This window comes from Streptomyces guryensis (assembly GCF_021261325.1).
Lineage (GTDB): Bacteria > Actinomycetota > Actinomycetes > Streptomycetales > Streptomycetaceae > Streptomyces > Streptomyces guryensis.
In genome coordinates this window covers 342,969-394,463 of sequence record NZ_JAJSBI010000007.1, presented here as the reverse complement: position 1 = coordinate 394,463, position 51,495 = coordinate 342,969, and the positions used below count along the sequence as shown (strand labels likewise).

The following is a 51,495-nucleotide window of genomic DNA, read 5'->3' as shown; positions in this document are numbered from 1 at the left end:
TCCTCGTGGTTGAACTGGGCGTTCACCAAGGAGAGTTACGCGGTGGCCCGCCTCCTGTTCAGGGAGCGGTACTCACCCATAGAAGTGCGCCCCGGGCAGACGCCCGCGCACTCCCGGCCACTGGTCCCGTACACCATGACGAGGGACACCATCCAGACGATGACGACGGTCCGCGCCCGGTGGCGCAGCGGCAGTTCCTGTACGACTCAGGCCGACCTCGATGGTCTTGCCGAGACCCACGTCGTCGGCGAGCAGCAGGTTCGTCCGGGACGACTACAGTGCCCGGTGCAGTGGCTCCAGCTGGTATGCCTCGGTGTTCGCGCCGCTACGGAACGGGGCCTGGTAGGAGTTGGCGTCCGCTGAGGTCACCGCGCCCCAGCGGACGGCGTCGACAAATGCGGCCAGCTCGTTCGGATCGTCGAACCGACATCGTCGTGCCCGCGAAAAAATACAAGGATCTCGCCCGGTGACCGTGCCCGTCAGTCCCGTTTCCCGCCGTGACCAGGCCGTGGGGCTCCGGCTCGTAGCGGTAAGCGCGGAAGCCCTCACACTGGGCCCCTCCGGAGGTTTCCAGGCCGCCGCCGGTGCTCGCGTCCTCCTCCCCGGCGGCCACTGCGTGCACTCACGGCCAACCATCGCCAGAACCCGAGCCGGACGTGAGACCTGTCCGGACCGGACAGCCCCGCCGACGCCTATCGCTCCATCGGAGACCCGGTGGATCTCACCCATCACCCCAGGAGCAGCAAGGGTGCCTGACGGAGTGTCACGCACACCTGTCCACCGGTTGTCCACCAGCACCCCTTGCGCCAGCAAGATCCATCCCCTGAGAGCAAGGAAAAGGCCAGTTCAGAGCGTTAGATCGTCGACCTCGTCACAGAAACCAAACCTCGGACCTACGCATTGCGATGCACAGACGGACAGTGCCCGATGTGCCAGATTCCAAGGTCAAAGAAAAGAAAAAACCCCAGGTCATAGCTCCGACCTGGGGTTCACCTTAGAGCCGCCTTCGGGATTCGAACCCGAGACCTACGCATTACGAGACCATGAGCAATCATGTTGACCAGTGCCTCGTCGTGCTGAACTGTGACGTTTTTCCTGATCAGGGCACGTAGAGCAGGTTGACGCATGCCGCCTCGTGACGCACCGTCCAAAGGCGTCTGTCCACCGGCTGTCCACCGGCGGGGCAGCCGGACGTGGTCAGCCAGGGCGCTGCGCGGCTGCAGGCGTAGCTCGTGACGAGGCCAGACCGGCACACGTTAAGCCTTGTCCCACCTCGACAACCACTTCAGTCGAAGCCGATGACTTGCTGGTTATCCGGCACCAGGGTCGATTCGATCCGCCGCGTCGAGCATGTACTGGGGCAACTTTGAACGGGCTGCCAACACCTCCACTCCGACGAGGCGCCCATTCTCGTCGAAGTCGAGGTTGATCATCCCGCCGACCTCGACGGGATCACAGGGATACATGCGCGCGACCGCAGGCTCCGACCCCGGTTCGGCGAAGGAGATATACGCCGCGTTCGCCTGCCGATCGTACGTCACTTCGATGTCCGCCATGATCAGGCGCGCCTCGTCGACGATCCGCTTCGTCCCGCGCGGGCAACTCCCGCGCGGGCAACTCCCGCGCGGGACGGCTTCGGGCGTGATCAGTATTCGTCGAGTTCGGGCGTGTACCTGGAATAGATCACACGCTCGGGCCAGTCGTCGGAGAAGGCCTCGATGATCCTCCGGTAGGACTGCCTGCGCAGGACGTCACGCGTCCCGGCAAACAGCTCTTTGGCGTATTCCCTCACCCCTGGCCAGCGGAATTCGAACATGCAGTACTGCACAATCTCCACTCCCCCAGGCGGAAGGGAATCGAGAATCTGCCTGAACCGCACCTCCATCGCGGCACGACATTCATCGTGCCGTTTCAGGAACAGCAGAAGATCTTCGAGGAGTGGCTCGATCTCGTCGACCCCCACCGAGTGCGGTTCCACTCGAATAATGAAATCGATCTTGTCAAGGGCCCGTGCACACGGGGCAGGCAGGTCCTGGCCATTTCTCGACATACTTTCCTGTTGCATCCCATCCAGCCTCATTGAAGGCGTCCTCGGCTGCTTGCCCAGCGTAGGGTCCGTACGGCCGATAGTGCCCGGAGTCGTTGTTCAGCTCAATGATCTTGCCGCTCCTGATCCTCGCCACACCAGCGGCGAGCACGTCCTTGCCCCCGGCCAGGCTCACATGTCCGTCGGTTGTCTTCCCGATGACCAGGGTGTGGTCTTCGAGCACGACATAGGCGAAGTTTCCGGAGCGGCCGCTCTGAATGGTCTTCGGGTCGAATGTCCTCGCCCAGCCCGGCTTGTCCTCAGGGATCAGGTTCGAGAAGGTCCTCGGGGCGTGCTCGCACGGGATGCCACTGTTGTGGACGAGAACCGGGCTGGCACCTGCCATCACATAGTACGTGTGTTGGCGGGGTCGCTCCTACCTGCAAGTTTGCTGGTCAGCGGGCGATTTGACAGTCGCCGGATGTTCGTGCTCGTGCGCTGGAGTCTGCTGGTGTTGCCGTCACTACTGCCGTCAGGGGTCTGCACCTCCTGGGGAATTCCAGGAATTCCGAATGCGTGTCAAGCGGCTTTGTCGTGTGGGGTGAGGCTGATGGTCAGGTCGGCGCCGAGAGCCTGAGCCAGGCGGCGCAGGAGGGGAAGCGTGGGCACGGTCCCGCCGCCTTCGAAGCGGGAGATCTGTGGCTGCTTCATCCCGCACCGCTCGGCCAGCTCGGCCTGGGACAGCCCGAGTTCGATGCGCCGGTCGTGGACGAGTTGCCCGAGCTCACGGGCGAGCGCGGAAGGCGGGTCCTGCATGGTTCCTCCCCGCCTCAGGCCGCTGGGGCGACGATGGTGACGGTGGGCTCGTCTCCGCCGGCGAGGTGCACGTCCACCGTGAGGTCCAGTGCGCGGGCCAGGCGCATGATGACCGCGATGGGCGGCAGCTCGGTGGCCGTCTCGATGCCTTCGATGTCATCGACGTCGACGTGCATGCGCTCGGCGAGGTCGGCCTCGCTCAGGCCCAGCTGCTTACGCCGGTCGTAGACGGCCTTGCCCAACGTCATGGCGAGGCCGGCCTCTTCGTACACCCGGTCGTACTCGGGGTCGGCGTCCAGGTGTTCGCCCAGCAGCCGACGGTGGCGACGGGTCCTCCATTCGCTGTGGTTCATCGGTTCTCCTTGAGGTTGCGGCTGTAGAGGTCGTGCTCGGCGGCGGCTTCATGCTCTGCCTCGCACCATCGCTGTGCGGCGTGGGCGCGATCCACTTCGGCCTGCTCGCGCATCTTGGTCTTGCGGAACACGGTGAGCAGCACGACACGTCGGCCGGGCGCCAGCCAGTAGGTGATCCGCTGATGGGCATCGCCCAGGCGGAAGCGCAGCTCGCGGAGCTTGCCGCCCAGGTGGCGGGAGTGCGGTTCATCGAGGGTGGTGGGCTGCTCGGCGAGCAGGTCGGCGACGCGTTCGGCCTGCGTGTAGTGATGGGCGGGAATGCTCTCCAGCCACAGCCGCACCTCCGGCTCGATCTCGATCGAGTACCGCTCACTGTCCATATCGTCGATGATATATGGCGCGGGGCGCGAGAGCGCGGCTTCGGAGCTCAGGTCACGTGCCGCCGCCGCGACCGCAGCCACTCCAGCGCCGCACACCCCCGTACGCCCCTCCTCGCCCGATGCCACGGCGCCGCCGCAAACCAGCGGAAACCTGCCGAGGCGGTGCAGGCTTCTTTCGGCAGGATCAGGCCCGATCGGGAAAGGCAGCGTACGGCCGGGCTGGTGCGTCGCTCAGTCTGGCGGCGCGGGGCCGGGGCGGGATGAGTCAGCCCCCGACGGGCGGCCGGGAGCTTCGCCCCCGCCAGAGGCAACGCCGACCACCGCGCTCGGCGAGTCCGGCGGCGGGCGTGAGGGTCGGCCCCCGGGTCGGCCCTGTGCCTGCGATCCGGCCGTAGGACGGTCGTAGGCGACAACTTGCTCCGCCAGGAGCCCAGTTACGGCCAGCCCAGCGACCAGGCAGATTGCCGCTCCGGCCGCCCCGGATCACCCCCGACTGCCTGGGCGGCTCGCCACCTTGCGACGTAGCTGGCTTCCCGATTGAACGGCGGGCTCGTCGACGACGTTCGGCCAGCCTCGGTGGGCGGGGCCCGCCTTGAACCTCGCAGAGAAAATCTGAACGCAGCCCCGAAGCCCGCCCCGCCCGGCGGGTCAGCGGCCCCGCTCGTCGCCGCCCGCCTCCAGGGCCTGGACGCGGTGACGGAGGTCGGCGAGCTGCTCGACGGCCTCGGCCAGTGCCTGCTCCAGTGCCTCGACGCGGGCCGCCGTCCCGCCTGCGGGCCCGGTCTCCCCCTCCGGTTGATCGAGGTCATCACTGTCAGCGTGGTGGGCGACGAAGGCGCCTGAAGTTTGCCCGTGATCTCGGACACTCGATGGTTATGCCGCGAGGGTGTGTTGATGCCGCTGCCTGGTCTCGGCTGGGGTGAGGTAGCCGAAGGTTTTGTGCTTGCGCAGGCGGCGGCGGTTGTAGAAGGTCTCGACGAAGTTGAAGACCTCGGCGCGGGCGGTGGCCCGGTCCGGCCAGATTCGGGTGCCGATTTCCTCTTTGAGCAGGGCCCAGAAACTCTCCGCGGCGGCGTTGTCGAAGCATGATCCGGTGCGTCCGCAGCTCTGCCGCAGCCCCAACTCACGTATGTGGTCGCGGAATTGGGCCGACGTGTACTCGCTTCCGCGATCACTGTGTATGACGCAGCCGGGTTTCAGACCGGCTCGGCCCTGGGCCATGTTGAGGGCATCCACGACGAGTTCGGCCCGGTGATGGTCGGCCATGGCGTAGCCGACGACCTCGCGGGTGGCCAGGTCCAGCCAGCAGGCCAGGTAGAGCCAGCCCTCGGCCGTCGGGAGGAAAGTGATGTCTCCGACCAGCTTCGTGCCGGGGATGTCGGCGTGGAAGTCGCGGCCGATCAGGTCCGGGGCCGGCCTGGCCCTCTTGTCCGGCCGCGTCAGTGACCGGCGCCGGCGACGGTGGGCGCCCTGGATGCCGTGCTCACGCATCAGGCGGGCGACGCGCTTGTGGTTCACAGACCGTCCCAGACGCCGCAGTTCGGCATGGACGCGCGGGACGCCGTAGGTTCCACGGGAGGCGAGGTGGATGACCGTGATCTCGTGGGTCAAGGCCGCGTCGGCGGCCTGGCGGGCGGCGCGGGTCTTCTGCGCGGCGAGCCAGGCGTAGAAAGAGGAGCGGGCCACCTTCAGCAGCCTGCAGAGGAAAGCGACGCCGTGGGTGGTCTTCTCCGCCTCGATGAACGCGTACGTATCGTTCACCGATCGCTCTCTTTCGCGAAGAAGACCGCGGCTTTTCGCAGGACCTCGATCGTCTTTGCCTGCTCGGCGTTCTGCCTGCGCAGCCGCCTGAGCTCCTCGCGCTCCTGTGTGGTGAGCTCGCCAGGGCGGCCCTCGCCCTGGTCTGCCTTGGCCTGGCGGTACCAGCCGCGCAGGGACTCGGAGCTGATGCCGAGTTCCCGGGCGATGGCGGTGACCGTCTTGCCCGAGGAGTCGACGAGCGCGATGGCGTCCCGCTTGAACTCCTCTGTGTAACGCTTCGTGTACTTGCTTCCCACCTGGTGCTACTTCCTCTGGAACCTCAGGTCCCAGTCTCCAGGTGTCCACGATCAAGGGGAAGCTTCACCTCGTCAGCTACCCCCAGACCGCGCACACCACCGGCACCGCCCTGTGGGCAACCGCGACGAGCACCCATCCCAACGACACGCTGTTCTTCCAGCCCGACGGCAATCTCGTCATCTATGACAGCGATGGAACGGTCTTGTGGGCCTCTGGGACCAACAACTGACCGAGTAGAACAACCATCTCTCTTCGTGCAAGGTCGACCTGCAACGTTAGCCGTTGAGGCTCCGCTCCTCCGTCAGAGGCGGAGCCTCAGTGCAGGGGAAGGGCAGAACGCTGCACGCAGTGCGGACGATCAGTAATGCACGGGCAGATTGAGCAGACCGCGAGCGCGCATCGACGGCCGCCAACTCGGTCCGCCCGGCGGGAGGTCGAGCTCAAGCCCGGGAAAGCAGTCGAGGAGCGCGGTCGGCGGCGGCCGCCTCGGCCCCATGGACCCGTCGGAACGTTCTTCCAGGGTGGCGTCTGACGCCTCCCATCCACCGACCGGCTTGGCGACGCGCACGGGAACCGCAGACTCCTCCAGCATGAAGGTGTAGCCGTCGGGGTTGGCGTAGACAGTGGCCCTCTTGGTCCGCTCCCCTGTCACCTCCACGCACTGGCCAGCCTGCTGAGCCTCCGCCCTGAGAGCCCACTTCCTCTATGAGAACCCAGCCGTGCGCTGCAACAGACGACAGAACAATGTCGACCACACCGTTCGATGGACCGACTGCGGCGATTGTCAGAGGACCACAACCGGTAAGGCTGGTTACTTCTTCTGCTGACCGCTCCACAGCCTTCTTTCGTGCACCGCCTCTGCACAGATGGCCACCGCGAGGCCACCCCACGCCTGCCCCGTACTGACTCGCCCATCAGTCGGTACGCGAGAACCCGCAGGTCAGTGACGATAGCTGGCTTCGGGGACACCTCCCTGAACCCGGAGAGTTAAACCTCTGACCTACGCATTTCATGCATAGACCCAAGGAGCCCTCGGCAAGTACATTCCATAGTCAAGAAAACAAAGAAACCGCAGGTCAGGGGCCTGACCTGCGGTTCACCATGGAGCCGCCCTCGGGATCCGAACCCGAGACCTACGCATTACGAGACCGTGAGCGATCATGTTGCACGGTGCCGCCCAGTGCTGCGCAGTGACGTTTTGGCTGATCAGAGCATGTGCAGCAGGTTGACCCGTGCTACCCGGTGATGCACTGTCCGAAGGCGTCCGGCCACCGGCTGGCCACCCAGACGGGCACCGCAGGCGATAGGGAGCCAGGGGACCGGGGTTGTAGGCCTCCGACAGTCCTGCTGCGGGCGGTCGTCCGTTCCCAGCGCGTGTCGAGTTCCGCCCGATGCCAGAGGTGCGGTCAGCAGATCAAGGCCTGCACCGCGCCGTGGTGGCCACCGGTGGACGGACGCCCGTGTGTTCATGGGGCGTCGGTCTTGTGGGCGGTGAAGGTGACCTGGGTGTCGCCCTCGTCGAGGGCGATGTTGAGGGAAGCGTTCAGTGCGCGGGCGAGTTTGGAGAGCAGCGGGAGCGTGGGCACGGTGTCGGAGCCTTCGATGCGGGAGATCTTCGCCTGGGTGAGGCCGGCGCGGGTGGCGAGTTCGGCCTGGGTCAGTCCGAGTTCGGTGCGCCGGGTGTAGACGGCTTGGGCGAGTGCCATGGACAGGCGGATTTCCTGGCGGGCCTCGGCGACGTCGTCCGGTTCGGTGAACCCTTCGGCGAGCTTGCGTTCGCGTAGTGTCTTCCATCGGCTGTGGCTCATGATCACACCTCTCCTTCCTCGATGATCCGAACGAACTCTTCGTGGGCGGGGCTGTGTTCGGCCTCGCAAGTCTTTTGTGCGTGCTTGGCCCGTTGGACTTCGGCGTCCTCGCGCATCTTCGTCTTGCGGAACACCGTGAGCAGTACCGCTGTGCGGTTGGGGGTCAGCCAGTACGTGATGCGCATCGCCGCTCCGTCGAGCGTCGGGCGCAGTTCACGCACGCCGTCGCCGAGGTGGCGGGCGTATGGCTCCCCGAGGGTTGCCGCGCACTCGGCAAGCAGTCCGACGTACTCGTCGACCTTGAGGAAGTGCTTGGCCGGCAGGGATTCCAGCCAAGCCCGGACCTCAGGTTCGATCTCGACCGCGTACAGGGACTCCACCCGTACAACTTTATATGTCGTTGGCGACATACTCAATCGATGGGCGCCTGGAGTCCTCCCCTGTCGCTCGATGCGAGTGAGGGTGGGGCGCATCGGCGTGATGAAGACCTACGTGTCTCCGGGGGGCGTGACTTCGCTCGCGTTGGGGCTGGCGCCACGGACCGTCGCCTTGGGGGGCATGGGAACAGTCCGCCGCGATGCGCCTCATGCGGCACACTCGGGCCGATGTTGACGCGGAGCAGCACCACGCCGGGCCCGACCGGGGCGGTCAGCAGCTCCAGCGGCTCGTCGCCGGTCGGGGCTCTCCATCGCCCTGATCGCCGGTCTGCTCCTCGGCGGCGCCGTGCTCACCGCCGCCCGCATGCTCTGGCGCCGGGCCCGCATCCTGGCCGCCGCCGCGCTGGACGCCGCATGCATGCCTGCCCGCGACGGCCTCGTGATCGTCGACGACGAGGCAGCCGACGCCTACGCGCTGCCGGGCCTGCCCGGCCGGGTCGTCGTCTCCACCGGCATGCTGCACACCCTGGACGAGACCGAACACGGCATCCTGCTCGCCCACGAACGCGCCCACCTGACCGCCCACCACTACGCCTTCGTCGCCCTCGCCCAGCTCGGCGCCTCCGCCAACCCGCTCCTTCGCCCGCTCGCGACCGCCGTCACGTACACCATCGAACGCTGAGCCGACGAGAACGCCGCCGGGGCCACCGGCGACCGCACCCGGGTCGCCCGCACCGTGGGCCACGCCCTCACCACCCACCGCGCCCCGGCCCCCGCCCGCGCCAGCGGCGCCGCCCTCGGCATGCTCGGCGTGGGTGGCCTCCGAAACCGCCGCAGTCCTTTCGCCTCGGCCGGCCCCGTGCCCCGCCGTGTCGCCGCCCTCCTCCGGGACGCCACCCCGCATTCACGGCCGCGACGGCAACCGTCCCCGTGGCTGAGATGCTCGCCACCGCCGAAGCCACCCACGATCTCCATCTCCTGCTGGAGACCGTCGGTGCCTGGTAGCGACCTTCGTCCTCCCCGGCGACACCCGGCGCTCTGACGCTGCAGGGCCTGTTCGTTTCCGTACCGCACAGCACGCACTGCGTCAGCAGGCGGGGCGCAGGTAGCGGTCGTCGGGGTGGATCCAGCCGTGCGCGTGTGCGGTGCTGACGTACCAGAGCTCGGTGTTACCCGTCGGGTCCCACGGCGCTCTACGGCGGCGATGTCGTCGTGGACCAGGACTTGTCCGGTGAGGACGTTGTCCCGAGTTCGCAGGGACATGTCGCGTGCGGTGACCCGACCCCACCCGAGTTCACCCCTCCTCCACCAGTGCCCCGCGCTTCGGCGTTGTCCGTCTCAGCCACTGGGCGACCGCACCGTGGCTCACGCGGGCGCGGAGTGGAGTTCGCGTACCAGCTGCGGGGTGAGCAGTTCCCCGCAGCGGTCGGCGAGGACGGCCATTTCGTAGCCGACCAGGCCGACGTCGCATCCTTCGGAGGCGAGGACGCCGAGGCAGCTTCCGTCACGGATGCGGCCGACCATGAGGAAGCCCCCAAGCATTTCGATCATGACGAGTTTCATACCGCGGAAGCCGTGTGCCGTGGCCGCGTTCTGGGCGAGGCTGGTGATGCCGGAGACGACGGCGGCGAGGTGGTCGGCGCGATCTCGGCCGAGGGTGTCCGAGGCGGCCATGAGCAGGCCGTCGGAGGAGACGGCGACGGCGTCGGTGACACCGTCGGCGGTGCGGACGAACTCCGAGACGAGCCAGCCGAAACTCTGGACGGCGGTGGTCACGATGACGCTCCTTGAGTGGTCCGGGCTTCGCCCAGGGCGACACCCGCTCGGAAGCCGTTGAGCAGGGCGGAGACAGCCGGTTTGACGGGCAGGGGCGGGACGGAGGCGTCCTCGGCGGGGGCGAGCAGGCGCCCGGGGAGAGCAAGAAGTGCAGACAGCCCGCCGCCGGCGGTATCGAAGAGGTGGACCTGGGTGCCTTGACCGAGGCGGTGGGCGATTCGGCCGACGACAAGGTGGCCGAGGAACCGGGTGGGCGTGGCGAGGAGGGCCTCCTCGCCGGAGTCGGAGAAGTGGGCGCCCGCACGTTCCTTGTCGGCCTCGGACATGCCGACGCCGTGGTCGACGACGGCGAAGGAGTAGGTGTCGTCGTCGGTGTCGTACCATCCGTGCACCTCGACCGGTTCGGTCGGTGGCGAGAAGTTCAGCCCGTTCTCGATGAGTTCGGCGAGGAGGTGGGCGACATCGGCGACGGCGTGTCCGCGTACCCGTACCGGCTCCACGGTTGCGATCAGGACCCGCCGATACTGCTCCACCTCGGCGACTGCGGACTGGACGACTTCCAGGGCGTCGGCGGGTGCTGCCGTGGGCCTGGGTGGATTCTGCCCCGCCAGGACCAGCAGGTTTTCGGCGTTGCGCCGCATACGGGTGGCGAGGTGGTCGAGTTCGAAGAGCTCACCGAGGGCGTCCGGGTCGAGTTCCTGCTGTTCCAGGCGGGTGATGAGGCTGAGCTGGCGCCGTACGAGGTTCTGGTTGCGGCGGCCGAGGTTGGCGAGCGATTCGGTGGTGTTGCGACGCAGGGTGGCCTGCTGGGCGGCCAGATGGACGGCCGTGCGTTCCACCTCGTCCAGGGACTCCGCGACCGCGGCGATCTCCGCTGCGCCGCCCAGCAGCCGCGTATCGGGAGTGTCCGGGGCGGGCGTCGTCGGGAGGATCTCCGCACCGTCCCGCGGGGACTGCTGGATACGGGCGACGGTTGCGGGCAGCCGATGCCGCGCCACATCGTGGGCGGTCTCGGCGAGCGTGCGCAGCGGGCGCGTGAGGGAACGGGAGGCGAAGGCGGCCAGGCCCGCGACGAGCACGGCGATGAGTGTCCCCGCGCTGAGATAGGCGACGAGGCCCAGCTCGGCGTCGTGGCTGAGCCGGTCGGCCCGGTCCCGTACAGCATCACCGACCGACTGCTGGACGGCGTAGAGATCGTCGACGAGTACGGTCATCGCGTCCCACCAGGTGCCGGCGTCGGCGCGCAGCGCGAAGCCGTCGGCGGCGCCTTCGGCCTGGTTCTCGTAGGCGGTGGCGCGTTGTGCGTCTGCGGTTGCGAAGGCCTTCTTCAGGGCCGCGCGCTGGGGTGCGGTGGCGACCTGCCGGAAGCGGGCGAGGGCGGCGACGCGTGTGGCGCGTACCTCGGTGAAGTCGATGTACCTGTGCCCGTGGAAGGCGCCTTCGGCGAACACACCGTTGAGGAGGCCGCGTTCGAGGGCGACGGACTCCGTGGCCGCGGCCAGTTCCCGCATCGCGGCCAGCCCGCCGGACAGTTGGGCGTCGGCGCGCGTCGCGGTGGCTGCCACCGGGTCGACGGTGTTCAGGGCGTCGATGGCGGCGGTGTAGAAGGTGAGGGTCTTCGCCGGGTCGGCGGTACTACGGTCGACTGCGGCGCGCACGGCGGCAAGGCGCCGCAACTGCCGCTGCACGACATCCTCGACCGCGCTTTCGCCGCGCAGTGCCGTGTCCACGCGCTTGCGCGTTGCGGCGAGCGAGGGGCGAAACCCCTTCTCACCGCCCAACAGTCCGTTGGTCAGGCCGCGTTCGCGTTGCAGCTGGTGCACCAGGGTCTGGATGCGCAGGCTGAGGCCAACCTCGGCACGGGTGGTCCGGGCATCGCTGAGCGCTTCGGCACGCCCGTCTACGGCGACACCGGCCACCGCCAGCAGCAGGCAGATGGGAACCGTGATGACCACCGCCACCCGGCCCCGGATGCTGCCCCAGCCGGGCATCGGCCGACGACCGGGAGTCGTCGGACCACCGTGCCTGCGCCCCGAACCGCCCGTGCTGATTGCGCCAAGCCTGCCGAGTAGCGGCCGTACTGGCGTCCACACCCTCATGCCACGACGCTAGTCCGACTGCCGTAGCGAGCGGTTTCCGACCTGTTAGACCACGCTGGAGATTCGGTTGCGCCACTCTCACACCGCGGGCCAAGAGACTGTGACCGCGGGAGGACCGCACCGAGCACCCTCTCCCTGCCCAAACGACTTGCCCCGTCTCAGGCTCGACTTACCCGGCAAACGATCCCGGCCGGGCGGCAGGCCCCCCGTAACGGAGAACCGTCGCACCACAAACCATGCAGGCAGACCACCCGCATTGTTGACCTTCCACAACGGCGGCAAGCCCCTCGCGACATCTGCCAACGCCGCCCCGAACCACTCCGTGCACCGTTGCTGCACGGATGGCCACCCCTCGGCCACCCCACACCTCGCCCGTACTCCCCCTCGACGAGCTCCCCCGTCCGGAGCCGGAAACCGCGCTCACTGAGAAGCCGCCGGCCGGGCCAGGTCTGACAGGAGTGCGGGCAGGAGGCGTTCCTCCATGACCGTGCTGCCCGACGCCTCCATCGCGAGGGCCAGTCCGGGGTCCCAGGGGCTGGTCGTGGGCGGTCCCACGAGCGGTGTGGACTCGCCCTCACCGAGTGCGGCCGTGTAGTCGGCGGCCGTCATCCGCCAGGGGTGGGCGCCGTGGCGAGCCACGGCGTCCGCGGTGATGCGCAGGCCGGCCCAGTCGAAGTCTGCGCGCCAGTGCAGCCGGGCTCCCGCGCGTACGGCATCGCCGAGCAGTTTGTGGCAGGCGGCGGACGGGACGCCCTCGGTGCACACGAGGGCGCCGCCGGTGTCCTGCAGTTCGCCGGCGGCGGCGCGCAGGACGGCCGGGTTCTCGCAGACGAAGATGGTGCGGGCTGCGGGGACGACGGGGTCGGTGGCGAGCTGGTGGAGGGTGAGCCGGAAGGGTATGCCGAAGCCGGCGGCGTCGCGCAGCCAGTCGCAGACGACGGTGTCGCCCCTGGCGCCGATGTTGAGGACGAGTACCTGGCTGGCGAGGTCGTCCGCGATGGCTCCGGCGCTCTCCCACAGGGCGCGCCGCCCGGCCCGGTCGCGCGGTACGCCGCGGCCGTCGCCGACGCGCTGGGCGAGGGCGCGTAGGACGAGCTGTTCGAGCGGGGTGCCGGGAACCAGGGCCTTGGTGTCGCCGGTGGCCCATTCGGCGAGGACCGGAAGCGGCAGGACTGCGGAAGACCGTTCCGGCGAGCCCGTGCAGCGGTCCCCGTCACCGCAGAGCCGTTCCAGGACACGTGCCGCCGCGTCGAGGAGCGGCGTGTCCCCCCGGCGTACGAGACGGGTGAGGGTGCCGTCGGCGGCGATCCGCTCCAGCCAGGCGGCGAACCACCCCTGCCCGGCGAGCCGACTGGAGTGGGCCGACGTCAAGGCCTGCTCCCGGCGGGCCTGTTCGTCGGCCCGTTCGGCCGGCCGGTCGCGCAGCGTACCGTGGAGACGGCCGAGCGTCTGGAGGAGACCGGTGCCATAACGGTCGTACAGATACCCGTCCAGGTCACGCAGGGGTACGGCGAGGCGCTTGACGGTCTCGGGCCGGTAGCGGCCGGTGATGCCGATGACGGTGCGGCGCTCGGCCTCGCTGGGCCCGGTGAGCGAGATGTCGCCGTCGAGCGCGCCGCCGGTGCGCTCCAGCCTGCGGCGGGCGGCGGCGAGCAGCCGGGTCCATCCCTCGCCGCGCAGCTCGTCGTACGCCGACGGCTCACGCTCAGTGGACAACCGGGGCCTCCTCGGGGACCGGGACGCGCCGGGTGCCGGGCGAGCCGAGGGCGGTGGTGAGGTCGCCGGTGTCGTCGGCGAGGAGCCGGTGGCCGTCCCAGACGAGCAGCAGCGCGGAGACGGTGTGGTCGACGGCGGTGTGCGCGAGGTCGTAGTGGGCGGCGGCGGACACGGAGGCGTGGGCGGCCCACAGGTCGTAGCCGGTCATGAAGAGGTCGAGGTCGAACTGGGCGGCCAGTGACATGAGTTCGCCGCGCCCGGTGTCGTCCACGCCGGCGAAGGCCTCGTCGAGGGCGAGCAGGCGCGGGGCGTGCGGGTGGGCGGAGTTGAGCATGGCGTGCGCGGCAGCGAACAGCGGCAGATGGAGCGACACGGACTGCTCACCGCCCGACAGGCGGCTGTGCCGGGCTCGGGTGAGCCTCTCCTCCGTCTTGTCGGGGCGCACCAGCTGGAACGCGAACTGCCGCCAGCGCCGGTAGTCGAGGACCTCGGCGAGCAGTTCGCGGTAGGGCTGGTCACGGTGGCGGGCACGGGCGGTCTTGATCTGCGCGGCGAAGTGGGTGCGTACCCGGGCGAGACCGTCGGGGCCGAGGCGGGCGGCGTCGGCGTCGAGGAGGGCGCAGACGGCGCGCTGTTCGTCGTCGAGGTGGTCGGCTAGCAGCCAGCTCACCCCGACCGTCGTCCCCGAGGACATGGTGCGCCGGCGCATGTCCGTGTTCATCCGGCGGATCAGGTCGCGGGCGTCGATGGTGCGGTCGTGGATCTGCTGGGCGAGCCGGGTCAGCAGGGCGTCCTCCAGGATGCGCTGCTCGGACTCGGAGAGCAGTTCGGCCTGGTCACTGCGGTGGGCGGAGATCTTCTGCGCGAAGACGGCCACCGGCAGCGGGCCCTCCTCGTCGGCCACACGGACGAGGATGACCCCGTCGGAACCGTCCCACTCGGGCCGGTAGTCCTGCCCGGCGGCGGCCAGCTGCGCCTGCAGGTCGTCCAGGGCCTTGGTGAGACGGGTGACGGACTGCTTGAGGCTGGTCTCGGTGGGGGTGAGGTCGCGGGTCGCGGCGAGGATCGCCTCGTGGGCGGCGGCCACGGCCGGCGGGAGTGTCTCGCCGGCCCAGTCGGCCTCCTGGGCAGGCCAGGCGAGGCCGGGCGGGCAGCGCAGGATGTCGAGGAGTTCCCTGACGGCATACGGGCGCAGGGAGCGGGCGGTGTCCTTCTCCTCCGCCGCTGCGACCGACCGGGCCTCAGCCGCGGCCGTACGGCGGGCCTCGGCCGCGGCGGTACCCGCGATCGCGCCGTGCTGAGCGGTGCGGGCCGCCTCGGCTTCCCCCACCAGGGCGTCGATGCCGTCCTCGGTCTCCTGCACCTGGCGCATCACCTCCTGTGCCTCGGCCCCGACGGCATCCTGGAGGGCCTCAAGTCCCGCGGCCTCCTCGGTGTACCGGCGGCGTGCCGCGCGCTCGGTGTCCGCCGCCGCTTCCTCATCCTCGGCGGCGACGGTGAGTCGGTCGGTGGCTGCCTCGGCCGCCTCACTCTGGCGGGCGTGTTCGCGGCGGCGGGCGGCCAGTTCGCGGACCGCCGTCTCGAAGGCGCGGGTGGCGGTCTCGACGGCGTCGACGCGGTCGGTCTCGACGGCGTGCTCGGCGGCGGTGCGGCGCAGGGCGCGCTCGGCGACCGAGCAGGCGGCCACCGACTCGTCGTACGAGTCCTGGGCGGCGTCGGCGGCGTCGCGGGTGGCGCGCAGCCTCGCCGCGGCCCTGTCCAGTTCGCGCAGCGCCTCGGTGATGCCGGTGGTGCGGGGCAGGGCGGCGCGGGCCGCGGCGTACCCGTCGAGGGCGGCGTCCGTACGGGCCTGCGCACGCGCCAACTCGTCGAGCTGGGCGGAGAGTTCGGACAGGAGCGTCTCGCAGGCGGCGATCCGGGCGGCGCGCCTGCGGGCGCGGGCGGTCGCGCCGATGTACTCGGCGTGCTCCTTGGTGTGGGCGCCGATCAGGACACCGGCGGCGTACCGGCCGTCGGGGCTGATCTGCGGAGTCCCGGTGTCGAGGTCGCCGGTGACGGCGACGGATCGCAGTACGGCGGTGATCCGGGCGGCGGTCGGGATCGCATCGCCGGCCTCGGGGACCTCGGGGCGCAGGAGGTCGGCGAGGCTCGGTCCTCTCACCGGAGAACCGGCTCGCAGCCAACCCTCGCTGCGCCCGGCCGCCACGGGGGCGTCCTCGGCGGTGAGGAGGGCGTCAAGCAGGCCCGATGCCTCCAAGGCGGCTTCCAGATCCGCCCGCTGACGGCCTGTCAGATGGTCGTCGAAGTCGACGAGCCGCCACAACGGAACACCCCCCTCACCGGGCGCCCTCTCGGCAGTGCGGCCACGGGCCTGGGGCGGGGCGTCGTCGTGTTCGGCGGCGATCCGGTCGCGTTCGGCCTCCGTCTCGGCGCGGCGGCGCTCGACATCGGCGCGCTGGGCGCGCAGGGCGGCGAGGGAGTCACGCAGTTCCTGTACGGCGGAGGCGGTGGCCTCGGTGAAGGCGTCCGCGAGCGTGACGGGCACACCCGAGCTCTCCGCCTCGCCGGTGAGTTCGAGGGCTTCGGCGAGTCGGCCGACCCCCTCCTCGGTCAGGAGCTCACCATGCGCCTCCGCCCACTGTCCCAGTGCCTCACGGGCCTGTTCACGGGCGGATGCGAGGGCCGACTCGGCGGCGGTCTCCGCGGTTTCCGCCGCGGTGACGGCCTCCTCGGCACGGTCGAGCGAGCTCCGGGCGAGGTCACGGGTCTGCTCGGCGCCGCGTGCCACCTGCTGGGCGGCCCGTACGGCCCGGACGCCCTCGTGGCGGGCTGCGGCGAGTGCGGCGGAGCGGTCTGCGAGGCCGGCGGGTTCGGCGTCGGCCGGAGTCCAGGGCAGGCCGGCGGTGTGGGCGTGGTCGGCGACGGTGGCGGCGTCCCGGGAGACTGCGGCATCGAGTTCGGCGGCGAGCCGCGCGGCGTGCTCGGCCTCGGCGCGGGCGCGGCCGGTGGCGGCGCTGCGGCGTTCACGTTCGGCGTTCGCCTGCCGGGCGGTCTGCTCGCAGGTGCGCACCAGGCGTTCCAGGTCGGCGAGTTGCTCGACGGCCTGGTAGGCGGCGGAGGAGCGCAACTGGTCGAGGCGGGCGCGCTGGGCGGCGAGTGAGCCGTCGGCCGACTCGGCACGCGTCTGGGCGGCGGCCTGCCGTTCACGGGCCTGAGCCAGGTCCGTGGTGGCGGTGCTCAGCGCGGCGGCGCGCTCGGCGGTCTCGGTACGGCGGGCGGTGAGCCGGTCCGCGGCGGCACGGGCGTGGACCCGCAGGTAGGTGGAGTAGCTCGCGAGGAAGGCCCGGGTGGCGTCGTCGGCGGCGGCCAGTCCCTCCAGGGTGCGCTGCACGGACTCCATGTCGTCGAAGGAACGGGCCGCCTCGGCGATCAGGTCGTCGTCGAGCGGGCGCAGACCGGCGGTGAGGGTGTCGGAGAGCTTGGCCGGGTCGAGGTTCTTGGCGAGCTGCGGGCGGCGCAGCGTGAGGATCAGGGTGAGCAGTTGCTCGTACCGTTCCGGGCCGAGACCGAACAGGCGTCGGTCGACGGCGGCGCGGTAGTCGGCCGTGGAGGCGATCAGCTCGCGTCCGAGTTCGGCGGCGAGTTGCTTCTTCGTCATCGGCCGGTCGTCGTGGGTGAGGAGGGAGAAGTCCTCTCCGACGCGGCCCTCGGCGACGAAGTGCCAGCGAACGGGTGTGTCGCGGTGGCGCTGGGCGTGCAGTCCGATGCCGCAGGTGACGGCCTCGCCCGTCTCCCGGTGGGTGAACTCGATCCAGACGTAGCCGAGCGCGCTGTCCTGCCCGCGGAAGAGCAGGTTGGACTTCATCGTGCGGTCCTCGGCGGCGAACGGGTTGAGCCGCTTGGGGTCGATACGGCCGTCGAGGACGAAGGGGAAGAGGACTTCGAGGGCCTTGGTCTTGCCGGATCCGTTGGGGCCGCGCAGCACCAGCCAGCCGCCGGCGAAGGAGAACTCCTCGTCCCGGTAGTCCCACAGGTTGATGATCCCGGCGCGGGTGGGGACGAACCGGGCTGAGGGGGTGGGGGCTTGGGTGGGAGCGGGGGTGCTCACGGAGTCGGGTCCTTGGCGATGTCGTCGGTGAACAGGGTTGTCCGGGAAAGCGGTTGGGCCGCCGTACGGGTCTTGACTCGGGCGGTGACCCCCCGGTAGCGGGCGAGCAGCGGAAGCGCGAGGGCCCCGCCGTCGACCCGGGCGATCAGCAACATGGCGGCCAGCAGGCCGAGCGCCTGGTCCAGCAGCCGGTCCGGGTCGCCGCGCAGATCGGCGGCGAAACCCGCGCCGTACTCGGCGGTGATCTCCCTGAGCCTGCCGCGGAGCCAGGAGTCCGTGACGAAGGGGTACCGGGTCTCCGTCAGCTCCTGCCCCTCGTCACCGGGCGTCCCGTACGCCGACCCCTCGTCCGGCTCTGCGAGTTGGGCGAGTTCGGCGACCAGCCCGCGCGACGGCAGGGCCACGTCGATACGCCGGGCGCGAGCCGCGAGGCGTTCGGCGGCGGTGGGCGCGGGCAGCGATTCGAGGGCGTGCCGTCCGGAACGCTGCACCGCGACGCTGATCCGGGCGGCGAGCAGCAGCGCGGCCTGCGCGACGGTACCGCCGCCGGGAAAGCGGAGGTCGGACAGCCTGCCGGAGGTGTCGATGAGCGCCACACCCTCGGCCCGCCGCTCCACCGTCAGCCCGGTCAGCCGCTCCAGGTCCTCGGCGAGAGCGGGCGCCCGCAGCTGGCCCAGGAGTTCGGTGTCGGCGTCGGCGTAGTACGCGACCGGGTTCTCCAGCACCAGACGACGGGCCCGGCGGGCCTGGTCGCGGCGCTGGGCGGCACGGCCCGCGGACAGGCCCAGCGCGCCGGAGGAGTCCAGCAAAGCGGTGACGGAGGTGAGGTGTTGCAGAACCCGGGTCGGGTGGTGGACGGCGAGGAGGATCTCCCGGTCGATGTCGTACAGGGCCTCGGCCCGCTCGGGATCGCCTGCCCAGGCGGTGGCGGAACCGTCAGCGAGAGTGAGCGCGCCGCGCTCGGTGAGCCAGGTGACGGCGTCGACGAAGGCGTCCCGGTCGGGTTTGCGCGCGGTGTCCAGTCCCAGCCCGTCGATGCGTACGGCGTCGGCGGCGACCGCGTCGGCCAGTTCGCCCAGCGCCACCTGCGCGCCGTGGCGGCCCAGGGCCGCGAGAGTGAGGACGAGGTAGGCATAGCGGCGCCGGTCGAAGGGGCGGCCCGCGCGGGTGAGGGCTGGGCGGGTGGCGTCCAGGCCGTCCTGGGCGCGCTGGAGCCGGGCGGTGTCGGCGGTGGTGACGAGCCGGTACCCGAGTGCCTCCATCAGGTCGGTGCGCAGTTGGTCGGCCCAGCGTCGCACCGTGGCCAGCGCCGCCTTGTCCGGGTACCCGGGTGTGATCAGCGGGTGCCGCAGGACGAGCCGTACCGCCTTCTGGTAGTCGGCGAGTTCGAGCGGGGAGACGCCCTCGGCGACGCGGCTCATACGACGACCTTGTTCATACGGTGACCTCCAGGCGCAGCCCGTCGAGATGAAGCCGGCCCCGCACGGTGTCGACGGTGGTGGAGCCCTCCGCTGGGGTGAGGGTGAGCCGCACCCCGTGGGCGGAACCGGAGGCGGCGGTGACCCGGCGGCTGGCGGGGACCCGGGCGGCGAGTGCCACGTCCAGCAGGGCCAGCAGGGCGCGTGTCTCGGGCTCGTCGAGGGTCCGGCCGTACACGCCGTCCGAGGCGAGGGAGTTCGCGGCACCCCGGCGCTCGGCCTGCTCCTTGAGCTGCTCGGCGCGCAGCAGGGCCCGGCGGTCGTCGTCGCGTTCGATGCGGCCGGGCCCGTGCAGGGCGGGGGTGCGGCCGGACTGGACCAGGGTGCGGGCCAGCTCGACCGGTTCCGCCTCCCACCAGGAGGTACGGCCCGGGATCTGCTCGGGGTCGGCGTACGGGACGGCGATGTGGCGGGGCGCACCGAGCCCGAAGACCGCCTGGAACAGGGCGTGCGCGTCCTCGTCGCTCTCGCAGGAGGTGAACCACTGGGCGAGATGGCGCAGTTGGCTCTCCCGGCTCACCCCGCCCCGGCGCGCCTCGGTGACCCGACGCAGCAGGGCGAGGACGGAGCGGATCGCGGTGACGGTGGCGTCCTGCAGCCGCTCGGTCTCGCTGTGCTCGCGCTCCGCGAACCAGTGGACGATGCCGTCCCACCGGTGCCGCCAGTCCGCGAGGCGCTCGGCGGGGCTGCGGAAGAGCCGCTCGTCGGCCTCGGCCGCGTACTCGATCATCCGGTCCACACCGGTGGCCGCGGCCTTCTCGACCGCCTCGGCGAGCAGCGGGGCGTAGCGGCCGAGTTCGGCGGTGAACTCCCGCATGTGCGCGAGGAGCGTGTCCTTGTGGGCGAGGAACACCTCGGGCCGGGTGTCGTTGGTGCGCGCCAGGTCGCCCAGCATGAGGTAGAAGCGGGCGGCGCGCTGCGCCATCTCGTTCAGCACCGAGTCGAGCCGGCCGAGCTTGCGGTACACCTCCTCGCCGTCGCCCGCCGTGTTGGCCTCGGCCAGCGCGCGCAGGTCCCCGAGGATGTCGGGGAAGACGAGGCGGGAGAGCTGGGCGTCCTCCAGGCTCGCGCCGAGCACGTCCTCCACCGCCCGGTACGCCCGGTACCCGGCCTGGGTGAACTGGTACACGTAGTGGCGGTTGCGGTACTCGGCAAGGTTCGCGGCGCGCGTCCCGTCGTACGACCGGTCCAGGACCTGCCACTCCGCGAGCGCGTCGAGCAACGGCTGAACGCCGGCCGTCCCGCCGACGGCGCCCGCAGCGGGATGGTCGGCGGCGAGCCGCTCCAGCAGTCCCACCGCGTCCGAGGCGTGCAGCAGCACCTGGTAGTTGGCGCGTCCGCGGTCGAAGGCACGCAACAGCCACAGGTACTCGTGACGCTTCTCGGCCGCGGCGAAGTGGAACAGCCGCAGCCGGTCGTCGAGGGAGAACGCGTCGATACCGAACGCGCCCTCGTCGACGGGATCCGCGGCATCGGGCTCCGGGAGGTCGAACTCGTCACTCACGGAACTATGGGCTCCCCTTCTCTCCTGTTTCGGCTGGCACACGTCCGGCCGGACGTGTGCCAGCGGATCCACACCAGTCTGCCGCACCCCGATCGGTGCGTGTGAGCCGCTCCTCGGCCCATGCCACTTGTGCTACAGCGCGCCCCTCTTGCACCCCCTGCCGGGCGGTGGCCGCCGTAGGGACCCGCCCTCCGGCCGGGCTCAGCGGCGGATCTCCGCGTACGCCCCGAGCCACCCCGTCCCCAGCCGGTCACCACCCCTGGTGAAGACGGCCGCCCCGCTGTTGCCGGCCGAGTTGTCCGACGGGTCGTCGGGCGGCAGGAGCAGGGTGGTCGCCTCGCCGTCGCCGCTGTGCAGGGTGGTGGTCGCGCCGTTCCACAGCCGGATCACCGAGCCCGGTGGCGCCGCCACCCGGACCTCGCCGTCGTCCTCCCGCAGGTCCAGGTGGACGCCGGTGGCGCGCTCCGCGAGCAGCGCGCGGTAACGGTCCGGGAGCAAGGCGCAGTCGTTCGGCGGTGTCGTCCCCGACCAGTCGGGGGCGTCGACGCCGCGGGCGCGGGCCGCGCGCCACATCCGGGGAACGAGATCGGGCGCGAGCGGGGCGGTGGCCATCCGTTCACACATCCACAACAGCCGTCCCGCCCCTCGGCCGGGCCCGAGCGTACGCCAACGGATACGCTGGGCCAGGTCACCGGCGACGACGGCCGCCCACGGGTGGACCGTGCCGAGCGGGCCCTGCGCGCCGAGCCAGGCCAGGTAGCGCCGGGCCTCCTCCAGGATGCCGGTCATGGAGTCGACGGGGATGCCCAGCACGTAACCAGGACGACCACGGAAGAGGCCGGGGCGGTCGGCGACGAGGTGGAGGACCGCGCGGGCGAGGTCTCCGGCCACCGGCTTCGGCTCGTCCTGCGCAGACTCGTCGGTCTCCTGCGGATGCTCCTGCTCCGCCTCGCGCAGTACGCGGCGCAGTGCCGTACGGGCCCGGTCGGTGAACGGTGCCTGTTCCAACACCGGGAGGCGGGTGCTGAGCAGGGCCGCCAGCGACCGCTCTGCGGTGAAGGCGTATTCGGGCACCGGGGCCTCTCGCACCGCGGTTGCCAGGTCGTCGGCGAGGGCGGCGTCCACCATGAAGCGGCTGGTCAGCCTGCCCAGCGGGCTCGTCTCCCAACGGTCCTCACCCACGGGGCCGCGCAGACAGCCCGCCGTCGTGAGGAACGCCACCGCCTCACGCAGCGGTTCGACACCGGCGTGTCCCTGGTGCGCGGCCAGCGTCCCCGACCACCACCGCTCCGCCTCCTCGACCGTGGACACCCGTTCCTGGACGGCCTCGGCGAGGAGGTGGTCGGGAAGGTGGTCGCCCAGCCGTGACCGCACCGTGTATCCGGCGGCGAGCCGGGCCTGCCAGTGCGCCCGCTCCCCCGGGTCCGCGAGCAGGAACGCCCAGCCCTCGCGCTCCCCGGCGCCGATGCGGCCGGCCCGTCCGAACATCTGCTGGACCATGGACACCTCGACGCGGTCCAGGCCGATGGTGGTGTCGGCGACGATCACGGCCCGGGCGGGGAGGTTGACGCCCGCGGCGACGGTGGAGGTGGCAACCAGGATGTCCGCCTCACGGGTACGGAAGGCCTGCTCGGCGTCCCGCTTGTAGGGCCAGTCCCGGTAGTGCAGCCGCACCCCGACCTTGGTGCACAGCCGCTCGACGAGTGCGGCATCGTCCGCGTCCACGCCTGCGGTCGACACGCCACGGTCGGCGGCCAGAGCCAGCGCGGTCGCCCGCACCCGTCGCTTGCTGCCGCAGAACACCAGCACGCTGCCGCCGTCCGCACCGACCCCGCGGGCGATCCGTACAGCGGCCGCGGTGCGCACCGCGGCCCGCGCCGCCCAGTCCGCCTCGTCCACCGCCGGCAGGACCGGCAACTGCCAGGTCAGCCGGGTGGGCCGCCAGGCCGTGCGGACCAGGCGGGCGCCCAGCCACTCGGCCACTTCGTCCGCGTTGGCGACCGTCGCCGACAGCCCGACGATCCGCGCGCCCGCACCGTCCTCCCGCACCCGCGCGAGCAGCGCCTCCAGTACTGCGCCACGCACCGGATCGCCGAGCAGATGGATCTCGTCGACAACCAAGCAGCCCACCTCGGCGAGCGCGTCGCGCAACGACCCCGCACGGCAGATCGCCTCGAACTTCTCCGTCGTCGCCACCCACACATCGGCCGCCCGGATCAGCCCGGAGTCCACGGCGGCCTCACCGGTCAGCCGTACCACGTGCAGCCCCTGGCGCCGCCACAGCTGGAGCTCCCGGTCGAGTTCGTCGGTGAGCGAGCGCTGCGGCACCAGCCAGGCGGCCTTCTCGCCCCGGGCGTGCGCGTCCAGCGCCGCGACCATGCCGATCGGGGTCTTGCCCGCGCCGGTGGGCGCCACCACCACCAGATGCCCGGTGCCCTCCCGAACGACGGGAACGGCAGCCGCCTGGGCCGGGTTGAACGACGGATGCGGCAGCAGCGCGGCCCACTCGGCGGGCACCAACTCCCCAACGCGCACGTACGCGTCGCCGTCGTCCTCCGGTAACTCCTCCGCACCGTCCCACTGCGCGGCGAAGGCCTCCCGGGCCGCCACCGCCCAGGGACCCGCGGCCGGGACAGCGCCACCCGGACCGACCGCGACCAGATCCGTACGGCCGCCCAACTCATTGAGCGTGCCGACCTCTTCGGCCTCTTCCCAGTAGCGGCTGACCCGGTACTGGACACCGCGCTCCGCGAGCCAGATCCGCAGCGCGTCGTATCCCGGACCCTCGGGCAGGATCACCCGCACGTCCTCCGCCGCCGCGACCGCCTCCTCGGTGGGGCGCCAGTCCGGATCGGTCACCTTGCACCACAACAGGGCCCGCTTCTCGGTCTGCTCCGGCACGGCCAGGTCGTCCGGCCACGCCGGAGGGCGCCCCCCGCGCATCGCCCCGGGGAACTGCCCGGGGACGCGGATCGCGGTCACGCTGACCCCGGGACCACTCGGGCAGGGCCCCAGCGGACGGACACGGCCGCCGAAGACGCGGCCGTGAGCTGGTCGTACGTCTTCACCCCCAGGTCGGCGAGACTGAACGCGGTGGGGCAGCCAGGACAGACCAGCGCGGCATACCGGTACACCCGCCCCTGCGACTCGTACGGCCTGCGCAGCGCGTGCAACTCCCCCTCGCAGACGGGACAACGGCGCTCCACCCGTTCCTCGTAGGCCCAGCCTGGCTCGAAGAACCGCGCCGGGAGCACCCCGCCCAGGGCGACACCCCACCGTCGCCGCACCACCCCGGTCACGGACCCCTCCGCGCCCGTCCCCGACTGTGCCGGGACCCCCTCGTCCGTCACTCCGTCCGCGCCGCGCATACCGCGACTGTGGCATGTCGTGATCTACGCCCGCAGGCGGTTCACACGTCTTCCACCACTACGGGTTCCACCACCATGAGCGCGGCCTGCGCTCAACCGGCCAAGGGAGTCACGACCTCGCCGCGCGGACGCCTACGGATGGCGCCTTGTCGAGCGGCCACGACAGCACGGCGCCCTGTCCAGTATCCGCCGAGCCCACGTCCTCCCGCGCCGTGCACCGACGCCGCACAGATGGGCCCCGGCTGGATCGGCCGGCACGGCTGTTGTCGTAGGTCGCGAGGCCCAGGGCCGACGCAGCCAAGGCCGAGGCCGCCAAGGCGGTCGCCGGCGCGGTAGATGCGGCCGGTCACGCGTACACGACCGCGCAGGCTGCCGAGGACGCCGGAGCCTCCGGACAGCAGGTCGCCGCACCGGCCGACGACGCGATCCAGCTCGGTTCGCCCTACTGGGACGGCCGATAGTGAGGCAGCGCGTCATCGCCCTCGCCCCAGGAAAACCCGGCTGGCCGCGCGATTGTCTGGATGGCACAACTCCCATGCGAAATCCGCGAGGCTGGCCGAGGTGCCATCTGCACGACCTCTGCACGCCTGGCCACCAAATGGCCACCAGCTCGCCCGGATTGGGCCGGGGGGATCGACAGCCATGAACAAATGCCGAGGTCAAAGCCCCGTGATCCGCAATCGCCACTGGCCGTCAACTCCAGACCTACGCATTGCGATGCACAGACCACACGTGCCCGATGGGCCCGAATTCCAAGGTCAACCAAAACAAGAAACCCCAGGTCAAAGCCCTGACCTGGGGTTCACCTTGGAGCCGCCTTCGGGATTCGAACCCGAGACCTACGCATTACGAGGGCGATAGGGATCGTGACGAGTTATGCCCCGTGATCGCATCAGATCCCGTTTTCGCAGATCAGAGCACTGACCACGGTCCCGCTGCTCGTACGCCGTGTTGCACCGTCCACAGGCGTCCGCGCTCCCCTTGCGCTCCCCGCCCCTTTGGCAGGGCGATGAACTGGCCTACAAGCTCAGTGGCGACAACATGGTCGCACGGCTTGTCGAGATCCCACATATGAGGCCGATCGCCATCATCCGTGGTCTCCCCGCCCACACGCCTCACGCAGACGAGCACAGCGGCGCACACAGCAACAACAGCTCGACGAAAACCGGCCTCCTTCCACCTCGGGCGTGACAGCCGTCGACTCGTCGACGCCTGCGCGCTCCGGTACGTCGACGTGGAGCAGCTTGAGCAGGTCGGCGGTGACGACCCGGTAGGCGTTGCCCAGACGCAGGACCGTGCACGGATACCGGCCACGCTTGGCAAGGTCGTACCCGGTGGTCCGGCTGAGGGACAGCGCACGGTTCGCCGGCTCCAGGCAGTGCGAGCAGTTCCTCACGCGTCAGCCCACGGGACGCATCCTCGCGCTTGGTGATCACAGGGGTCCATACCCCGCGAGACAACCCGCGCCGCCTCAGGTCAAGCCGCACGCCACGGAATCACCCCACCCAAATAACAAGAGTTTTGTCAAATTGGTTCCATGGCCACCACCCCCGACCCCGCTCCAGGCGAAGGCCCCGTCCGCCCGGTCTCCGTCTCCCTCCACGAAGGCACCATCGCCGCCCTCAAGGCGCGCACCGGCAAGCGCGGCATGTCCGCCTACGTCGAAGCCCTCATCCAACGCCAACTCGAACGCGACCGGCTGCGCGAACTCATCGAAGACTCGGAAACCGAGCACGGGCCGGTGGATCGGGCAGCGGTCGAGGCCAAGCGGGCGCTCCTGCGCGGCGACACGGCCGGCTCCGCGGACGCCGCGTGAGCGGCACCCTCGTCCTGGACTGCGAAGGCCTGTCCAAACTCGTACGACACACACCCGAACTCACCGAATGTCTCTCCGCCGCCGAGGCCGAGGACATCCGCGTCATCACCAGCTCCGTCACCCTCGTCGAAGCCCGCGACCCCAAAACCAACCAGGCCCGCTTCGACTAGGCCGTCTCCCGCGTCAACATCATCCCGCCCACCGAAGCCATCGCCCGCCACGCCGGCAAACTCCTCGCCGCAGCCGGCCTACACGGCCACAAATACGCCCTCGACGCCATCGTCGCCGCCACCGCACTCACCTCACCCGCCCCCGTGACCGTCCTGACGTCCGACCCCGAGGACCTCCACATGCTGTCCGGCCTTGGTATTCGCGTGGTCAAAGTTTGAACCGCATCGCACCTCGTGTCCGAGAAATCTGCGCCGGCAACAGCATATTTCGCCAGTATCAGGGGCACTGCTCGCAGCCCGAGGTCAGCCGGGAACCTCGGTGCCGCCCCGGGTGAAGCGAGTGCACTTTGTGAGGTCGATCGTGAACTGTCGATCGAGACACCGTCCTGCGGTCGCGGACGGCCCATAATGTCGGTGATCGCGAAGACACTGCAGAACATGGCGAGTTGCTCGATGCGCGCGGTAATACTCCGTCACGGCCGAGCCACCGGACGCCGCTACGGAGCGGGAATCCGAAGGCTCATCCCACCAGACCCTCCGTCTCCGCGATCACCATGGCGAACCGTGGCCGGCGGATGCCGGAGGCCATGCCTGATGGGGTGGCGTCTCGCGTGAGTCCACGTACAGATCCGCCAGTTCCCCTACCAGGTGCAGCGCCAGTCAACGGTTCACCCGACGTTCAGCCGCCGGTATATGACGCGTCGGAGTCGGAGTCCGCGTGTGCCGGCCAATTGTCCCGCCGCTCCCGCGCCACATCCGCGCGCCTGCCGATCCGATCTCCGTGGGAGCCGACCCGTTGTCCGCTCAGGGGGAAGGCGGGCGCGGCGGGTGGGGCAGAGGTGATCGGTTCCGGGAGTTCCGGGCGTTCGGGGAGCGCGGGGCGTGGGATGCTCCGGTGGACGGATTCGCCGCCGGTCTCCTGGCTCTGGTGCTCGAAGAAGCGGAGCATCTCCACCGGGAACGGCATGACCAGGGTGCTGTTCTTCTCCGCGGAGACGTCCACCACGGTCTGCAGCAGGCGCAGTTGGAGCGCGCCCGGAGTGTCGGCCATGGTCGCCGCGGCGTCACTCAGCCGCTGGGACGCCTGGAACTCACCGTCGGCGGCGATGACCCGGGCACGGCGCTCGCGCTCGGCCTCGGCCTGCTTGGACATGGAACGCATCATCGACTGCGGAAGGGCGATGTCCTTGATCTCCACCCGCTCGATGCGCAGTCCCCACGGTTCCTCGGTGGGGGCGTCCATCACCTTCTTGAGCTCCGTGTTGATGTGGTCGCGGTCGGAGAGGAGCGTGTCCAGATCCGCCCTGCCGATGACGGCACGAAGCGAGGTCTGGGCGATCTGGGAGACGGCGCTGGGGTAGTCCCGCACGTTCACCAGGGCCTTGACCGGGTCGATGACCCTGAAGTAGACGACCGCGTCGACGGTGAGCGTCACGTTGTCGGCGGTGATGGACCCCTGCGGAGGGATGCCGAGCACCTCGGTCTGTACCGACACCTTCCGCATCCGGTCCCCGATCGGCCGGATGACGCGCAGGCCGGGCCCACGGATGTCCGGCAGCAGCCGCCCGAAGCGGAACACCACGCCCTTCTCGTACTGCTGGACGTTGCGCAGGCTCAGGGCGAGCAGGACCAGCCCGGCCACGGCGAACACCACCAGCACGGTGATCAGAACACCCATGGTTCTCACATTCCTCACGTCGATGACGGTCCCGGGACCCGGACGGTCCGGGAGGTGTCCGGCACGGCAGGACCCCGACCTGTCGTCCGTGCTGCGGCCGGGGTCCCGGGCTGCTGTCGCAGGCTCTGCTGTATCGGCCCGGTTCAGCCGGGCGAACTTTGCGCTACGTCGCTCCGGTCGGCCCGGGTGATGCCGGTGGCGGCCAGGATCCGCTCGGCCGAGACGGCGTTGTCGTCCTGTACGGCCATGGCCATCGCGGCACGCGCGGGGCCGGTACCTGCTCCCGGCGGGATCACGAGGAACAGGAAGTGGTCCTGGTCGCCACGGGTGACGATCATGGTGTTGTCGCCCACGGCGGACCAATCGATGCGGACCATGTGCCCGTCGACGAACAGATGGCCGGGGGACCCGTCCCAGTCGCTCGCGTCGAGGCCCACGCGGGCGATGGGGCCCAGGCGAGCCGCCAGCGCGGTGAGGAGACCCGACAGTTGGCTCTTGAGGTCGCGTGTCCGCGGCCACCACGCGCCGTCGAACGTCCCCGTGCGCCGGGCTGTCGTCTCCATCCGCAGGACCGCGGTGCCGGGAAGCACCGGCTCACTGCAGGTGTCCGCCAGAAGCCTGACGGGGTGCGTGGCGGGGAGCATGGCGACTCACTTCCCCGCCGTCCGGGTCCGGCGCCGTGGCCGGAGCCGTCCGCGTCCCCCGTCGCGGTGGTCGCGGCGATCACCGGCGCTACTCGTTCCGCCACGGCCGCGATGCCTCTGCGGGGCCGATGGTGCCAACCCCCGGACAGCGGACCGGGAGCGGCTGTAGTGGAAAGCGGCGATGCGCTCGTCGTGCTGGTTGTTGAGCAGGTGGATCAGGAGCACGCCCACAACGACCATCGCCAGGAGCACCATCACGGCCACGAAGGTCTCCATGACCCTCACCTGCCCTTCGCCGGATGCGGTGTCGGCAGGGCGGCTGCCGGAATGGCAACTACCGGAGCAGTAACTGCCGGGATCAGTGGACGGGAGGTCGGACCGCGGGCCTCACGGCCTCCTTCAGCGTCCCAGACGACCTCCACGGCCCGGTCGGTCGCCGTCACGGTGCGCAGACGCGCCGCCTCGTCCATCAGCCGGCCCGTGGCCGACGTGCGCAGCGGGTCGCTCACGGCTGCCATCAGCCGCACGGCCGAGACGGGAGTCGTCCGCGGGTCGAGCAGGGCAGTCGATGAAGGAGGTTCCGCCCCCGGATAACAGGAGGGGGGCCACCAGGCGCCGGCCAGGAGAGCCGGAGTCGAACCGGTGAGAGCCGGCGGCATGCAGAGGGACGGAGGGGAGGGCCGACCTTGGAGTGTCGGCGCGTACGAAACGGTCGCAGTCATGATGCGAACCCTGCTCCGGGCCGGTCGGACCGGCCCGGTGTAATCAATCGCCGAAAACGACACAAGCATGAAGGCCGGTGCGCGAAATACCCTCGGTAACATCAGCCTACTCCTCTGGCCGGCCGTACGGGCCCGTCCGCAGGTCGACCTGTCCCAGATGGCCAGTTGATGAACAGATCCGGCGGACCGTTCCACGGACGCGATCCGTGCAAGTGTGGGAAGTGGACGGGCCGACGCCGAGCACCCGGAAACCGATCGGCTGCCGAGGCCGGCCGTCTGTGACAGTGAGGAGCGCGCCATGGGCGCGAACACGGCCGAGACTGCGCTACCCGACACCCTTGAGAAGCTCACAGACCATCTGACGGCCTCCTACGCCGGCCTGCTGAAGCCCGCGGTCGTGCGGGAGGTGGTGCAGGACTGCTACCAGCCGCTCAGCAACGCTCGTATCGCCGGCTACGTGCCGATCCTCGTCGAGCACAACAGCCGCGCCAGGCTACGGCAACTCGTCCGACGCCCCGATCCCGCGGCTCCCCTTCGCGAGGAGTCCGACGGCATACGAGGCCACTTGGTCACCGCGGCTCTGCGACGGCTTCACATCGCCCTGACCCGCTCGGCACCGGCACCGCGCCCGTGATCAGCACGACAACGGTTCTCACGACAACGCCGGCCGCTACCCCGTCGGGGGCACCGCTGAAGCAGCTCCCAGAGCGGCCGTGAACCTCCCGCCCACTCCCCCAGCGTTCCACGGTCGACCAGATGCAGCCGACCCCGAGGCCCCATCCTGCCGGTGCTTGCGGGGTCACCCAGCGCCTGCCGAGCGGATCGGTCGCCGGCACATCCGCGCCGTTGTCCCCGGCCCCGCCCACCTGTACGGCATCAGCACAGCCGTCACGGCGCATCAGGTCCCGTACCGCGAACTCGAAGTCCTCGTGGTGGAGCCCGTCGAGCTGGGGGAGCCCGTAGCGCAGCCTCCGCACGTGCACCCGCTCCCAGCGGGCGCTCACCGCCCACTGCGTGAGCCAGAGACCGCCGGCCCCGGCCACAACGGCGGCGAGCACGGCGAGCAGCCACCAGTTGCCCAGCAGCCAGGCCCCCGGTGCCGCAGAACCCGACACCCGCGGCAGCCGCCATGCCCAGCACCAACGGCTGGGGCCCTCTCGGCTTCGTCGGGGCCGGGACACACATCGGGGACTTACGAGTCCGGACAGGGACCGCTCCCGAAGCACAGCGACCGGCTCCCCGGACTTGAGTACCGTCGTTCCCGACATACGGATCGGTCCAAGGCACCGTGTCCTCCTCGGTGCTCCTGCGTGGCCGCTCCGACCGGACAACAGGCTTCGGCGCAGCCATTCTTGACACTAGGTCAGGTATTCCGACCCGATGAGAGCGAGCACCCGTTTCGGCCGCTCCGAACACGCGCCGGCTCCGGCGGAACGACGTCGACCAGAACTCATGAACAGCACTTCCGCCACTCGTCCCGTAGACCAAGAACGCGCATCCGAACCGTGGTGGGCCACCTCAACCACGCCCCGCCCGTCGCGTGCCCCCCAAGGCGCACGCGTTCCCATCGCCTGGGCACGTAGACCGCTTCGAGCACGCCGATCCTGTGCCCCTGCGGGACGACGACGTCATGAGTGCGCCACGCGCGGATGTCGGCTGCGTGGATCATCCGCGGTCCCTCCTGAGCGGGACACGGGTCGACGCGGGCCGCGTCCCTTGGAAGGTCGGCGCCCTACCGGAACCGGCACTGCGGCTGTACCAACGACTCCGGCGCAACCACGCCGGAGTCGCCCTTCCGGGCGGCTGCACGTGAGAGTGAGCCAACCCACGATCCATGGTACTGCGGCTGGTGCGCCTCGCACCCCTGATGGATACGCCGGTGCGCTGAATCCATGCCGTGCTCACCCGCGCTGCAACCATTGCGTGATCTGCCGGTCCGGTCGTGCCGGCCCTCGTGGCGGACGCGCCGCCGCTCCGCGAGGCCGGAAGAGGAAACCCGCCTCCCCCTACGACAGGGCCATCACAACGGCGAGAGGACGAAGGGGATCGAAGCCGGAACGATCAGCGCGTACATGCGTACCGCGCTCGGGCCGTACCGCGCGCACCAGCCCTTGCCGCGCTCCCTGAACAGCCGGCAAGTGGCCGTCCGCTCCGGGTGCGAGACCGTTACATGGGGCGCTACCAGCAGTCACTTGGCAGGGCTAGGCTGTCCTAACAGGCCCCTGCCCCCGGCTGTGATGCTCTGTTCCGCTCCGGGGGGCCGTCGTGTTCGTCCTGCTCCTTATCCTCATCGTGGTCCTGTTCGGCTTCGGCTTCCTCCACCCCATCTGGTGGGCGGCCGCGGCGTCGGTCGTGCTGGTGTTCGGTGCCGCCCAATACGGCCGCCGTGGTGAAGGCGGGGGCTGGGACCGTGGCGGCAGTTCCGGTCCCGGGGAGTACCGGGACCACCGGGACCGCCGTCGGCATCGGGCGCGGTGGAGACGCAAGGTCCGTCGGGACAGCGAGTACCGCAGGTGACCGACACCACGGCCCGCCTTACCGGTCCGGCGCGGCCGGCGAACGGCAACGGGCGTGCCGCCGACCCCCATGGACAGGATGACTGCGTTGTGAGGTACGCACCATGCACCAGGTGACCACGCCCTGTGAGGAGCAGCCGCTGTCGACGGCTGCGGCTGCGGACCTGCTGGCCGAGGTCGTCGAACTGCGCGCCGGCAACGAACAGTTGGGGCGGGCGCTGGTGAGTCGTGCGGTGATCGACCAGGCGCGCGGCATGGTGATGGCCCTGGCGGCCTGTTCCAGTGAGAGGGCCTGGGATCTGCTGGTGGACGTGTCGCAGCGCTGCAACGTCAAGCTCCGGGACGTGGCCGCGGCGCTGGTCGCCACGACGAAGGACGAGGCGCTCCCGGAACGGGTACGACAGGAGCTGCGCCAGGCACTGCGGCGCCTCCGTTCGGCGGGCCGGAGATGACGGCGTGCGCGCCCGGCGGTCGTCCTGTCGGCTCATCGCCCGTTCGGCTCGGTCATGTGCTGTCGGGGAGTGGGAGGGGCACGCTGGTGTGTGCGGTGCCCGAGGCGCCGGAGGGTGTCGTGGAAGTGGCGCTGAGGGCGAGGAGGGCGACGTCGTCGGCGGGTCCTGCGGGGAATGCGTTCAGCAGCGCGGGGAGATCGCTGATGATCGCGGCGGCGCCGAGGGCGGAAGATCCTCTACGTGAGGTTTTTCGAGGAGATGACACAGAACCGCATCGCCCTGCAGCGCGGTCTCTCGCAGATGCACGTCTCCCGTCTGATCACCCGCACCTGTGCGCGCCTGGGCGACCATGTGATGGCCGAGCCCCGCGGCTAGGCTCCAGGGATGCGCGGGGCAGTTGCCCGTGGTCGGCGGTGCTCCGCGAAGCCCCGAAACGCGAGAGGCGCGCCGCTATGAGTGAGCAGGACAGCCAGGCCATGCACCACCCCGCAGTGGTTGCGCACCGCAACAGCCGTGCCGGGGACGCCCAACTGCGGATCGCCGACGCCATCACCAAGTTCGCCGGTTCGATGCCGTTCGTCTACATCCATGCGATCGCGTTCGTGCTCTGGATGCTGTTCGTCGAGGGCAGCCCCTGGCCCACGTTGACGCTCGTGGTGTCGCTGGAAGCGATCTTCCTCTCCACGTTCGTCATGATCGGCCAGAACCGGCAGGCGGCCTTCCAGCAGATCAAGGCCGACCACGATTTCGTCGAGCAGGAGTTGGAGCTCAAGACCAACACCGAGCTGACGCGAGCGATCCACGTCATGACCACGGAACTGCACCGCCGTCTGATCGAGGACGGCGCAGAGCAGTAGCGGGCCCCGCCAGGGCGTGGGTCAGAACCCCAGACCGGCAAGGGGTTCGGAGTCGGCGATGAAGGCGCGGGCCACGTCGGACAAGCGCCGGTTGTGGGAGCGGGCGTAGCCGCGCAGCGCGCTGAACGCCTGCTCCATGTCGATGCCCTGGCGTTCGGCGAGCTTCCCCTTGGCCTGTTCGATCAGTACCCGGCTGTTCAGCGCCGTCTGCAGTTGTTCGTTGAGCACCGTGCTGCGCTGGGCGGTGCGTTGTTGCAGCAGGCTGATGGTGGCGACGTCGGCCAGGGCCTGGGCGATGAGTGTGGCCGGTGGGTCGAAGGGGCCGGGGGCTGCGCGGAAGAGGTTCAGGGCGCCGACGGTCTCGTCCCGCAGGCGCATGGGCAAGGCCTGGACGGCCCCGAACCCGCTGCGGTGGGCCGCCGTGACGAAACGCGGCCAGCGGTCGACCTCCCGGGTCAGGTCGGGGATGATCACCGGTGCGCCGGTGCGGAAGCACTCGAGGCAGGGGCCTTGGTCGTTCTGGAGCTGGAACAGCTCCAGAACACGCACCTGTTCGTCGGAGGCGGCCATGACGCGGAGTTTGCCGTCCCGGTCGGCGAGCAGCACCCCGGCGGCGCTCGCGTCGAGCATACCGACGCAGCGGTCGGTCAGCAGGCGCAGGAAGTCGATGAGGTCGAAGTCGGCGACCAGGTTGTCGGCCAGCTCGACGAAGGTCTTGGCCAGAAGCTGTTCATTCATCGTGGGCACCCTCAATTGAGCCTTTTCCCGGCCCGACGGGGCGGGAAGTACAGCACGTTCCTCGGCCGGCACCGCTGCGTCAGGTTTTCTCCTCGGCCTGACCCGGCTCCGCGTCCGGTGGGAAACGAAGCTGCCGGGCCACCACGTCCGCGGCCACGTCGGCGAGCCGGCGTCCGTGTGCATAGGCGTAGGCGCGGAGCCTTACGAAGGCTTCCTCGATGCCGACTCCGAGCTGGGCCGTGAGCATCCCGCTGGCCTGGTCGATCTCCGCCCGGTATGCGCCCAGGTCCTCGACGGGACCATCGCGCGGCCCGCCCGTCTCGTCGACTCGCGCGTCGAGCAGTACCCATGTCGCGAGATCGGCGAACGCCAACGCGTCCGCCAGTTCCTCCGCGTCCAACCGGACCGGAACATCGGCATACAGGTCCAGCACTCCCGGGCTGATCGCCCCCATCTGCAGCGGGAGCGCGAACACCGCGCGTGCCCCGGCTTCCAGGGCCGCCTCGGCGAACACCATCCAACGGTCCTGCAGGTCACGGGTGAGCAGATCGGGTGTCAGGACGGCCGAGCCGTGCAGGAAGGCGTCCACACAGGGCCCCTCGCCCAGCGTGAGCTGGAGCTCTTCCAGTTGCTCGCTGATGTCGTCGGTGCTGCACAGCGGGTGGCTCGGCGCAGCCTTGGACATCGCCGACAGCCCGGCCCCGCCGACCGGCAGCGCGGCCACGGCCGCGGTGCACACGTCCACCACGCCGACCCGGGCACCGCGCCGGGCCGCCTGCTCGGCCACCAGCATCCGAATGCGGGCCGACCGCCTCTCAGGGACCACCCGGGCCACCGCCTCCAGGCATCGCGGCAAGGCCCTCCAGCCTCGCCGTGGTACGTTCCCCGACGGGAAGCACCAGCGCGCGGAACCTGGTGGGACCGGCCGGCCCGCGAAGCTCTCCGACATCCAGCCACCCCCAGGAGCGGAACGCAGCGGAGGTTGCGCGATCGGCCCGGTCCACCAGGGTGGCGCCAAGTGACGCCTGATGGTCGGTCAGCAGCCGCTCCTGCACACGCCGGGCGAGTTCCCGGTCCCGGGGTTGCGGCCGGATCAGGATGTCACCGAACGCGAAGACCCGGTCGGGCAGCGGTAGTTGATCGATGCTGCGCGGCAGTACTCCGTCGGGACCGAACCACCACGAGCCGTCGCCGCGTGCCGGGAACCCGAAGGCGCATCCCATCAGTCCGTCCGTCTCGCCGACCACCATGGCGAATCCCGGCCGGCGCATGTCCGTGGTGAGACGGTTCAGGAAGTTCCGGCGGCCGGGACGGCGGTACGCCTCGCCCGGCGCCGTCGCACGGGCCTCCGCATACAGTCCCGCCAGGTCCTCAAGCATGTCCTCCACCATCCACCGGTTCAGCAGACGCAGCCGCACTGGAGCCACGGCGGACGGCTCGCCGTCCCCCGGCTTCCGTGACTGTCCCCTCCCGACTCCGGCCGTCATCGCACATCGCCCGAGAGAACAGGCGCCAGCGGGACAGACCGGTGTGGCGGGGCCGGAGCGGGCATGGCCGCGGTGTCCCCGCGAGGAGGTGGCAGGGAGCCGAACGGAGTGCCGAGGAGCAGGAACCCGCAGCCGGCGAGGCCGATGACAAGGGCGAGCATCGGCGGCGGGTGGTGCAGTCGCAGGGTCCCGCCCGCCAGGGTGGTCTGCTGCACGGCGTACAGGAAGGCGTTGAGTCCGCTGCAGTCGCAGAAGGTGACGGGGGTGAGGTCGACGTCGATGGTGTGCATGTCGTCGTACAGACACCGTTCCAGCGCGGCGCGCACCAGTGGCGCCGATTCCAGGTCGATCTCACCGGCCAGGGTGATCAGTGCCCGTTTCCTCCGGTCATGGCGGTACACGGTGAGCTGCGGGAGGGACATGACGCCTCGGTTCTGGGGACCATCCGGCAGCGGGCGCGGTGACGCCGGATACCCGGCTTGTACGGCGCGCTCCCGGTGGGGGCGTACGTTCGGCGGAGTCGGAGCGAAGGCCGGTCCGACCACCTGTGCGCCAGGACAGCGGACCACCCGGTTCCCTCCAGGGATGCCGCCGGGTGACGGACTACCAGTCCGCTCCGCGCGCCATCTGTGTCGAGCAACGACAAGCCGCCGGGGTCTGGGACGTCCGTACCAGCAGCATAGTCCTCGGCGCGGTCCGGTGGGCGGCCGGTAACCCGCCTGTTCCCAGGGCCTGGACCGTGGCCGCGATGTGATGCCGTACGCGGGCATGGACGTGGCGCAGCGCGGTACTCGGCGAGCCGCACGGCAGGCGGCGGCCGACGGCCGCCCGGGCACGGCAGTCCGTGCACCACCCGAGGAGGTGGCTTCGCATGACGGAGCCGAACGGTTCGACCCTTCCCAGGCCCGGCTCCGATGAGCCCCGCACCGGCCTGGGCACGACACTGCACGCCGCACATCCCGGGCCCCAGGAACCGCCGGAGACCCGCGGCCGGACCACCATCGCCGACGGGGTGGTGGAGAAGATCGCCGGCATCGCCGCACGGGAGGTCCCCGGAATCCACGCGCTGGGCGGCGGATTCACCCGCACCATGGGAGCCATGCGCGACCGGGTCCCGGGCGGGCATCCGAGCGCGGGGCGCGGCGTCAAGGTCGAGGTCGGTGAGAAGCAGACCGCCATCGACCTCCAGGTCGTCGTCGAGTACGGGGTGAGCATCACCGACCTCGCCGCAGAGGTCCGTGAGAACGTGATCGCGGCGGTGGAGCGGATGACGGGCCTGGAAGTCGTCGAGGTGAACATCGCGGTCAACGACGTCCACCTGCCGGACGAGGACACGCATGAGACCGGCGAGGCCCGGGTGCATTAGGGCCTCGCCCGGGCAGACGCGGGCATGGCTGCCCGAGGCAGTCTCCGGCTGCTGCCGGACTGCCGTTCTCAGCAACCCGACTCCATCAGACCCGGGGCACATCAAGGTGCGACCGTCACTCGTGCGAAGGCCGGGACGGCCTACGGAGTCGAGCCGTCCACCAGCGGTACCGGGGCCGCCGACCGCGTGACCGGGGGATCCCGGCGGCTCTGCCGGGGCTGAGCCCGATCCTGACCCGGCGCACGCCGCACCGCCCGCCACGGCCGGGACAACACAGGCGACAAGGTGCGGCGAAGACGCCGTCCGACCGTCGTGCGCCCCCGCGACGAACAGCACTGGTTCCACCACCGTGCCGCCCTCCACCGACGATCCCCGGACAACCCTCCCGCACCGGACGGCCATGCGGCGCAGCGCTCATGCATGAGTGTTCTTCATGGAACAGCTGACCAGGACGGCGCGTCTCGGACCGGGTCCTACGCGCTCCGCCCCCGACGACGCCGCCCGCCGAGGTCTGGACCGGCTCGTCACTGCTCAATCAGCGGTGGCGTCGGAACTGCTCGCCGCAGCGCCGCTGGACGATGCGGACGACGCCGAACCGCTCGGGCTGGGGCTGGAGCTGGCGCCCGGACCAGAAATGGTGTCCGGCGCCGCGCTCGCGTCCGGCAAGGCGGAGCCGGCCGTCTGCGGCGCCGTGCCGCTGGACGCACCCGAGGTGGGCGTCCGGCTGTCGCCGGGACCCGGGGTACCGGCCGAGCCACCGCCCACCGAGGTTCCCCTGCCCGGCTCGTTCCTGACCGCGGCCGCCACCGGTTTAACCATGATCACCTCCACCGCGGTGACCGTGATCATCGCCAGGGCGAACACCAGGCCCGTCGCCAAGGCGTATTTCCTCCATCCGATGGATCTCCGGACGGAGCCACCACGATAGGTGGTGACCGACTCTCCTCCGGAAGACGCGGAGCCCGCTGTCGTCCCGCCGTGCTCGCGATCCGGGCCACCGGTTCCGAAGGGCGGCCTGGCTGCAACAGGCTCGGCGTGGGCCGGTGACCCGAACGCCGCCCGGGCGTCCGCGCGGTGTTCCGCCCGCTCCTCGCCCGGCGTCCTCGGCACTCCCACGGGCGGCACCCGGCTACGGATCCCCTCGCCTGTCCGTCGGAAAGCATGCGAGAAGACCGCCGCGCCGGTGGTCGCGCTGGTACTGACCACGGCGGCCCCGATGAGCGTTCCGGTCACCCCCAGCAGGGACGCCAGCACCGCACCCACCACAGTCGCGAGTGCGCTCGCCACCACCTGCACCGCAGTCAGGTCGAGTACCTTGCGCTTGGGCGCCCGTTCTTCTTCTCTGCGATTCCCCATCGGTGTCCCTTGATAGTTGCGGAGCCCGACAACCGTCGGCGCCGTGACCATCTGCCAGACGGCGGGCGTCAAGGACCAGGCCGGGCGACACCTCGCGGCCACCGCGTGAGGGCCGGACCTGTGCCGCTCACGGTGGGACTGACGCGCCCTTGATGGAGATCCGGGAGCGTTTCGCGGCCGCGTGCGAACAACTGCGGACCGCGCTGAACAGCCCCGTACTGCTCGAACGGCCAAGGGCGAACTCGCCCCCGCAACCGCCGTCTGTCCGAACGCGCCCGCGCCTTCATCGACAGCTTGGAGCCCCTCCCCCGACTGGTGGCCTGACGCTGTTGCGGGGACGGCGGAAGAGGGCTAGGTCCGGTTGACCCGTCCGGCCACCGCGTGACCGATCAGCAGGTAGACGACAGCGGGCAGACCGTAGTTGACCGCGGTGCGCCAGTTGTCCGAGTGGATGGTGAACAGATTGTGCGACCAGCCCGAGAGCCAGTTCGCCGCGTCGTGGACCCAGGAGACCGTGGTGTTGGCGGTGTTGGCGTCGAACAGGTAGAGAGCGATCCACAGGATCAGAATCAGTACCGCGATGTCCGCGATGATGGAGATGATCGTCCCCGCGGGGCTTCCGCCGTAGCGTCTGGAGATGTCCGACGACTAGCCCTGCCAGCGGAGTTGAAACCTCGCCGCCCCCGCTTGGGACACCGCTCCACAGGCGGCGCCGGCGGGCTGGGGCGAAGGAGGAGACGCCGAGGCCCCGTACGGGTCGAAGCGGGCGGCTGCCACCGCAGATCCCGGCTGCGGCGGACACGGCAGTCGTGCCGTCCGTAGGTGGTCAGCGGCGCGCCAGTTGCCGTTCGCCGGCCGCACCGGGCTGGTACGGCAGTCCATAGTGCTTGAAGATGGCTTCCTCCTGCTCGGCGGGAAGCACGTCGTCTGTGCCGATCGAAGGGGCCTGCTTCACCAGGGTTCTGACATAGCCGACCTTGACGTAGCCGGGCCCGGCGATCGCGTCCTCGAGAGGAACGAAGACCAGGCGGTGCCGGGTCGGAAGTCCGGTCCGTACCGAGGCCATGGCCGGCTCGTCGGTGGTGGTGTCCACATAGACCGCCTCCAGGACACCGACCTTGTGGCCTTCGCTGTCGACGACATCGCGGTTGCGCCATTCCCGGACATCGGCTGCGTGGATCATGGCCTCTCCCTACCTGGACGGGTCATCGGCCGGGGGTGCTGGACGGTTCATCGGCCGGGGGTGAGTCGCACCCTCGGTCTTCCGCGTAAAGCCGCCGCAGCGCATGCCGCAGCGCCCACTGCATCGGCCGCGTCATCGGCTTGCCCTCCCAGACGTCGACCATGGCTGCGGCCACCTCCGGAAGTGTGGTGTGGCACTGCCGTGAGATGTCGACCAGGAGGCCCCTGGCCGTCCCGCGGCTGCAGGGGGTCAGGACCATCATCATGCCGGAGGCCTGGTCGACGACCGCACGGCCGGCCAGCGCCCGCCGCAGCTGATCGTTCTCGGCGCGCAGTGCGACGAGATCCTCTCCCGCCGATGCGTTCCCCCACGTGGCCTCGGCCCGCAGCTTCCACCAGTCCTCTTGGAGCAGGGTTGTGCGTTGCATGGCATGTTCCTCTTGACGAGTTCGACGTGTCCGGCCCTGCCGAAGCCGGGCCGGTAGGCACGGCTGCCGGTCCACTCCACGGTCACCTGGGGTGTTCGTGGTCCCGACGGTCCTCGCGCCGCCAGCGCGCCCGGTTCTGGCGGCTGTAGCGGCGGTCCCAGCGGTCCTGACGATCCCGGCGCTCCTGATAGTCCCGGTAGTCCTGGGGGCTCCGGTGGTCCCCGAGATCGGAACCGCCGCCACTGCTGCGGCCTCCGCCGCGATCACGGCCGTGCCGGGTTGCGCCGTAGACCAGCACCGCCGCGGCCACCCACCAGATGGGGTGAAGGAAGCCGAAGCCGAACAGGACCGCGACGAGGATGAGGAGCAGGACGAACACGGTGGGCCTCCCCGGGAGCGGGACACAGCATCGATACCGGGGACTGGGGCCTCACCCCACAGCCTAGTCCTGCCCAAAGGCTGCGGATACCGTGCGACGTCGGCGCGTTCTGCAGGCATGGATGGCTGCTTGACACCTGTCGGGGAACGGCTGCGAGGACTAGCGTGCGCCTTGCCGCCCCTGCCCCCGGCAGCGTCGCACCGCCCACGCGCTCCGCAGAGGGCGCACCCAGCGCATCGGTGCCGGAACCCGCCACGTCACGGGCGAGGCTGCTCCCGTAGATGCCCGTCGTCACGCGATCCCGGCGTGCCCGATGCGCCCCGAGCGGGCACCGATCTGCTGCCCGCCGCGTCGCACGCATCCATGCCAGGCGGTACCCATGTACGCGCTGATCGTTCCCGCTTCGACCCCCTTCGTCCTGCTCGCCACCGTGCTGGCCCTGTCCTGGTGGGAGGACCACATCCTGCCGGCACCGCCGGCCGAGCCGGCCGAAGCACCCGCCGAGGCTCCGTTCACCCCGTCCGCCCCTGCACAGCTCCCAGAACTCGTCAGTGTCGATGCTGCGTTGACAGGGGAGGTTGCCGGGCGTTGACTGGCAGCACGGCGTAGGGCCATGCCACTCCGGACCATCGGGGCGCAGCATTCCACCTTCCCGCTTCGCCCGGACCCCGCGGAATTCAGGAAATCCCCGCGATCTGGAGGCCCGGCAATGATCTGGATTCTTCTCCTTCTGCTGATCCTGGTGGTCTTCGGGTTCGGCTTCACGATGCAGATCCTGTGGTGGGTCGCCGCCGTCCTCCTGGTCCTCTGGATCGTCGGCTTCGCCATGCGGGGGCGCAGTGGCGGCCGCCGCTACAGCCGCAGGTAGTCCGTTCCGGAGCTCGATCCTGCCCGCAGGAACAAGCGGCCTGTACGGCGATCACACGGGGGAACCCACCCACCGGACAAACAGGAGGCGGCCATGACCGTCGGACGAACCATCAGGCACAGGACACAGGCATGGAAGGGCCGGATCACCGAACGCATCGGCCGAACCACCCGCAACAGGCGACTGCAGCGGCGCGGCAGGACCGACCAGGTCTCCGGAAACCTGAAGCAGGCCGGAGACAAGGCCAAGGACGCTTTCAGGCGCTGACAAAGGACGCCCGAGGCGGTTCCCACGTCGTGCGGACACCACCCGGCAGGCCTCAACACCCCATGAGCCGACAGGAATTGACGGCAATGAAGCTGACCAACGTGCACAACGAGAGTCAGAGAAGGCGGCCATGTTCACCGTCGTGATCACCGCTGTGATAGTCATCGGTCTGGCCACCCTCCTCTACTTCGGACGTGGACGGGTACTGGGCAGTGGCCGACGCGGGCTGAAGCGGCGCTTCGGCCCCGAGTACGCCCGCACCGTCGCCCGCCACGACGGCGACACCAAGGCCGCCGAGCAGGAACTCGACAGGCGCGTGGAACGGCACGGGTCCCTCACCGAGCGGCCCTTGTCACCCGACGCCCGCGAGTGCTACGTGACTCAATGGGCCGCCGCCCAGGAGCAGTTCGTCGCGTCACCACAACAGGCCGTCACCGAGGCGGACGCGCTTCTGGCAGGCCTGGCAAGGGATCGCGGCTTCCCCGACGGCGAGCAGTTCGAGGACCAGATCGCCGCCCTGTCCGTCCACCACGCCCACTACGTCCAGGGCTACCGCAGCATGCACACCGCAGCCCGCGGCCAGAGCGGCACCGAGGAAATGCGGGAGGCCATGGTCGAAGCCCGAAGCCTCTTCGAGGCGCTGGTCACCGAACAGCCGGCCGACCCGGACCGGCCGACCCCCGACGACCAAGGCCACGCACCGTGGCCACTGACCCGCCGCCATGCGAAGGGAAGCAGCACCTGATGTCGCTCAACGCCGAACACGCACGGCAACCCCGGACCGGGGGCCCGGATGATCCCGCGACGCAAAGCGCCCCGCAGGCACCTCGCACCGAACCCGATCACGCACCGCGTGAGCCCGGCGCCGGCGCCGACAGCCCCGATCGGGGGGCGGGCCAGGACCTGGTCTCGCAGGACGAACGGGACAAGCTCACCCTGCGCCTCCAACAGGCCCTGACCAGCTTCGTCGACAGCCCGCGCGAAGCGGTGGAGGAGGCCGACGCCGTCCTCGACGATGTCGCTGCCCGGTTCACCGACACCCTCACGGAACGGCGCCGCATCCTGCGCGCAGGCTGGCAGGACACCCACGCGCAGACCGAGGAACTACGACTCGCGCTGAGGCAGTACCGGGAGATCACCGAACGGCTGCTGCACGTGTCGGCGCCTGCCGGTCAGTGACACCGTCCTCCCCGCAGGAACACCGCCGCCGCAGGCACGTCGCCGACATGTCGTAGTGGCCGCCCGCGTTCAGCCTGACCGTCCGGCGACGGGTCGCGGATGATCGTAGGAGCCCGCGACCTCCTCTCCGGAGAGCCCGAACTCATCATGCGGGTACGTCAACCGGCGCGGCAACCCGCTCCCCAGCGCTGCTGATCAGCAGTCACTCGCCGTGGTAAAGGCGAGGCAGGTCGATGAGTTGGATCGTGCGGTCGTCCTTCGCGAGGTGGTGCAGTTCATCGGTGAAGCCGGTGCCGCTGAAGCAGAACAGCCGTGTCGCCTCGGTGGCCGTGCCGCGTCTGGTCAGGAGGGAACGGATGTGCCGGAGACGTTCCAGGTGGCCGGCTCCCATCACGTCGCTCCACTTCGCTTCTCCGATGGCGAGCAGCACCTGGCGGCCCTCGTGGGACTCACCGTGGACGGCGACGTCGACTTCGTGGCTGGTCCTGGCCGCGGGGTCGTTGACGGCACCGCTGGCGACCCGCGTGACATGCCCTCCGTGAGTGTCGGGCGCAGCGTGCCAGCGGGCCCATTCCCTACAGACCTGCTCGAAGTGCGGGCCGACGACTTTACTGCGGAAGGTGGACTGGGCACGGCGCCATACGTCGGAGGCCCGCCCGGGGCGTTCCAGATCGCCCCAGGCCGGGCGCATGACCGCGTGGTAGAAGGTGACGAGCGGCTCGGCGATGCGGTAAGCGGAGCGGTTACGGCGAAACGCATCCGCTTCATGGGTGATCATGCCGACGTCCTGGAGAACACTCAGCGGGTGGGCAAGATCGGTGGACTTGCGCCCCAGGTAGTCGGCGATGCCACCACGAGCGGCGTTGCCGGCGGCGATGGCCGCCAGTACCGATTGATACAGCGCGGTGTCATGCAGTTCGGGCTCCTCGGCGAGGAGGTAGCGGGCCTCCCGGAAGAGCGGACGCGCCGGGTTGAGCACGGCGCGGACGACCCAGTCGTCGAAGTCGTCCGGCCCGGCAGGGGTGTCCCCCTGGGTGAACTCACGACGGTAGGCGGGCGTACCCCCGACGATGGCATTGGTCAGCAGCGCGGTGCGCGGGTCGTCGATCTGCCAGAACTCGGCCGCAAGCTGGAAGTCCAGGGTCGGGACCACGAGTTCGAGGCCGGCCCGGCCACGCAGCGGAGCATTGCCGGACAGCAACCGGCCCATGAACGACAGCGCGGAACCGCACAACAACAGACGCACAGGAGTGTTGGTGTGCTGGGCCGCAGGGTCCAGAGCGCGCTGGATGATCGAGGGGAGGGAGGGAGACGCCTTGGCGAGGAAGGGGAACTCGTCGATGACCGCCACGGTGGGGCCGCCCGAGTCGGCAATGCGCATGAGTTCCGTGACCGCCTCGTCCCAGTGCGCGAAACGGAACGGGGTGGGCTGCCCGCGATAATGGGCCAGCGCCTCACCGAACTGACGCAGGGCGTCGGCCTCGGTGGTCTCGGTCGCGGTGAACATGAAGCCGCCACTGGCACGAGTGACAGCGTCGAGCAGGAAGGTCTTGCCCTGTCGGCGGCGACCGGAGACCACGCCCAGTGTGGCCCGCGGGCCAGGCAAGGTGGCGAACCGGGTCAGCTCGGCCCATTCGAAGACACGGTCGAACATCTCGGCGGGCTTGTCCACAGCACCAGCTCCAACATATAGATGGAGTTATTATAGCTGAACTTATTCGTGACGCCGCTCGACGACAACCGTTTCCAGCCGATGCGCCCGTTGAGGCGCGCGACTCCAGAAGAACGCGCAGGCAGTCGTAGGCCAGTAACCCGGATCTCGCGGAGAGCCCGGACACGAACGGAACGAGAGTGAACCTGCGATGAGTGAACCGAATCCCGGGCCCGCACAGGGCCCGGGCAGCGGCCCGGCACCGGCCCCAACGGCAGCCGCTGCCAAGGCTGGTGGAGGCCGTGGCCGCCGTAACAGAGCTCCCCGCGGCGGTATCCGAGACCGGGAAGGTCTCGCCGGCTGGCTGTTCGTCTCACCCGTCCTCGTCGTGCTCGGACTCTTCCTGGTCGTGCCGATCCTCATGGCGCTCTGGGTGAGCCTGTCCGACTGGAACGGCCAGGGCAGCCCCTTCTCGTCAGGCGTGCACTTCGTCGGCGCACAGAACTACTCGCCGCTTCTCACCAAGTCCGGCCTGACGCAGAGCGACTTCATGACGAGCCTGCGCAACAACGGCTACTACGTGCTCTTCGTCGTCCCGCTGCAGACCGCGCTCGCGCTGGGCCTGGCGCTCCTGGTCAACGGGAGACGGCTGAAGGGCAAGGGGTTCTTCCGCACCGCGTACTACTTCCCGTCGGTGACGAGCTCGGTTGCGATCTCCGTCGTCTTCCTGTTCATCTTCTCCTCCAGCGGAGTGGTCAACTCCCTGCTGGCGAAGGTCGGTGTCGACGGGCCGGCCTGGTTCGCCGATCCACGCGGCGTCATCCATCTCGCCCTCGGCGCCTTCGGGATCAACAACGACGCGCCCCCGTCCGCACTCGCCGACACCACCATCGGCGGACTGTCCCTGTGGGACTGGATCTCCGGCCCCAGCGTGGCCATGTGCGCGATCATCGTGCTGGTGGTGTGGACGACGGCGGGCACGTTCATGCTCATGTTCCTCGCCGCGCTGCAGGACATCCCCCTCGAAGTCGAGGAGGCCGCCGAGATCGACGGCACCGGACGTTGGCAGCGGTTCCGCCATGTCACCCTGCCCATGCTCAAGCCGACCCTCTTCCTCGTCCTGACCCTCGGACTCATCGGCACCTGGCAGGTCTTCGACCAGATCTACGTCATGACCCGGGGCGGACCGGCGAAGACGACGATGACGCCCGCGTTCCTGTCGTACCAGTCCTCGTTCATCAACAACGAGTGGGGACAGGGCAGCGCCATCGCCTTCATCCTCTTCGCGATCATCGTCGCGATGACGCTCCTGCAGCGGTTCGTCCTGCGCGACAAGGACGAAGCCAAGGCCAAGGCCGCCACACGGCGCGCGGCGAAAGCGGCCCGCTCCGGGTCCGGCCCGACGACGGGGGCGGCCTGATGACCTACCCCGCAGCCAGTCCAGCCGACGTCCACAACAGAGGCACGCGATGAGCACACACCACAAGAACGCCGACGCAGCCGACGCGGGCACAACCCACCGCGCAGACAGCCGCACACGCCATGGCAGCCGTCTCACCCGCGTGCTCGGCTACACCGCCCTCGTCGCCATCGCGCTGCTCTACATCTACCCCTTCCTCATCCAGCTCGCGACGAGCTTCAAGACCGACGCCGACGCCACCAGCCACCCGCTGTCGCTGTGGCCGCAGCACTTCACGACAGCGGCCTTCAGCCGGCTCGCCGACGCGGACTACCCACGCTGGTTCGCGAACTCCGTCGTCGTCTCGCTCTTCGTCACCGCGGGCCGCGTCTTCTTCGACTCCCTCGCCGGATACGCACTGGCCCGGCTGCGCTTCCCCGGCCGGGGCACACTGTTCGCCGCCGTCATCGCGGTCATGGCCGTGCCCGGCGTCGTCCTGCTCATCCCGAAGTTCCTCGTCCTGAACCAACTGGGGATGTACGACTCCTACTCGGGCATGATCGTCCCGCTCCTGGCCAACGCCGCCGGGGTGTTCATCATGAAGCAGTTCTTCGAGTCGATCCCCGTCAGCGTCGAGGAAGCAGCCCGGATCGACGGCGCGAGCACCTTCCGGATCTTCTGGTCCGTCGTGCTGCCGATGGCCCGGCCGGCCCTCATCACCCTGACCATCCTGTCGTTCCAGGGATCGTGGAACGAACTCCCCCACTTCATCGTGTCCCGCCAGAGCCCGGACCTGAACACCCTGACCACCGGAGTCGCCTCGCTCGTCTCCGGCCAGCTCGGCCTCGGCAACCAGTACCCGATCAAGCTCGCGGCGACCCTCCTCATGACCATCCCCGTGGCCCTGGTCTTCTTCGCCTTCCAGCGCCACTTCGTCCGCGGCGGCACGGCAGGCGCGACGAAGGGGTAGCCGGGCGCGAAACCCGAAGCGATACGGACACCCCCTCCCGACAGGACCGAGCCACATGCCCAACCCGACCCCCTCGAACGACTCCTGGTGGCGCTCCGCGGTCATCTACCAGGTGTACATACGCAGCTTCGCCGACGGCGACGGCGACGGAACCGGCGACATCACCGGCCTCCGCTCCCGCCTGCACTACCTGGCCCACATCGGCGTCGACGCGATCTGGATCAACCCCTGGTACCCGTCCCCGCTGGCCGACGGCGGCTACGACGTCTCCGACTTCCGCGCCATCCACCCCACCTACGGCACCCTCGACGAGGCCCGAAGGCTGATCACAGAGGCCCACGAGCTGGGCCTGCGGGTGATCCTGGACATCGTCCCCAACCATGTCTCCGACCAACACGCCTGGTTCCAGGGGGCGTTGACGACAGCGCCCGGCTCCCCGGAACGAGCCCGTTTCATCTTCCGCGACGGCAAAGGCGAGGACGGCAGCGAGCCGCCCAACGACTGGCACGCGGCCTTCGGCGGCCCCACCTGGACCCGCACGCCCGACGGCCAGTGGTACCTCCACCTCTTCGCCCCCGAACAGCCCGACCTCAACTGGGACAACGGCGAGGTCCGGGCCGAGTTCGAGTCGATCCTGCGCTTCTGGTTCGACCTGGGCGTCGACGGATTCCGCATCGACGTCGCCCACGGCATGGTCAAGGACCAGGCCCTCCCCGACCTCGGCCTGCCCGAGTTCTCCGTCATCGCCGGAGAGGACCGGCCGAACCACCCGCACTGGGACCGCGCCGGCGTCCACGACATCTTCCGCAGCTGGCGCGCCATCGCCGACAGCTACCCCGACCCCCGCGTCTTCGTCGCCGAGGCTCACGTCCGCCCCGGCCGCCTGCCCGCCTACCTCCGCCCCGACGAACTCCACACCGCCTTCAACTTCGACTTCCTCAAGTGCGCCCTGGAGGCAGACGAGTTGAGGGAGGTGATCGACCGCACGATCACCGATCTGGCGAGCGTCGGCGCCCCTGCCACCTGGGTCCTCTCCAACCACGACGAGACCCGCCACGTCACCCGCTACGGCCGCGCCCACACCGGCGTCACGACCCCGATGCGCGACCAGGGCCACCCCACCGACCTGGCCCTCGGCACCCGCCGAGCCCGAGCAGCGGCCTTGCTGATGCTGGCGCTGCCAGGCGGCGCATACATCTACCAGGGTGAGGAGTTGGGCCTCTACGAGGTCGAAGACCTCCCCGAATCAGCCCTCCAGGACCCCACCTGGGAACGCTCCGGCCACACCATCCGAGGCCGCGACGGCTGCCGCGTCCCCCTCCCCTGGACCGGCGACACCCCACCCTTCGGCTTCAGCCCGACCAGAGCCGCCCCCTGGCTCCCCCAGCCCGCCGACTGGAAGTCATACACCGCCGAAGCCAACCAGGCCGACCGCACCTCCATGCTCCAGCTCTACCGCTCCGCCCTACGCCTGCGCCGCACCAACCCCCACCTGCGGGGCGAGGAATTCCGTTGGCTGGACAGCCCGGCCGGCACGCTCCTCTTCGAACGCGGCAACGGCCTGCTGTGCGCGGTCAACCTCTCCGACCAGCCGATAGCACTCCCCAACGCCTGGAGCCCCCTCCTCGTCTCAGGACCGCTGACCAAGGCCGGGCTACTGCCCCCGGACACCACGGTCCTGCTGCATCTGGACTGACAGCCGGACGGCGACGGAATCACCCCAGCCGACCTCCCCCGCGCGCCCAGCCGCGCCCGAATACGCCAGGGCCTGTCCGGTGTCACTCCCCGCCGACCGGACAGGCCCTGGCCCATCTGCTCGAAACCATCTCCGAGAATCGAAAATATATACATATAAGACTTAACGGGCGCTCGTCGTTCCCAGGATGTTCCCATCGAGGCACAAAAAAGCCCCTCCATGATCTCCATGAAGGGGCTTTAGGCCTCTGAACTGTGGTTTCTTGAGCCGCCTTCGGGATTCGAACCCGAGACCTACGCATTACGAGACCGTGAGCGAAGGTGCTGCGTGGTGCCGCCCTGTGCTGCGCAGTGACGTTGTGGCTGATCAGAGCATGTGCAGCAGGTTGACCCGTGCTACCCGGTGATGCACTGTCCGAAGGCGTCCGGCCACCGGCTGGCCACCGAGACGGGCACCGCAGGCGACAAGGAGCCGGGGGACCGGGGTTGTAGGCCTCCGACAACCCCGCTGCGGGCAGTCGTCCGCTCCCAGCGCGTATTTAGTTCCGCCCGATGCCAGAGGTGCGGTCAGCAGATCAAGGCCTGCGACCCGCGCCGTGGTGGCCACCGGTGGACGGACGCCCGTGTGTTTAGGCGGCGTCGGTCTTGTGGGCGGTGAAGGTGACCTGGGTGTCGCCGTCGTCGAGGGCGATATTGAGGGAAGCGTTCAGTGCGCGGGCGAGTTTGGAGAGCAGCGGGAGCGTGGGCACGGTGTCGGAGCCTTCGATGCGGGAGATCTTCGCCTGGGTGAGGCCGGCGCGGGTAGCGAGTTCGGCCTGGGTCAGTCCGAGTTCGGTGCGCCGGGTGTAGACGGCTTGGGCGAGTGCCATGGACAGGCGGATTTCCTGGCGGGCCTCGGCGACGTCGTCCGGTTCGGCGAACCCTTCGGCGAGCTTGCGTTCGCGTAGTGTCTTCCATCGGCTGTGGCTCATGATCACACCTCTCCTTCCTCGATGATCCGAACGAACTCTTCGTGGGCGGGGCCGTGTTCGGCCTCGCAAGTCTTTTGTGCGTGCTTGGCCCGTTGGACTTCGGCGTCCTCGCGCATCTTCGTCTTGCGGAACACCGTCAGCAGTACCGCTGTGCGGTTGGGGGTCAGCCAGTACATGATGCGCATCGCCGCTCCGTCGAGCGTCGGGCGCAGTTCACGCACGCCGTCGCCGAGGTGGCGGGCGTATGGCTCCCCGAGGGTTGCCGCGTACTCGGCAAGCAGTCCGACGTACTCGTCGACCTTGAGGAAGTGCTTGGCCGGCAGAGATTCCAGCCAGGCCCGGACCTCAGGTTCGATCTCGACCGCGTACAGGGACTCCACCTGTACAACTCTATATGTCGTTGGCGACATACTCAATCGATGGGCGCCTGGAGTCCTCCCCTGTCCCTCGATGCGAGTGGGGTTGGGGCGCATCGACCGTACGTGATTACGGGGGGCTCCCAAGCCCGAATGGGCGGAGTGCATGGCCAGCCGCCGTCGCAAGACCCTGATCGTCTGCCGCCGCTGCCACCACGCCATCCACAACGGACAGCCGACAGGGCAGCAAACGCGGAACACGACACTGTAGAGCCGGGTGCGGCCCGGTTCGGGAAGGGGCCGTCGGAAATGGACCCGAGCCTCGGGCACCTCGTCGGCGGCCTACTTCACCCTTCCCGACCGGTGCTGCGACACTGCGAACGTCGGCCTCCTGGATGACCATCAATCGATCACTCGGGAAGGTACTCCCGTCGTATGCTTCCCGAGCTCGATCCACAGACATCTCGAGCATTGCTCCCATGCCGGGCCCGGAGGCCAGCGGCCCTCATGCAGGACCGCGAGGAAGATAACTCGGGGCCGGCGCTCACGCCGTGTGGTAGGTGCCACCCTGCACGTAGTACTTGCCGCCGCAGCTGTTCTGCTTGTACTCGCCGACCCGCCATACGCAGACCCAGGTGTAGACACCGGGGCCGTCCCAGTAGAAGTCGGTGTTGAGGGTGCCCGCGCCCTGCTGCTCACGTGGGTCGGTGAATTTCTGGCTGCTCGACTCGGGGCCGCGGAAGTAGTTCATTTTGCAGTCGTTGCCCCAGGACTCCAGCAAGGCCTGGGTGAATCCACCGGCGTCGCTCGGGCGGTAGTTCATCCACGCCGTGCAGCCGTTGGAGGAGGCGACGGACCCGGGGATCCAGGCGACTTTTGGTTGAGTGTGCGTCGGGGTGGAGTCGGGACTCTGCCCGGGTGGTGTGGTGGCGTCGGCCGGTGCGTGGGTGTCGCTCTGGCCGCCGTTCGCGCCGGACGGCGGTGCACCGGTCGCGCCGCCGGCAGGATTCGCCGGGTGGCCGCTCGTGGCTCCCGACGCGTTGCCGCCGGCGGCGGGCGCGCTGGAACGCACGCCGGTGGATGGCGAGCTCACTGCCGGGGTCACGCCGGAGTTGCGCGCGGAGGCATTGGGGCTCGCGGCGGTTCCGTTGTGCCGGGAGAGCTCACCGGCCGCGACGGCGGCCGAGGACAGCAGAGTCACTGCGGCCGCGGCCGCCAGGATCGTGCGCCGGCGGTGCGACGGCCGTACAGCGCTGTCAGGCGCCTTGCGGGGCAGCCCGGCCGCGTCGTCGGCATCAGTGAGCCCGCCGCCCGGTGACTCCGGTTCGTCCACCGGCACTTGTGAAGTGAGCGCCCGGCGCGGTTCGATCCGGGCCAGCAGGGGCTGCGGCCACGGAGCGGCGGCACGCGCGGCCCCTACCGCAGCGACCACGGCGGCGGCGTCGGGCCGCTGTTCGGGGTCCTTCTCCAGGCAGCGTGCGACCAGCGCGTGCAACTCCCGGTCGACGTCTGCCAGCTCGGTCAGATCGGGAGGCTCGTGCACGACCCGGAACAGGACTTCGGTGGTCGTACCCTCACCGAAGGGCGGCTTGCCCGTCACGGCGAAGGTCAGAAGTCCGCCGAGCGCAAAGACGTCCGCCGGTGGACCCAGAACTCCCGTCCGCGCCTGTTCCGGCGCCATGTAGCAGGGCGTACCGACATGCTGCCCGGTGACCGTCAACTGGCTGAGATCGGCCGCGTAGGCCACACCGAAGTCGATCACTTTGGGACCGTCGAGGTCCAGGATCACGTTCGACGGCTTCAGGTCACGGTGGACGACGCCCGCCCCGTGGATCGCCCCCAGCGCGGTGGCCACCCCGGCCGCCAGGCGCCACGCCGCCGTCACCGGCAGGGGGCCGTCCGTCTGGACCGCGTCCTCGAGCGGCACCCCCGGCACGTACTCCGTCGCCAGCCAGGGCCGGTTCGAGTCGGGCTCCGCGTCCACGAGGGCCGCGGTGAACTCGGCGTCGAGCCGGCTGAGCGTCGCGAGCTCGCGGGCGAACCGGCGCCGGAACTGCTCGTTGCCCGCCAACTCGGGGCGTACCACCTTCACGGCCACGAACCGGCCGCCCGCCCATCCCAGGTACACCCGCCCCATGCCGCCCGCGCCGAGCAGCGCGGCCAGCCGGTACCGCCCGACTCTGACCGGGTCGTCCGGCGTGAGCGGCCTTGCGCCCAGCACCGCCAGGTCGGTATCACTCAGCCCGGAGCCCATGAATCCCCCTCGCCCTGCTCCGCACGGCACTGTGGTCCTATCCTGGCTCAGGACCCCGCATCCCGTGAAATCCCGTTAGCAAATAATGAGTTGACGGCCGATCAGTGCACTGCGACCATTGTCCGGTGGCGAATGTACGGGTGGCAATCGTCGATGATCACCCCGTGACGCGGGAAGGCGTCGCGGCACTGCTGGCGAGCAGTCCAGGCTTCGACGTAGTGGCCTCG

56 protein-coding genes and 4 pseudogenes (1 of these 60 cut by a window edge) are annotated in these 51,495 nt (G+C 69.9%); 23 read left to right on the top strand and 37 right to left on the bottom strand.

Annotated features, from left to right (window positions below; translation table 11 throughout):
• Positions 1–363: hypothetical protein (locus LJ657_RS48615; protein ID WP_308117055.1), on the top strand; the 363-nt coding region annotated here is incomplete at its 5' end.
• Between the two features lie 947 nt (positions 364–1,310).
• On the opposite strand, the gene LJ657_RS17540 is transcribed toward LJ657_RS48615, so the two are convergent.
• The 6 genes from LJ657_RS17540 to LJ657_RS17515 all read right to left on the bottom strand — a co-directional run bounded on the left by LJ657_RS17540 (position 1,311) and on the right by LJ657_RS17515 (position 3,575).
• Positions 1,311–1,556: a DUF2283 domain-containing protein gene (locus LJ657_RS17540; protein WP_232649542.1), complete on the bottom strand. Its 246-nt coding sequence runs from the start codon at positions 1,554–1,556 to the stop codon at positions 1,311–1,313.
• Positions 1,557–1,645: 89 nt separating this feature from the next.
• Positions 1,646–1,963: a hypothetical protein gene (locus LJ657_RS17535; RefSeq protein ID WP_232649541.1), complete on the bottom strand. Its 318-nt coding sequence runs from the start codon at positions 1,961–1,963 to the stop codon at positions 1,646–1,648.
• A gap of 37 nt (positions 1,964–2,000) precedes the next feature.
• Positions 2,001–2,432 (bottom strand): hypothetical protein, encoded by a 432-nt coding sequence (locus LJ657_RS17530; RefSeq protein ID WP_232649540.1) that lies wholly within the window; start codon positions 2,430–2,432, stop codon positions 2,001–2,003.
• A gap of 173 nt (positions 2,433–2,605) precedes the next feature.
• Positions 2,606–2,842 (bottom strand): helix-turn-helix domain-containing protein, encoded by a 237-nt coding sequence (locus LJ657_RS17525; protein ID WP_164313931.1) that lies wholly within the window; start codon positions 2,840–2,842, stop codon positions 2,606–2,608.
• A 14-nt stretch (positions 2,843–2,856) separates the two neighbouring features.
• Positions 2,857–3,195, bottom strand: a complete 339-nt coding sequence (locus LJ657_RS17520; RefSeq protein ID WP_232649539.1) for a helix-turn-helix domain-containing protein — start codon at positions 3,193–3,195, stop codon at positions 2,857–2,859.
• A complete protein-coding gene (locus tag LJ657_RS17515) occupies positions 3,192–3,575 on the bottom strand; it encodes a type II toxin-antitoxin system RelE/ParE family toxin (protein ID WP_232649538.1) in 384 nt (127 codons plus the stop codon). Before LJ657_RS17515 ends, LJ657_RS17520 begins: the two co-directional genes overlap by 4 nt.
• A 693-nt stretch (positions 3,576–4,268) precedes the next feature.
• Between LJ657_RS17515 and LJ657_RS17510 the strand changes: the two genes are divergently transcribed.
• Positions 4,269–4,418, top strand: a complete 150-nt coding sequence (locus LJ657_RS17510; RefSeq protein ID WP_232649537.1) for a hypothetical protein — start codon at positions 4,269–4,271, stop codon at positions 4,416–4,418.
• 30 nt (positions 4,419–4,448) lie between these two features.
• On the opposite strand, the gene LJ657_RS17505 is transcribed toward LJ657_RS17510, so the two are convergent.
• Together LJ657_RS17505 and LJ657_RS48610 are read right to left on the bottom strand one after the other, a co-directional pair.
• Positions 4,449–5,336, bottom strand: a complete 888-nt coding sequence (locus tag LJ657_RS17505) for an IS3 family transposase (protein ID WP_232649536.1) — start codon at positions 5,334–5,336, stop codon at positions 4,449–4,451.
• Positions 5,333–5,632 (bottom strand): transposase, encoded by a 300-nt coding sequence (locus LJ657_RS48610; protein ID WP_232649535.1) that lies wholly within the window; start codon positions 5,630–5,632, stop codon positions 5,333–5,335. The genes LJ657_RS17505 and LJ657_RS48610 overlap by 4 nt, the downstream gene beginning before the upstream one ends.
• Positions 5,633–5,673: 41 nt before the next feature.
• On the opposite strand from LJ657_RS48610, the gene LJ657_RS17495 reads away from it, so the two are divergent.
• Complete coding sequence (locus tag LJ657_RS17495; protein WP_232649534.1) at positions 5,674–5,862, top strand: hypothetical protein; 189 nt, start codon at positions 5,674–5,676, stop codon at positions 5,860–5,862.
• A gap of 129 nt (positions 5,863–5,991) precedes the next feature.
• On the opposite strand, the gene LJ657_RS17490 is transcribed toward LJ657_RS17495, so the two are convergent.
• The 3 genes from LJ657_RS17490 to LJ657_RS17480 all read right to left on the bottom strand — a co-directional run bounded on the left by LJ657_RS17490 (position 5,992) and on the right by LJ657_RS17480 (position 7,821).
• Entirely contained in the window at positions 5,992–6,291 is a 300-nt protein-coding gene (locus LJ657_RS17490; protein WP_232649533.1) for a cytochrome P450, read from the bottom strand.
• Positions 6,292–7,099: 808 nt separating this feature from the next.
• Positions 7,100–7,441: a helix-turn-helix domain-containing protein gene (locus LJ657_RS17485; RefSeq protein WP_232649532.1), complete on the bottom strand. Its 342-nt coding sequence runs from the start codon at positions 7,439–7,441 to the stop codon at positions 7,100–7,102.
• Positions 7,442–7,443: 2 nt separating this feature from the next.
• Positions 7,444–7,821, bottom strand: coding sequence for a type II toxin-antitoxin system RelE/ParE family toxin (locus tag LJ657_RS17480; RefSeq protein WP_232649531.1), 378 nt, complete (start codon positions 7,819–7,821; stop codon positions 7,444–7,446).
• 361 nt (positions 7,822–8,182) lie between these two features.
• Here LJ657_RS17480 and LJ657_RS17475 point away from each other — a divergent pair, with 361 nt between their 5' ends.
• Complete coding sequence (locus LJ657_RS17475) at positions 8,183–8,500, top strand: M48 family metalloprotease (protein ID WP_232649530.1); 318 nt, start codon at positions 8,183–8,185, stop codon at positions 8,498–8,500.
• 683 nt (positions 8,501–9,183) lie between these two features.
• Here LJ657_RS17475 and LJ657_RS17470 read toward each other — a convergent pair.
• The 9 genes and pseudogenes from LJ657_RS17470 to LJ657_RS17430 form a co-directional block, all read right to left on the bottom strand.
• Positions 9,184–9,594, bottom strand: a complete 411-nt coding sequence (locus tag LJ657_RS17470) for a roadblock/LC7 domain-containing protein (protein ID WP_232649529.1) — start codon at positions 9,592–9,594, stop codon at positions 9,184–9,186.
• On the bottom strand, positions 9,591–11,585 hold the full coding sequence (locus tag LJ657_RS17465; RefSeq protein WP_232649528.1) for a sensor histidine kinase: 1,995 nt from the start codon (positions 11,583–11,585) through the stop codon (positions 9,591–9,593). The genes LJ657_RS17470 and LJ657_RS17465 overlap by 4 nt, the downstream gene beginning before the upstream one ends.
• A gap of 528 nt (positions 11,586–12,113) precedes the next feature.
• Positions 12,114–13,409, bottom strand: coding sequence for a TIGR02679 family protein (locus tag LJ657_RS17460; protein ID WP_232649527.1), 1,296 nt, complete (start codon positions 13,407–13,409; stop codon positions 12,114–12,116).
• Positions 13,399–17,517: a TIGR02680 family protein gene (locus tag LJ657_RS17455; protein WP_232649526.1), complete on the bottom strand. Its 4,119-nt coding sequence runs from the start codon at positions 17,515–17,517 to the stop codon at positions 13,399–13,401. Before LJ657_RS17455 ends, LJ657_RS17460 begins: the two co-directional genes overlap by 11 nt.
• Complete coding sequence (locus LJ657_RS17450) at positions 17,514–18,938, bottom strand: TIGR02678 family protein (RefSeq protein WP_232649525.1); 1,425 nt, start codon at positions 18,936–18,938, stop codon at positions 17,514–17,516. Before LJ657_RS17450 ends, LJ657_RS17455 begins: the two co-directional genes overlap by 4 nt.
• Before the next feature lie 13 nt (positions 18,939–18,951).
• Positions 18,952–20,499: a TIGR02677 family protein gene (locus LJ657_RS17445; protein WP_232649524.1), complete on the bottom strand. Its 1,548-nt coding sequence runs from the start codon at positions 20,497–20,499 to the stop codon at positions 18,952–18,954.
• Between the two features lie 201 nt (positions 20,500–20,700).
• Positions 20,701–23,481, bottom strand: a complete 2,781-nt coding sequence (locus LJ657_RS17440) for a DEAD/DEAH box helicase (protein WP_232649523.1) — start codon at positions 23,479–23,481, stop codon at positions 20,701–20,703.
• Complete coding sequence (locus LJ657_RS17435; RefSeq protein ID WP_232649522.1) at positions 23,478–23,867, bottom strand: hypothetical protein; 390 nt, start codon at positions 23,865–23,867, stop codon at positions 23,478–23,480. Before LJ657_RS17435 ends, LJ657_RS17440 begins: the two co-directional genes overlap by 4 nt.
• 1,237 nt (positions 23,868–25,104) lie before the next feature.
• Positions 25,105–25,303, bottom strand: a pseudogene (locus tag LJ657_RS17430) (hypothetical protein); the annotation flags it as partial.
• Between the two features lie 101 nt (positions 25,304–25,404).
• Here LJ657_RS17430 and LJ657_RS17425 point away from each other — a divergent pair.
• Entirely contained in the window at positions 25,405–25,683 is a 279-nt protein-coding gene (locus LJ657_RS17425; protein WP_232649521.1) for a hypothetical protein, read from the top strand.
• Positions 25,680–26,072: pseudogene (locus LJ657_RS17420) on the top strand (type II toxin-antitoxin system VapC family toxin). The gene LJ657_RS17425 and the pseudogene LJ657_RS17420 overlap by 4 nt, the downstream one beginning before the upstream one ends.
• A gap of 460 nt (positions 26,073–26,532) precedes the next feature.
• Here the strand turns inward: LJ657_RS17420 and LJ657_RS17415 are convergent.
• The 4 genes from LJ657_RS17415 to LJ657_RS17400 all read right to left on the bottom strand — a co-directional run bounded on the left by LJ657_RS17415 (position 26,533) and on the right by LJ657_RS17400 (position 28,693).
• Positions 26,533–27,531 carry a slipin family protein gene (locus LJ657_RS17415; RefSeq protein ID WP_232649520.1) on the bottom strand — a complete coding sequence of 333 codons (999 nt, stop codon included), beginning with the start codon at positions 27,529–27,531 and terminating at the stop codon, positions 26,533–26,535.
• A gap of 143 nt (positions 27,532–27,674) precedes the next feature.
• Positions 27,675–28,175, bottom strand: coding sequence for a DUF5994 family protein (locus LJ657_RS17410; RefSeq protein WP_232649519.1), 501 nt, complete (start codon positions 28,173–28,175; stop codon positions 27,675–27,677).
• A 6-nt stretch (positions 28,176–28,181) separates the two neighbouring features.
• Positions 28,182–28,451 carry a hypothetical protein gene (locus LJ657_RS17405; protein WP_232649518.1) on the bottom strand — a complete coding sequence of 90 codons (270 nt, stop codon included), beginning with the start codon at positions 28,449–28,451 and terminating at the stop codon, positions 28,182–28,184.
• A gap of 5 nt (positions 28,452–28,456) precedes the next feature.
• The gene (locus LJ657_RS17400; RefSeq protein ID WP_232649517.1) at positions 28,457–28,693 is read right to left on the bottom strand and encodes a hypothetical protein; all 237 of its coding nucleotides are present in this window, start codon (positions 28,691–28,693) and stop codon (positions 28,457–28,459) included.
• 502 nt (positions 28,694–29,195) lie between these two features.
• Here LJ657_RS17400 and LJ657_RS17395 point away from each other — a divergent pair.
• Positions 29,196–29,531, top strand: coding sequence for a three-helix bundle dimerization domain-containing protein (locus LJ657_RS17395; RefSeq protein WP_232649516.1), 336 nt, complete (start codon positions 29,196–29,198; stop codon positions 29,529–29,531).
• Here LJ657_RS17395 and LJ657_RS17390 read toward each other — a convergent pair.
• On the bottom strand, positions 29,467–30,012 hold the full coding sequence (locus tag LJ657_RS17390; RefSeq protein ID WP_308117054.1) for a restriction endonuclease: 546 nt from the start codon (positions 30,010–30,012) through the stop codon (positions 29,467–29,469). The two genes, LJ657_RS17395 and LJ657_RS17390, sit on opposite strands and share 65 nt — an antisense overlap.
• A gap of 1,150 nt (positions 30,013–31,162) precedes the next feature.
• On the opposite strand from LJ657_RS17390, the gene LJ657_RS17380 reads away from it, so the two are divergent.
• The 4 genes and pseudogenes from LJ657_RS17380 to LJ657_RS17365 all read left to right on the top strand — a co-directional run bounded on the left by LJ657_RS17380 (position 31,163) and on the right by LJ657_RS17365 (position 32,722).
• Positions 31,163–31,414, top strand: a complete 252-nt coding sequence (locus LJ657_RS17380) for a hypothetical protein (RefSeq protein WP_232649515.1) — start codon at positions 31,163–31,165, stop codon at positions 31,412–31,414.
• Positions 31,415–31,517: 103 nt separating this feature from the next.
• Entirely contained in the window at positions 31,518–31,865 is a 348-nt protein-coding gene (locus LJ657_RS17375) for an ANTAR domain-containing protein (protein ID WP_232649514.1), read from the top strand.
• A gap of 219 nt (positions 31,866–32,084) precedes the next feature.
• Positions 32,085–32,240 (top strand): annotated as a pseudogene (locus LJ657_RS17370) (sigma factor-like helix-turn-helix DNA-binding protein); the annotation flags it as partial.
• A gap of 77 nt (positions 32,241–32,317) precedes the next feature.
• A complete protein-coding gene (locus tag LJ657_RS17365) occupies positions 32,318–32,722 on the top strand; it encodes a DUF1003 domain-containing protein (protein WP_232649513.1) in 405 nt (134 codons plus the stop codon).
• 21 nt (positions 32,723–32,743) lie between these two features.
• On the opposite strand, the gene LJ657_RS17360 is transcribed toward LJ657_RS17365, so the two are convergent.
• From LJ657_RS17360 to LJ657_RS17345, 4 genes are all read right to left on the bottom strand, one after another.
• Entirely contained in the window at positions 32,744–33,460 is a 717-nt protein-coding gene (locus tag LJ657_RS17360; protein ID WP_232649512.1) for a GAF and ANTAR domain-containing protein, read from the bottom strand.
• A 79-nt stretch (positions 33,461–33,539) separates the two neighbouring features.
• Positions 33,540–34,286: an ANTAR domain-containing protein gene (locus LJ657_RS17355; protein ID WP_232649511.1), complete on the bottom strand. Its 747-nt coding sequence runs from the start codon at positions 34,284–34,286 to the stop codon at positions 33,540–33,542.
• On the bottom strand, positions 34,276–34,839 hold the full coding sequence (locus tag LJ657_RS17350) for a hypothetical protein (protein ID WP_232649510.1): 564 nt from the start codon (positions 34,837–34,839) through the stop codon (positions 34,276–34,278). Before LJ657_RS17350 ends, LJ657_RS17355 begins: the two co-directional genes overlap by 11 nt.
• Positions 34,840–34,943: 104 nt before the next feature.
• Positions 34,944–35,369, bottom strand: a complete 426-nt coding sequence (locus LJ657_RS17345; RefSeq protein ID WP_232649509.1) for an STAS domain-containing protein — start codon at positions 35,367–35,369, stop codon at positions 34,944–34,946.
• Positions 35,370–35,818: 449 nt separating this feature from the next.
• Between LJ657_RS17345 and LJ657_RS17340 the strand changes: the two genes are divergently transcribed.
• Positions 35,819–36,313 carry an Asp23/Gls24 family envelope stress response protein gene (locus LJ657_RS17340; protein WP_232649508.1) on the top strand — a complete coding sequence of 165 codons (495 nt, stop codon included), beginning with the start codon at positions 35,819–35,821 and terminating at the stop codon, positions 36,311–36,313.
• A gap of 433 nt (positions 36,314–36,746) precedes the next feature.
• Positions 36,747–37,241, top strand: a complete 495-nt coding sequence (locus LJ657_RS17335) for a hypothetical protein (protein WP_232649507.1) — start codon at positions 36,747–36,749, stop codon at positions 37,239–37,241.
• 779 nt (positions 37,242–38,020) lie between these two features.
• On the opposite strand, the gene LJ657_RS17330 is transcribed toward LJ657_RS17335, so the two are convergent.
• The 4 genes from LJ657_RS17330 to LJ657_RS17315 all read right to left on the bottom strand — a co-directional run bounded on the left by LJ657_RS17330 (position 38,021) and on the right by LJ657_RS17315 (position 39,658).
• Positions 38,021–38,308: a hypothetical protein gene (locus LJ657_RS17330; RefSeq protein ID WP_232649562.1), complete on the bottom strand. Its 288-nt coding sequence runs from the start codon at positions 38,306–38,308 to the stop codon at positions 38,021–38,023.
• 187 nt (positions 38,309–38,495) lie between these two features.
• On the bottom strand, positions 38,496–38,852 hold the full coding sequence (locus LJ657_RS17325; protein ID WP_232649506.1) for a PRC-barrel domain-containing protein: 357 nt from the start codon (positions 38,850–38,852) through the stop codon (positions 38,496–38,498).
• A 22-nt stretch (positions 38,853–38,874) separates the two neighbouring features.
• Entirely contained in the window at positions 38,875–39,279 is a 405-nt protein-coding gene (locus tag LJ657_RS17320; protein WP_232649505.1) for an ANTAR domain-containing protein, read from the bottom strand.
• An 82-nt stretch (positions 39,280–39,361) separates the two neighbouring features.
• Positions 39,362–39,658 (bottom strand): hypothetical protein, encoded by a 297-nt coding sequence (locus LJ657_RS17315; protein ID WP_232649504.1) that lies wholly within the window; start codon positions 39,656–39,658, stop codon positions 39,362–39,364.
• 379 nt (positions 39,659–40,037) lie between these two features.
• Between LJ657_RS17315 and LJ657_RS17310 the strand changes: the two genes are divergently transcribed.
• From LJ657_RS17310 to LJ657_RS17290, 5 genes are all read left to right on the top strand, one after another.
• Positions 40,038–40,250: a hypothetical protein gene (locus tag LJ657_RS17310; RefSeq protein ID WP_232649503.1), complete on the top strand. Its 213-nt coding sequence runs from the start codon at positions 40,038–40,040 to the stop codon at positions 40,248–40,250.
• 117 nt (positions 40,251–40,367) lie between these two features.
• Complete coding sequence (locus LJ657_RS17305; protein ID WP_232649502.1) at positions 40,368–40,526, top strand: hydrophobic protein; 159 nt, start codon at positions 40,368–40,370, stop codon at positions 40,524–40,526.
• Positions 40,527–40,619: 93 nt separating this feature from the next.
• The gene (locus LJ657_RS17300) at positions 40,620–40,793 is read left to right on the top strand and encodes a CsbD family protein (RefSeq protein ID WP_232649501.1); all 174 of its coding nucleotides are present in this window, start codon (positions 40,620–40,622) and stop codon (positions 40,791–40,793) included.
• 130 nt (positions 40,794–40,923) lie between these two features.
• Positions 40,924–41,538 carry a hypothetical protein gene (locus LJ657_RS17295; RefSeq protein WP_232649500.1) on the top strand — a complete coding sequence of 205 codons (615 nt, stop codon included), beginning with the start codon at positions 40,924–40,926 and terminating at the stop codon, positions 41,536–41,538.
• Positions 41,538–41,972 (top strand): hypothetical protein, encoded by a 435-nt coding sequence (locus tag LJ657_RS17290; RefSeq protein ID WP_232649499.1) that lies wholly within the window; start codon positions 41,538–41,540, stop codon positions 41,970–41,972. The genes LJ657_RS17295 and LJ657_RS17290 overlap by 1 nt, the downstream gene beginning before the upstream one ends.
• Before the next feature lie 202 nt (positions 41,973–42,174).
• On the opposite strand, the gene LJ657_RS17285 is transcribed toward LJ657_RS17290, so the two are convergent.
• The gene (locus LJ657_RS17285; protein ID WP_232649561.1) at positions 42,175–43,626 is read right to left on the bottom strand and encodes an AAA family ATPase; all 1,452 of its coding nucleotides are present in this window, start codon (positions 43,624–43,626) and stop codon (positions 42,175–42,177) included.
• Between the two features lie 385 nt (positions 43,627–44,011).
• Here LJ657_RS17285 and LJ657_RS17280 point away from each other — a divergent pair, with 385 nt between their 5' ends.
• Genes LJ657_RS17280 through LJ657_RS17270 form a run of 3 tightly spaced genes read left to right on the top strand, consistent with a single transcriptional unit; the run spans position 44,012 to position 47,688 of the window.
• Positions 44,012–45,043 (top strand): carbohydrate ABC transporter permease, encoded by a 1,032-nt coding sequence (locus LJ657_RS17280; RefSeq protein ID WP_232649498.1) that lies wholly within the window; start codon positions 44,012–44,014, stop codon positions 45,041–45,043.
• A 49-nt stretch (positions 45,044–45,092) separates the two neighbouring features.
• Positions 45,093–45,992: a carbohydrate ABC transporter permease gene (locus LJ657_RS17275; RefSeq protein WP_232649497.1), complete on the top strand. Its 900-nt coding sequence runs from the start codon at positions 45,093–45,095 to the stop codon at positions 45,990–45,992.
• Between the two features lie 55 nt (positions 45,993–46,047).
• On the top strand, positions 46,048–47,688 hold the full coding sequence (locus LJ657_RS17270; protein WP_232649496.1) for a glycoside hydrolase family 13 protein: 1,641 nt from the start codon (positions 46,048–46,050) through the stop codon (positions 47,686–47,688).
• Positions 47,689–48,316: 628 nt separating this feature from the next.
• On the opposite strand, the gene LJ657_RS17265 is transcribed toward LJ657_RS17270, so the two are convergent.
• Positions 48,317–48,658: a helix-turn-helix domain-containing protein gene (locus LJ657_RS17265; RefSeq protein ID WP_232649495.1), complete on the bottom strand. Its 342-nt coding sequence runs from the start codon at positions 48,656–48,658 to the stop codon at positions 48,317–48,319.
• Positions 48,659–48,660: 2 nt separating this feature from the next.
• Positions 48,661–49,038, bottom strand: a complete 378-nt coding sequence (locus LJ657_RS17260; protein ID WP_232649494.1) for a type II toxin-antitoxin system RelE/ParE family toxin — start codon at positions 49,036–49,038, stop codon at positions 48,661–48,663.
• A 127-nt stretch (positions 49,039–49,165) separates the two neighbouring features.
• Here LJ657_RS17260 and LJ657_RS48955 point away from each other — a divergent pair.
• Positions 49,166–49,285, top strand: a pseudogene (locus LJ657_RS48955) (HNH endonuclease); the annotation flags it as partial.
• A gap of 273 nt (positions 49,286–49,558) precedes the next feature.
• On the opposite strand, the gene LJ657_RS17255 reads toward LJ657_RS48955, so the two are convergent.
• Positions 49,559–51,268 (bottom strand): serine/threonine protein kinase, encoded by a 1,710-nt coding sequence (locus tag LJ657_RS17255; protein ID WP_232649493.1) that lies wholly within the window; start codon positions 51,266–51,268, stop codon positions 49,559–49,561.
• A gap of 104 nt (positions 51,269–51,372) precedes the next feature.
• Here LJ657_RS17255 and LJ657_RS48605 point away from each other — a divergent pair, with 104 nt between their 5' ends.
• Positions 51,373–51,495, top strand: the start of a protein-coding gene (locus tag LJ657_RS48605; RefSeq protein WP_308117053.1) for a LuxR C-terminal-related transcriptional regulator. The gene runs 525 nt beyond the window's last position; 123 of the gene's 648 nt are visible here — the first part of the coding sequence; the start codon lies at positions 51,373–51,375; its stop codon lies beyond the right edge, outside the window.

What these genes read in the sequence shown, in the direction of transcription:
- LJ657_RS17410 (WP_232649519.1), bottom strand. Translation starts at nt 28,175, where the DNA reads ATGCTCCCCGCCACGCACCCCGTCAGGCTTCTGGCGGACACCTGCAGT.
- LJ657_RS17360 (WP_232649512.1), bottom strand. Translation starts at nt 33,460, where the DNA reads ATGAATGAACAGCTTCTGGCCAAGACCTTCGTCGAGCTGGCCGACAAC.
- LJ657_RS17300 (WP_232649501.1), top strand. Translation starts at nt 40,620, where the DNA reads ATGACCGTCGGACGAACCATCAGGCACAGGACACAGGCATGGAAGGGC.
- LJ657_RS17310 (WP_232649503.1), top strand. Translation starts at nt 40,038, where the DNA reads ATGTACGCGCTGATCGTTCCCGCTTCGACCCCCTTCGTCCTGCTCGCC.
- LJ657_RS17335 (WP_232649507.1), top strand. Translation starts at nt 36,747, where the DNA reads ATGGAACAGCTGACCAGGACGGCGCGTCTCGGACCGGGTCCTACGCGC.
- LJ657_RS17285 (WP_232649561.1), bottom strand. Translation starts at nt 43,626, where the DNA reads ATGTTCGACCGTGTCTTCGAATGGGCCGAGCTGACCCGGTTCGCCACC.
- LJ657_RS17465 (WP_232649528.1), bottom strand. Translation starts at nt 11,585, where the DNA reads ATGCCCGGCTGGGGCAGCATCCGGGGCCGGGTGGCGGTGGTCATCACG.
- LJ657_RS17265 (WP_232649495.1), bottom strand. Translation starts at nt 48,658, where the DNA reads ATGAGCCACAGCCGATGGAAGACACTACGCGAACGCAAGCTCGCCGAA.
- LJ657_RS17305 (WP_232649502.1), top strand. Translation starts at nt 40,368, where the DNA reads ATGATCTGGATTCTTCTCCTTCTGCTGATCCTGGTGGTCTTCGGGTTC.
- LJ657_RS17435 (WP_232649522.1), bottom strand. Translation starts at nt 23,867, where the DNA reads ATGCGCGGCGCGGACGGAGTGACGGACGAGGGGGTCCCGGCACAGTCG.
- LJ657_RS17365 (WP_232649513.1), top strand. Translation starts at nt 32,318, where the DNA reads ATGAGTGAGCAGGACAGCCAGGCCATGCACCACCCCGCAGTGGTTGCG.
- LJ657_RS17275 (WP_232649497.1), top strand. Translation starts at nt 45,093, where the DNA reads ATGAGCACACACCACAAGAACGCCGACGCAGCCGACGCGGGCACAACC.
- LJ657_RS17295 (WP_232649500.1), top strand. Translation starts at nt 40,924, where the DNA reads ATGTTCACCGTCGTGATCACCGCTGTGATAGTCATCGGTCTGGCCACC.
- LJ657_RS17485 (WP_232649532.1), bottom strand. Translation starts at nt 7,441, where the DNA reads ATGAGCCACAGCCGATGGAAGACACTACGCGAACGCAAGCTCGCCGAA.
- LJ657_RS17515 (WP_232649538.1), bottom strand. Translation starts at nt 3,575, where the DNA reads ATGGACAGTGAGCGGTACTCGATCGAGATCGAGCCGGAGGTGCGGCTG.
- LJ657_RS17320 (WP_232649505.1), bottom strand. Translation starts at nt 39,279, where the DNA reads ATGCAACGCACAACCCTGCTCCAAGAGGACTGGTGGAAGCTGCGGGCC.
- LJ657_RS17325 (WP_232649506.1), bottom strand. Translation starts at nt 38,852, where the DNA reads ATGATCCACGCAGCCGATGTCCGGGAATGGCGCAACCGCGATGTCGTC.
- LJ657_RS17525 (WP_164313931.1), bottom strand. Translation starts at nt 2,842, where the DNA reads ATGCAGGACCCGCCTTCCGCGCTCGCCCGTGAGCTCGGGCAACTCGTC.
- LJ657_RS17540 (WP_232649542.1), bottom strand. Translation starts at nt 1,556, where the DNA reads ATGGCGGACATCGAAGTGACGTACGATCGGCAGGCGAACGCGGCGTAT.
- LJ657_RS17255 (WP_232649493.1), bottom strand. Translation starts at nt 51,268, where the DNA reads ATGGGCTCCGGGCTGAGTGATACCGACCTGGCGGTGCTGGGCGCAAGG.
- LJ657_RS17530 (WP_232649540.1), bottom strand. Translation starts at nt 2,432, where the DNA reads ATGGCAGGTGCCAGCCCGGTTCTCGTCCACAACAGTGGCATCCCGTGC.
- LJ657_RS17405 (WP_232649518.1), bottom strand. Translation starts at nt 28,451, where the DNA reads ATGGAGACCTTCGTGGCCGTGATGGTGCTCCTGGCGATGGTCGTTGTG.
- LJ657_RS17520 (WP_232649539.1), bottom strand. Translation starts at nt 3,195, where the DNA reads ATGAACCACAGCGAATGGAGGACCCGTCGCCACCGTCGGCTGCTGGGC.
- LJ657_RS17340 (WP_232649508.1), top strand. Translation starts at nt 35,819, where the DNA reads ATGACGGAGCCGAACGGTTCGACCCTTCCCAGGCCCGGCTCCGATGAG.
- LJ657_RS17425 (WP_232649521.1), top strand. Translation starts at nt 25,405, where the DNA reads ATGGCCACCACCCCCGACCCCGCTCCAGGCGAAGGCCCCGTCCGCCCG.
- LJ657_RS17345 (WP_232649509.1), bottom strand. Translation starts at nt 35,369, where the DNA reads ATGTCCCTCCCGCAGCTCACCGTGTACCGCCATGACCGGAGGAAACGG.
- LJ657_RS17400 (WP_232649517.1), bottom strand. Translation starts at nt 28,693, where the DNA reads ATGGCAGCCGTGAGCGACCCGCTGCGCACGTCGGCCACGGGCCGGCTG.
- LJ657_RS17350 (WP_232649510.1), bottom strand. Translation starts at nt 34,839, where the DNA reads ATGCTTGAGGACCTGGCGGGACTGTATGCGGAGGCCCGTGCGACGGCG.
- LJ657_RS17270 (WP_232649496.1), top strand. Translation starts at nt 46,048, where the DNA reads ATGCCCAACCCGACCCCCTCGAACGACTCCTGGTGGCGCTCCGCGGTC.
- LJ657_RS17415 (WP_232649520.1), bottom strand. Translation starts at nt 27,531, where the DNA reads ATGGGTGTTCTGATCACCGTGCTGGTGGTGTTCGCCGTGGCCGGGCTG.
- LJ657_RS17475 (WP_232649530.1), top strand. Translation starts at nt 8,183, where the DNA reads ATGCTCTGGCGCCGGGCCCGCATCCTGGCCGCCGCCGCGCTGGACGCC.
- LJ657_RS17375 (WP_232649514.1), top strand. Translation starts at nt 31,518, where the DNA reads ATGCACCAGGTGACCACGCCCTGTGAGGAGCAGCCGCTGTCGACGGCT.
- LJ657_RS17290 (WP_232649499.1), top strand. Translation starts at nt 41,538, where the DNA reads ATGTCGCTCAACGCCGAACACGCACGGCAACCCCGGACCGGGGGCCCG.
- LJ657_RS17450 (WP_232649525.1), bottom strand. Translation starts at nt 18,938, where the DNA reads ATGAGCCGCGTCGCCGAGGGCGTCTCCCCGCTCGAACTCGCCGACTAC.
- LJ657_RS17395 (WP_232649516.1), top strand. Translation starts at nt 29,196, where the DNA reads ATGGGCGCGAACACGGCCGAGACTGCGCTACCCGACACCCTTGAGAAG.